Annotated in this window: 58 protein-coding genes and 1 pseudogene (2 of these 59 only partly in view); 3 read left to right on the top strand and 56 right to left on the bottom strand. The window is 35.9% G+C overall.

Annotated features, from left to right (window positions below):
* The 36 genes from ACFVQC_RS17205 to nuoA form a co-directional block, all read right to left on the bottom strand.
* Positions 1-1,019 carry the start of a DUF6270 domain-containing protein gene (locus ACFVQC_RS17205; RefSeq protein WP_377898765.1) on the bottom strand. Its footprint begins 1,024 nt before the window's first position, so the window shows 1,019 of its 2,043 coding nt (coding positions 1-1,019); the start codon lies at positions 1,017-1,019; the stop codon falls past the left edge of the window.
* 180 nt (positions 1,020-1,199) lie between these two features.
* Positions 1,200-2,885, bottom strand: coding sequence for a teichoic acids export ABC transporter ATP-binding subunit TagH (tagH, locus tag ACFVQC_RS17210; RefSeq protein ID WP_377898766.1), 1,686 nt, complete (start codon positions 2,883-2,885; stop codon positions 1,200-1,202).
* A gap of 13 nt (positions 2,886-2,898) precedes the next feature.
* A complete protein-coding gene (locus ACFVQC_RS17215) occupies positions 2,899-3,702 on the bottom strand; it encodes an ABC transporter permease (RefSeq protein WP_377898767.1) in 804 nt (267 codons plus the stop codon).
* A gap of 5 nt (positions 3,703-3,707) precedes the next feature.
* The gene (locus ACFVQC_RS17220; RefSeq protein ID WP_377898768.1) at positions 3,708-4,904 is read right to left on the bottom strand and encodes a CDP-glycerol glycerophosphotransferase family protein; all 1,197 of its coding nucleotides are present in this window, start codon (positions 4,902-4,904) and stop codon (positions 3,708-3,710) included.
* Between the two features lie 42 nt (positions 4,905-4,946).
* The gene (locus ACFVQC_RS17225) at positions 4,947-5,972 is read right to left on the bottom strand and encodes an NAD(P)H-dependent glycerol-3-phosphate dehydrogenase (protein WP_016093613.1); all 1,026 of its coding nucleotides are present in this window, start codon (positions 5,970-5,972) and stop codon (positions 4,947-4,949) included.
* 136 nt (positions 5,973-6,108) lie between these two features.
* A complete protein-coding gene (locus ACFVQC_RS17230) occupies positions 6,109-7,962 on the bottom strand; it encodes a glycosyltransferase family 2 protein (protein WP_377898769.1) in 1,854 nt (617 codons plus the stop codon).
* Between the two features lie 15 nt (positions 7,963-7,977).
* Complete coding sequence (locus ACFVQC_RS17235) at positions 7,978-9,099, bottom strand: DegT/DnrJ/EryC1/StrS family aminotransferase (protein ID WP_377898770.1); 1,122 nt, start codon at positions 9,097-9,099, stop codon at positions 7,978-7,980.
* 1 nt (position 9,100) lies between these two features.
* A complete protein-coding gene (locus ACFVQC_RS17240) occupies positions 9,101-10,387 on the bottom strand; it encodes an ATP-grasp domain-containing protein (RefSeq protein ID WP_377898771.1) in 1,287 nt (428 codons plus the stop codon).
* 50 nt (positions 10,388-10,437) lie between these two features.
* Complete coding sequence (locus ACFVQC_RS17245; RefSeq protein ID WP_377898772.1) at positions 10,438-12,444, bottom strand: CDP-glycerol glycerophosphotransferase family protein; 2,007 nt, start codon at positions 12,442-12,444, stop codon at positions 10,438-10,440.
* Between the two features lie 220 nt (positions 12,445-12,664).
* A complete protein-coding gene (rfbB, locus tag ACFVQC_RS17250) occupies positions 12,665-13,723 on the bottom strand; it encodes a dTDP-glucose 4,6-dehydratase (RefSeq protein WP_377898773.1) in 1,059 nt (352 codons plus the stop codon).
* A 48-nt stretch (positions 13,724-13,771) separates the two neighbouring features.
* The gene (rfbA, locus tag ACFVQC_RS17255; RefSeq protein WP_377898774.1) at positions 13,772-14,659 is read right to left on the bottom strand and encodes a glucose-1-phosphate thymidylyltransferase RfbA; all 888 of its coding nucleotides are present in this window, start codon (positions 14,657-14,659) and stop codon (positions 13,772-13,774) included.
* A 71-nt stretch (positions 14,660-14,730) separates the two neighbouring features.
* Positions 14,731-15,894 carry a CDP-glycerol glycerophosphotransferase family protein gene (locus ACFVQC_RS17260; RefSeq protein ID WP_377898775.1) on the bottom strand — a complete coding sequence of 388 codons (1,164 nt, stop codon included), beginning with the start codon at positions 15,892-15,894 and terminating at the stop codon, positions 14,731-14,733.
* A gap of 6 nt (positions 15,895-15,900) precedes the next feature.
* Positions 15,901-16,296, bottom strand: coding sequence for a glycerol-3-phosphate cytidylyltransferase (gene tagD, locus ACFVQC_RS17265; protein ID WP_377898776.1), 396 nt, complete (start codon positions 16,294-16,296; stop codon positions 15,901-15,903).
* Between the two features lie 323 nt (positions 16,297-16,619).
* A complete protein-coding gene (gene mreB / locus ACFVQC_RS17270) occupies positions 16,620-17,621 on the bottom strand; it encodes a rod shape-determining protein (RefSeq protein WP_377898865.1) in 1,002 nt (333 codons plus the stop codon).
* A gap of 161 nt (positions 17,622-17,782) precedes the next feature.
* On the bottom strand, positions 17,783-18,055 hold the full coding sequence (gene spoIIID / locus ACFVQC_RS17275) for a sporulation transcriptional regulator SpoIIID (RefSeq protein ID WP_002089714.1): 273 nt from the start codon (positions 18,053-18,055) through the stop codon (positions 17,783-17,785).
* A 311-nt stretch (positions 18,056-18,366) separates the two neighbouring features.
* On the bottom strand, positions 18,367-19,215 hold the full coding sequence (locus ACFVQC_RS17280) for a polysaccharide deacetylase family protein (protein ID WP_215574187.1): 849 nt from the start codon (positions 19,213-19,215) through the stop codon (positions 18,367-18,369).
* Between the two features lie 161 nt (positions 19,216-19,376).
* Entirely contained in the window at positions 19,377-19,511 is a 135-nt protein-coding gene (locus ACFVQC_RS17285; RefSeq protein WP_002016211.1) for a hypothetical protein, read from the bottom strand.
* A gap of 141 nt (positions 19,512-19,652) precedes the next feature.
* On the bottom strand, positions 19,653-20,576 hold the full coding sequence (spoIIQ, locus tag ACFVQC_RS17290; RefSeq protein ID WP_377898777.1) for a stage II sporulation protein SpoIIQ: 924 nt from the start codon (positions 20,574-20,576) through the stop codon (positions 19,653-19,655).
* Between the two features lie 160 nt (positions 20,577-20,736).
* Complete coding sequence (locus tag ACFVQC_RS17295) at positions 20,737-21,444, bottom strand: ABC transporter permease (protein WP_265623143.1); 708 nt, start codon at positions 21,442-21,444, stop codon at positions 20,737-20,739.
* A complete protein-coding gene (locus tag ACFVQC_RS17300; protein WP_377898778.1) occupies positions 21,444-22,286 on the bottom strand; it encodes an ABC transporter ATP-binding protein in 843 nt (280 codons plus the stop codon). The genes ACFVQC_RS17295 and ACFVQC_RS17300 overlap by 1 nt, the downstream gene beginning before the upstream one ends.
* A gap of 180 nt (positions 22,287-22,466) precedes the next feature.
* Positions 22,467-23,465, bottom strand: a complete 999-nt coding sequence (locus tag ACFVQC_RS17305; RefSeq protein ID WP_377898779.1) for a LytTR family transcriptional regulator DNA-binding domain-containing protein — start codon at positions 23,463-23,465, stop codon at positions 22,467-22,469.
* Positions 23,466-23,610: 145 nt separating this feature from the next.
* Positions 23,611-24,630, bottom strand: coding sequence for a stage II sporulation protein D (gene spoIID / locus ACFVQC_RS17310; protein WP_113708830.1), 1,020 nt, complete (start codon positions 24,628-24,630; stop codon positions 23,611-23,613).
* Between the two features lie 268 nt (positions 24,631-24,898).
* Positions 24,899-26,203 carry a UDP-N-acetylglucosamine 1-carboxyvinyltransferase gene (gene murA / locus ACFVQC_RS17315; protein ID WP_002068497.1) on the bottom strand — a complete coding sequence of 435 codons (1,305 nt, stop codon included), beginning with the start codon at positions 26,201-26,203 and terminating at the stop codon, positions 24,899-24,901.
* A 39-nt stretch (positions 26,204-26,242) separates the two neighbouring features.
* Positions 26,243-26,947, bottom strand: coding sequence for a YwmB family TATA-box binding protein (locus ACFVQC_RS17320; protein ID WP_377898780.1), 705 nt, complete (start codon positions 26,945-26,947; stop codon positions 26,243-26,245).
* Between the two features lie 51 nt (positions 26,948-26,998).
* Complete coding sequence (locus ACFVQC_RS17325; RefSeq protein WP_002113021.1) at positions 26,999-27,235, bottom strand: DUF1146 family protein; 237 nt, start codon at positions 27,233-27,235, stop codon at positions 26,999-27,001.
* Positions 27,236-27,450: 215 nt separating this feature from the next.
* On the bottom strand, positions 27,451-28,965 hold the full coding sequence (gene nuoN / locus ACFVQC_RS17330) for an NADH-quinone oxidoreductase subunit NuoN (RefSeq protein ID WP_377898866.1): 1,515 nt from the start codon (positions 28,963-28,965) through the stop codon (positions 27,451-27,453).
* A 7-nt stretch (positions 28,966-28,972) separates the two neighbouring features.
* Positions 28,973-30,475, bottom strand: a complete 1,503-nt coding sequence (locus ACFVQC_RS17335) for an NADH-quinone oxidoreductase subunit M (RefSeq protein ID WP_377898781.1) — start codon at positions 30,473-30,475, stop codon at positions 28,973-28,975.
* Positions 30,472-32,334: an NADH-quinone oxidoreductase subunit L gene (gene nuoL / locus ACFVQC_RS17340; RefSeq protein WP_377898782.1), complete on the bottom strand. Its 1,863-nt coding sequence runs from the start codon at positions 32,332-32,334 to the stop codon at positions 30,472-30,474. The genes ACFVQC_RS17335 and nuoL overlap by 4 nt, the downstream gene beginning before the upstream one ends.
* A 29-nt stretch (positions 32,335-32,363) precedes the next feature.
* Positions 32,364-32,678: an NADH-quinone oxidoreductase subunit NuoK gene (gene nuoK, locus ACFVQC_RS17345; protein WP_000100081.1), complete on the bottom strand. Its 315-nt coding sequence runs from the start codon at positions 32,676-32,678 to the stop codon at positions 32,364-32,366.
* Entirely contained in the window at positions 32,675-33,196 is a 522-nt protein-coding gene (locus tag ACFVQC_RS17350; protein ID WP_377889578.1) for an NADH-quinone oxidoreductase subunit J, read from the bottom strand. The genes nuoK and ACFVQC_RS17350 overlap by 4 nt, the downstream gene beginning before the upstream one ends.
* Positions 33,193-33,612 carry an NADH-quinone oxidoreductase subunit NuoI gene (gene nuoI, locus ACFVQC_RS17355; protein WP_000677191.1) on the bottom strand — a complete coding sequence of 140 codons (420 nt, stop codon included), beginning with the start codon at positions 33,610-33,612 and terminating at the stop codon, positions 33,193-33,195. The genes ACFVQC_RS17350 and nuoI overlap by 4 nt, the downstream gene beginning before the upstream one ends.
* A gap of 25 nt (positions 33,613-33,637) precedes the next feature.
* A complete protein-coding gene (gene nuoH, locus ACFVQC_RS17360) occupies positions 33,638-34,639 on the bottom strand; it encodes an NADH-quinone oxidoreductase subunit NuoH (protein WP_002144750.1) in 1,002 nt (333 codons plus the stop codon).
* On the bottom strand, positions 34,639-35,739 hold the full coding sequence (gene nuoD / locus ACFVQC_RS17365) for an NADH-quinone oxidoreductase subunit NuoD (protein WP_078179514.1): 1,101 nt from the start codon (positions 35,737-35,739) through the stop codon (positions 34,639-34,641). Before nuoD ends, nuoH begins: the two co-directional genes overlap by 1 nt.
* Before the next feature lie 3 nt (positions 35,740-35,742).
* On the bottom strand, positions 35,743-36,990 hold the full coding sequence (locus tag ACFVQC_RS17370; protein ID WP_377898783.1) for an NADH-quinone oxidoreductase subunit C: 1,248 nt from the start codon (positions 36,988-36,990) through the stop codon (positions 35,743-35,745).
* Positions 36,987-37,505: an NADH-quinone oxidoreductase subunit NuoB gene (gene nuoB, locus ACFVQC_RS17375; protein WP_002089729.1), complete on the bottom strand. Its 519-nt coding sequence runs from the start codon at positions 37,503-37,505 to the stop codon at positions 36,987-36,989. The genes ACFVQC_RS17370 and nuoB overlap by 4 nt, the downstream gene beginning before the upstream one ends.
* Positions 37,496-37,864, bottom strand: coding sequence for an NADH-quinone oxidoreductase subunit NuoA (gene nuoA / locus ACFVQC_RS17380; RefSeq protein WP_000179270.1), 369 nt, complete (start codon positions 37,862-37,864; stop codon positions 37,496-37,498). The genes nuoB and nuoA overlap by 10 nt, the downstream gene beginning before the upstream one ends.
* Before the next feature lie 307 nt (positions 37,865-38,171).
* Here nuoA and ACFVQC_RS17385 point away from each other — a divergent pair, with 307 nt between their 5' ends.
* Positions 38,172-40,901, top strand: coding sequence for a putative bifunctional diguanylate cyclase/phosphodiesterase (locus tag ACFVQC_RS17385; RefSeq protein ID WP_377898784.1), 2,730 nt, complete (start codon positions 38,172-38,174; stop codon positions 40,899-40,901).
* Positions 40,902-40,918: 17 nt separating this feature from the next.
* Here the strand turns inward: ACFVQC_RS17385 and ACFVQC_RS17390 are convergent, their stop codons facing one another.
* From ACFVQC_RS17390 to ACFVQC_RS17480, 19 genes and pseudogenes are all read right to left on the bottom strand, one after another.
* Positions 40,919-41,572 (bottom strand): DUF975 family protein, encoded by a 654-nt coding sequence (locus ACFVQC_RS17390; RefSeq protein WP_377898785.1) that lies wholly within the window; start codon positions 41,570-41,572, stop codon positions 40,919-40,921.
* A gap of 44 nt (positions 41,573-41,616) precedes the next feature.
* A pseudogene (locus ACFVQC_RS17395) lies at positions 41,617-42,402 on the bottom strand (DUF975 family protein).
* Between the two features lie 131 nt (positions 42,403-42,533).
* The gene (gene atpC, locus ACFVQC_RS17400) at positions 42,534-42,935 is read right to left on the bottom strand and encodes a F0F1 ATP synthase subunit epsilon (protein WP_215554806.1); all 402 of its coding nucleotides are present in this window, start codon (positions 42,933-42,935) and stop codon (positions 42,534-42,536) included.
* A 20-nt stretch (positions 42,936-42,955) separates the two neighbouring features.
* The gene (atpD, locus tag ACFVQC_RS17405) at positions 42,956-44,365 is read right to left on the bottom strand and encodes a F0F1 ATP synthase subunit beta (RefSeq protein WP_002089736.1); all 1,410 of its coding nucleotides are present in this window, start codon (positions 44,363-44,365) and stop codon (positions 42,956-42,958) included.
* Between the two features lie 362 nt (positions 44,366-44,727).
* Entirely contained in the window at positions 44,728-45,588 is an 861-nt protein-coding gene (gene atpG, locus ACFVQC_RS17410) for a F0F1 ATP synthase subunit gamma (protein WP_002159783.1), read from the bottom strand.
* Between the two features lie 324 nt (positions 45,589-45,912).
* Entirely contained in the window at positions 45,913-47,421 is a 1,509-nt protein-coding gene (gene atpA, locus ACFVQC_RS17415) for a F0F1 ATP synthase subunit alpha (protein WP_002113043.1), read from the bottom strand.
* Positions 47,422-47,432: 11 nt separating this feature from the next.
* The gene (atpH, locus tag ACFVQC_RS17420) at positions 47,433-47,975 is read right to left on the bottom strand and encodes a F0F1 ATP synthase subunit delta (RefSeq protein WP_002113044.1); all 543 of its coding nucleotides are present in this window, start codon (positions 47,973-47,975) and stop codon (positions 47,433-47,435) included.
* The gene (gene atpF, locus ACFVQC_RS17425; protein WP_002144739.1) at positions 47,972-48,478 is read right to left on the bottom strand and encodes a F0F1 ATP synthase subunit B; all 507 of its coding nucleotides are present in this window, start codon (positions 48,476-48,478) and stop codon (positions 47,972-47,974) included. Before atpF ends, atpH begins: the two co-directional genes overlap by 4 nt.
* A 128-nt stretch (positions 48,479-48,606) precedes the next feature.
* Positions 48,607-48,825, bottom strand: coding sequence for a F0F1 ATP synthase subunit C (gene atpE / locus ACFVQC_RS17430; RefSeq protein WP_000052064.1), 219 nt, complete (start codon positions 48,823-48,825; stop codon positions 48,607-48,609).
* Between the two features lie 56 nt (positions 48,826-48,881).
* Positions 48,882-49,601, bottom strand: a complete 720-nt coding sequence (atpB, locus tag ACFVQC_RS17435; protein WP_002144738.1) for a F0F1 ATP synthase subunit A — start codon at positions 49,599-49,601, stop codon at positions 48,882-48,884.
* A gap of 7 nt (positions 49,602-49,608) precedes the next feature.
* A complete protein-coding gene (locus ACFVQC_RS17440; protein WP_002089741.1) occupies positions 49,609-50,001 on the bottom strand; it encodes an ATP synthase subunit I in 393 nt (130 codons plus the stop codon).
* Positions 50,001-50,225, bottom strand: a complete 225-nt coding sequence (locus ACFVQC_RS17445; RefSeq protein WP_002089742.1) for an AtpZ/AtpI family protein — start codon at positions 50,223-50,225, stop codon at positions 50,001-50,003. The genes ACFVQC_RS17440 and ACFVQC_RS17445 overlap by 1 nt, the downstream gene beginning before the upstream one ends.
* A gap of 26 nt (positions 50,226-50,251) precedes the next feature.
* Positions 50,252-50,365: a DUF4024 domain-containing protein gene (locus tag ACFVQC_RS17450; protein WP_080019095.1), complete on the bottom strand. Its 114-nt coding sequence runs from the start codon at positions 50,363-50,365 to the stop codon at positions 50,252-50,254.
* A gap of 374 nt (positions 50,366-50,739) precedes the next feature.
* Positions 50,740-51,369, bottom strand: coding sequence for a uracil phosphoribosyltransferase (upp, locus tag ACFVQC_RS17455; RefSeq protein ID WP_002113046.1), 630 nt, complete (start codon positions 51,367-51,369; stop codon positions 50,740-50,742).
* 272 nt (positions 51,370-51,641) lie between these two features.
* Positions 51,642-52,883 (bottom strand): serine hydroxymethyltransferase, encoded by a 1,242-nt coding sequence (glyA, locus tag ACFVQC_RS17460; RefSeq protein WP_002016291.1) that lies wholly within the window; start codon positions 52,881-52,883, stop codon positions 51,642-51,644.
* A 253-nt stretch (positions 52,884-53,136) separates the two neighbouring features.
* On the bottom strand, positions 53,137-53,709 hold the full coding sequence (locus ACFVQC_RS17465) for a TIGR01440 family protein (protein WP_377898786.1): 573 nt from the start codon (positions 53,707-53,709) through the stop codon (positions 53,137-53,139).
* A 66-nt stretch (positions 53,710-53,775) separates the two neighbouring features.
* Complete coding sequence (rpiB, locus tag ACFVQC_RS17470) at positions 53,776-54,219, bottom strand: ribose 5-phosphate isomerase B (protein ID WP_000869917.1); 444 nt, start codon at positions 54,217-54,219, stop codon at positions 53,776-53,778.
* 95 nt (positions 54,220-54,314) lie between these two features.
* Entirely contained in the window at positions 54,315-54,755 is a 441-nt protein-coding gene (locus ACFVQC_RS17475; RefSeq protein WP_201040423.1) for a low molecular weight protein arginine phosphatase, read from the bottom strand.
* 314 nt (positions 54,756-55,069) lie between these two features.
* Entirely contained in the window at positions 55,070-55,567 is a 498-nt protein-coding gene (locus tag ACFVQC_RS17480; protein ID WP_002016294.1) for a PTS sugar transporter subunit IIA, read from the bottom strand.
* A 385-nt stretch (positions 55,568-55,952) separates the two neighbouring features.
* Between ACFVQC_RS17480 and ACFVQC_RS17485 the strand changes: the two genes are divergently transcribed.
* Both ACFVQC_RS17485 and ACFVQC_RS17490 read left to right on the top strand, forming a co-directional pair.
* A complete protein-coding gene (locus ACFVQC_RS17485) occupies positions 55,953-56,339 on the top strand; it encodes a DoxX family protein (RefSeq protein ID WP_002144734.1) in 387 nt (128 codons plus the stop codon).
* A 161-nt stretch (positions 56,340-56,500) separates the two neighbouring features.
* Complete coding sequence (locus ACFVQC_RS17490) at positions 56,501-57,112, top strand: flavin reductase family protein (protein WP_377898787.1); 612 nt, start codon at positions 56,501-56,503, stop codon at positions 57,110-57,112.
* Positions 57,113-57,567: 455 nt separating this feature from the next.
* Here ACFVQC_RS17490 and ACFVQC_RS17495 read toward each other — a convergent pair whose 3' ends face one another.
* Positions 57,568-57,671, bottom strand: the 3' portion of a protein-coding gene (locus tag ACFVQC_RS17495; RefSeq protein WP_002144730.1) for a DUF3935 domain-containing protein. 175 nt of this gene lie beyond the right edge of the window; only the last 104 of its 279 coding nucleotides appear in the window; its start codon lies beyond the right edge, outside the window; its stop codon occupies positions 57,568-57,570.

The following is a 57,671-nucleotide window of genomic DNA, read 5'->3' on the forward strand; positions in this document are numbered from 1 at the left end:
TTGTTAGATTCTATAGGAATGACAACTTCACTATAATACTCAAAACCGCTTCCAACCTCTCTACGAAGTTTACTAATCAAACTATACTTCCCATTCAAGTTAGTTTGATTAATTAGATATATAATTCCATTAATACTTAAGTTATTTCCCTCTTGTAAAATAGAATTAATCAATACCTTGAAATCTCTATATTTCAAATGAATTGCTACAATATTCTCTTCTGTTGTAATAGGCTTAACTTGGAAAAAATCATTTTGTTCAAACATATAATAAGGTAATTTTCCTGTTAAAGGTGCATTCATGTTTATCAAAGGTATACTTATTTCATTCGCTTGATGTATTATTTTAACAAACATATCCCAATATGTATTATTCTCATACTTTGCCGTGAACACCTTATTCAAATCACTATTAAATATCCAACTATCTTCTCTTTTCTCTATTTCCATTTCGATAGAGTCATAGTAGTCAAATACATCTTTTTGTTCCCTTTTTTTATAACATAAAATAGTTTTGAATGACGATATATCTTTATCCGCTGAAGTTAATTCTAATGCTCCCTCCACGATACCTCGTTCAAAAGTTATATTTTTTAATATACCTTTCAAATCAATAGGACGTATATAAAATGCTAAAGTGCCTGTTCCTTTAGTTATATAAGGAATAATTTTAAATAAATCGTTATACTTTAACATATGATACTGAAATTGATTTGAAATTTCTTTTGGAAAAATTAAGCCTATCTTTTCTTCTCCATGTAATAAAAAACAATCCCACATATCTTCCTCTGGTTGGATAGCACTAGGATCTATTATGTCATTAACATTAAATTTGAGATTAGCTATATCATTATTAAAGTTACATTTCAAAATTACCCCTTCGTACAATCTAAGGTTGCTACTACTTTGTCTTTTTTGCAGCAAAAACTCCCTAGTTCCAATAGTATTTTCACTAAAAACCTCTAAAACAACATCACCATTACTAGCATCGAATGACAAGTTTTTTACTTCTATGATCATTTAATCATACCCTCCCATTATAAAATTATCATATTAATTAATACCCTACTCCTAACACTTAATTTTAACGTTCCCCTATAAAATTAACACTTATTATTTCCTTAAATTCTCTAGGGGAATTTTAAATAAAAGCTAGGAATTATCATCACAAGATGATTTCCTAGCTTTTATTTCACAATTTTAATTTATCATATCAGGAGGTAAAACAAATGAAATTTGATCAATTATTGTACCATTGGAAGAAGAAAACATAATAATATATTTACTTGATTGATATATTAAGAGAGAACCATCGGCATTTTCTATATGTGCTTTCCCTAAGTTATCTAACAATTCCGCTTTCATTATATTTGTATTTTTAAACTTAATTTGTTTAGTAATTAATTGCTGATTGTATATTAGCTCCATATCAGTATACTGAGCTAATATTCCTTCTTCCGTTTTTTCCTCTTCTTGAGGAAGACCTAATATATTTGTAACATCCCCCTTTTCCTTACCTAACAGGGTAAGATTATGCTTAATATTTTGGGGGATTCCATTTAATTTCATTAACTTATTTACCACGTCCGTATAAGATAATGATATATTGGCTGGTATCGAACTTACTATTTCCTCGCTAATCCATCCTTCTTTGCCATTATCTAAAACAATCTTTAACCAATTAATTTCAGATACTGTATCTTTTTTCTGCCCCTTCACTATAAACAATGTTCCAAATGGCATGGTAGCAAGTACTTCTCCATTTAAAGTTGGCATAACCCTTATCCGGGCTTTTGCGGAATTTACATATCGAATATCTAAATTTTCAAGTAGATTTTCTTCCTTTTTAACAGGTTCTACTTTGCTCGATTGTTTTTTTGTTTGTTCTTTTGCCTGCAAAGAATTAAATACGCTATCCTTTTGCCAATAAGTTACTCCACCTGCAATAGAAATGAGCATACAGATTATTAAACTTTTAATATACTTCCGTCTAATCCACGCTCTCTTGCGACGTGATTTTTTTCCGTTCAAGATAGATATATAGTTTTTAGTCTCCACTGAAGCATCGGAAAGAGTAGTATCTACTTTTGTTATCCCTTTTCCCGCCTGCTTTTCTACTGCGTTCATCTTGAACTTTTTCTGCTCTTCTTGACTCATGTCATTATATTCTTTTAAAAATCTTTCATATTTTGGCATTATTTCTCCAATTGGACCATAATCTCTGATTTCACCGTATTCAAGCCATAATGCCTTTGTACAAAATTTCTTCACTTGTCCTAAAGAATGACTGACAAAAAATATTGTTTTCCCTTGTTCTTTAAATTCATTCATACGTTTTAAACACTTATCAGCAAATGTTTGGTCACCTACAGATAAAGCTTCATCAATTACAAGTATATCTGGATTAATGCTAACCGAAATTGCAAAACCTAAACGCGATTTCATTCCACTAGAATATTTTTTCACTGGCATATCAATAAATTTTCCTATATCAGCAAAATCAATAATATCTGGTGTTAATTTTTCAATTTGCGGTTTACTTAATCCCATCATTAAACATTTAAGCTCAATATTTTCTCTACCTGACAATTGATTATTAAGACCAGCTGCAATTGCAATAAGTGCCACTTTTCCTCTAACATCAATCTTCCCATTTGTTGGTGGTGTAATTCCTGCCAGCAAATTAGACATTGTTGATTTCCCTGAACCATTAACCCCAACAATGCCAATAACATCACCTTTTTGAGCTACAAATTCTAAATTTCTTAATGCATAAAAATCTTCGCCAAATCCTCTAGGGTATATAATATCTTTTAATTTATCAGAGTTTTTGCTATGCATTTTATATTTTTTTGTTACATTATAAAATCTCACTGATTCATTCATTTTACAACCCTCATCATAAATAATCTGCAAAGTGTTTTCTAAATTTCACGTGTAGTACGGTACCAATTAGCAACGTAATAAGAACGAACACCCAAAAATATAATGCATAACCCCAATCTTCATAAAACCAGCTTGTTCCTAATAGAGAGCCACGATATCCATTTACAATATAGCAAAATGGATTTAACTGCATAATTTTCTGGAAGAAAGGTGATAGCCTTTCAGGGGTCCATAATATAGGTGTTAAATATAGCAGCATTCGCATAATTGATTGAACAATCATTTGCACATCTCTTACAATCGTTGCTAATGTTGATGTAATTAAGGAAAGAGAAAAAATTAAGATAATGGTCGCAAATATATAATAGACAAGCTGAATATAATGAATAGAAATGCCTTGCCCTGTTACTAAAAATAGGATTGTGACAATACCTATAAGTATTAAATGTTGATAGAGATTAGACATAATCACAAAGCTAGGGATAACACTCATTGGAAAGTTCATTTTTGAAACCATATTTAGTCTTGTATAAATTGACTTAGACGCCTGTAACATTGCTGGATTTACAAAAAACCATACAACAAGCCCTGCAGATAACCAATAAATAAATGGTACTCCATCTACCCCTTGGCCTCCTCGTATTCCTAAACCAAATACAAACCAATAAATACTCATCTGAATTAGCGGGTTTAAGATTTCCCAAATCAGTCCTAAATAATTATTACTATTTGTACTTTTCACCTGATAAATAGATAAACGTTTAATTAAATAAAGACTGTTTACCTGCTCTTTTAATACCATTATCATTGATTTCATTTTTGCTATGCCTCTCTAAAGAATATTTTCTCTACTACTCGATTCGTAGCAGATCCATCTTCTAAATAACAGTACTTATTATAGAAGCTCTGATATTTTTCTGCAAATTCATCTAAACCTACCGATTCTAATTTTACTATCGCATCTATGACTTCTTGTGTGTTCATTACCACTGGTCCAGGTGCTTTTGCCTCTAAATCAAAATAAAAACCCCTTAAGTTATCACGGTAAGATTCTATATCATACGTATAAAAAATAATTGGTCTTTTTAAATTTGCATAATCAAAAAAGACTGAGGAGTAATCTGTAATTAATAAGTCTGATAGTAAATACAATTCGTTTATATCTACATGTTTAGAGAAATCATACACGAACCCTTTATATGGCTCTAAATCAAACTGTTCTGCAACCAAGTAGTGCATGCGTAACAAGATAATATAATCCGAGCCCAGTTTTGTTTTTAAAAGGTTTAAATCTAGGGTTAAATCTAGTTTATATACACCTTTACTATAAAATTGATCGTCTCTCCAGGTTGGAGCATATAAAATAATCTTTTTTTCTATAGGCAATCCATTTTTTTTCTTTATTGTATCAATTATTCTATCATTATTGTTTATATATAAAACATCATTACGAGGATATCCTACTTCCACAATATCCTTTTTATATTGAAAGGCTCTCCTAAATATCTCTGTCGAATATTCATTAGGTGAAAGTAAATAATCCCACCTTTGTGCCTCACGATGAAAATTATTTTTATAGTTTTCAGTTGTGGTACCTGGCATATGAACCTCTTTCATATCCCCTGCCAATTTTTTAAGTGGTGTACCATGCCAAGTCTGCACATAAATAGTATGATTTGGTTTTGGGATCCAGTTCGGCATTCTACTATTTGTTACCCAATAACGAGCACGCGCTAATAAAATAAACCATCGGATTGAAAACCTTTTTACATACGGTATATTCCCTTCATCAAATTGTACTGTGCAGTTTTTATTTACACTCCACACCATTTGAAAATCTATATTTTTTTGCAACATATGCTCATATATAGCACGTGGATTACAACTATATTGTTTTCCAGCATAGCTTTCAAATATAATTAAATTCTTCTTTGGAGGTAAGTAGCTGAAAAACAAAAATAATCCCTTACATAATTTTTTTATAATACGATGATTTTTCACTTTCTTTATAAAGTTCATGTTATTTATACACCTTCTAACTTAGTAGGCACATATCAGTTCCTATATTAATGTAATATACGCATCTGAATTTTCGCCTTTTCCTGTTCGTCCCATCAATTTATCAACTTCCTCTTTTGCATCTCTTCCATTAAATAGGACATTATAAATTGCATTTGTAATCGGCATTTCAATATTCATTTTTTTTGCTAGTTGATATGCTGCCTCAGCTGTACGTACACCTTCTACTACCATGCCCATATTTTTCAGCACTGCTTCTAACTTATACCCTTTTCCAAGCAAATTTCCAGCTTTCCAATTACGACTATGAATACTTGTACAAGTAACTATTAAATCCCCAACACCTGTTAAGCCTGTAAATGTTAGTGGGTTTGCCCCCATCATACATCCTAATCGTGTTATTTCCGTTAAGCCCCTAGCAATTAAGGCTGCTCTCGCATTATCTCCATAGCCAAGACCATCCGAAATACCTGCACCAAGAGCAATAATATTTTTTAATGCCCCACCCAACTCTACACCAATTATATCTCGGTTGGTATAAACACGAAAATTAGTATTCATAAACATTTCTTGTACTTTTTCCGCGCCCTCTAAATAAGATGATGCGGCAGTGATGGTAGTAGGTAAACGCTTGCTTACTTCTTCCGCATGACTTGGCCCTGAAAGAACAACAATACTTTCTATTAATTCTTTAGGCATCTCTTCCTCAATTATTTCTGAAATACGTTTAAATGATTGAGGTTCAATACCTTTACTCGCGTGGACAAATGTTATTGGACGTTTTGCTCTTCTCTTTACTTTTTGCATTACTATACGAATTGCCTTGGTTGGAACAACTAATAGTACTGTATCAGTTTCTTCCATTGCATTAGTTAAAGACTCATAGCCTTTAATTTTTTCAGAAAGATACACTCCTGGTAAATACATCTCATTTGTATGTTTTTCATTAATTTCTTGAATCTGTTCAATTTTATTTCCCCATAGCCTTACCTTGTATCCATTATCCGCAAGAACTATAGATAAAGCTGTTCCCCAACTTCCTGCACCAAGAACCGTCACCTTTTTCATAAAAAAACCCCTCTTTATTGCTGATGTAGTAAATTTATAATCTCAATAAAGAAGGTTAAGTGAATAACTATTCTTCACTTAACCTTTAATATCAATCCAAATTACAATTTTTTATTTACAACATCAATAAATAATTTTATTTTTTTAAGACTTTTTTGATCCTACTACTTATCTTACTTATAGAAGTATATGTTTTCAGTGAGATATTCCCCTTTTTTGTAACATATAAATCTATATAACATTCCTTATTTTTTAAAACCAATGTTTTAAAGTTCAGGACCGTATAAGTATCTAATCTATACTTTTGTTCAAACATATCAAAGTACAAATCATAGGTAGTATATTTTTCTAAAAAGTGCTCCCACCTAAGGTGATAAACATTTAATTGATCTCTTTGGAAATAAATAATCTCCTTTGTTTGTCTATTCTTCAAATAGAACTGTAAAGAATCACTTGAGGTATTATTAAGATTTAAACTTATTCCAAATTGGTCAACATCAAAATTCAAAACTTTAAAGTTATTTATTCTCAAAGAAAGTTTGTCATTTTCTGTGAAGTAAATATATGCTTTATCTGAATCTGAAAAATCTTCTAATTCTTGATTAGTGAACATTTTTCTAGAAACCCTATATTTCACTTCTTTATTATCATATTCAAAAACAATATAAACATCATACAAGTTAACCAAATCATAATTGTCTAAAACTACTGTAACATCAAAATTATTATAACCCTGGTGATTTAGTTCATAATTTTTATAATCATTGATATTAAAACGAGATTGAACAACTAATTTTGCTTGATCTGCTTTTATGGACAGAGGAATCCTTATTTTTTCAAAATTCATAACGTTATCATTTATATAGAATGAATCTATTTTTATAAAATCCTCCAGTAGATCTTTTATTTGGAACAAATGGTCTGGAATATTAAGGGTTTTATTTCTAAAGTACGGAAGGGCCCAATAGTATTTCCCTTTTTCACCTATAATTTTACCATTAAGATTTGTAGTAAGATAATACTTTAATTCTTCTTTTAGATTATTTAGAATCATATAAATGTATATATTTTTTTTCACACCTAAATCATTATTATATACATCACTAATTCTACTTAAAATAGCTCCTACTTCGTTAAAATATATATCCCTAAATTCTTCACTTTCTACAATTCCACTAATAGGAAAGAAAAATCTATCAATATTTCTTTTCAAAAATTCATTTGTCAATTTTTGATCACCAAAATCATCAAAGTAATTAATTTGATAATTACATGATTCCATTCGATCTTTAAAATTATTAATATTACTATTCATCTGTGTAATAGATTTTTGAACAACATTATTTCCTCTTTTGCGCCATAGATATACTACATCTGTTATGATTGCAATCCTTTTAGCATGTAAAAAGGCTTTATGAACCATTGGTCTATCTGCATAAAGCATACCAGGTGGCATAAAACAATTGTATTTAAAAATCAAATCTTTTTTGAAAATTTTATTCCAATAAAATCCATCAAAAAAAACATCTAAAAACTCATGCACGTTTTCAATAACTCTATTTTGTTGCCAAACTTCTCTCTCTTTTTTGTATAAAATCTCTTTTTGTACACCATCAATTAAAATATTTGGCTTTCCTATTACTATTTCTGAATCCGTTTCCTTTGCTTTTTTATATAACTTCTCATAAGCATCTAGCGGAACAATATCATCAGAATCCATAATAGTAACATACTCTCCACTGGCAATATTCAATCCATTATTTCCAGCAATTGCTCCACCACTATTTTCTTGATTAATTACCTTAATATTCTCGTATTTATTACAATATTCTTCAATAATAATATGACTATTATCCGGACTACTATCATTGACAAATATTATTTCTATGCCCTCTAGAGTTTGATTAACAAGCGAATCAAAACACTCTCTTAAATACTGCTCTGTATTATAAACTAAAACAATAACGCTTAGTTTATACGTTTTTTCCAATTTTAATCACCCAACTTATACATTTAATAACGATTCTTCTAAAATAATTTCACAAATTTGTTTTATATCATTAATATTTAGCTCCGTAAACATTGGTAATGCCAAAATTCTATCACTTACATAAACAGCATTAGGTGTTTCATTTTTATTATAGTTATAACAAGCAAAATCATTGCATAATGGATAAAAATACTTTCTGGTATATATATTATAGGATTTCAATTGCTCAAATAGTTGATCTCTTAAAGTATTACTTTCTAATACTATTGGAAAATAAGAATAGTTATGTTTCACCGTATCCACCTGTGGCAGATATTTTATAAAATCAACATTCTTTAAATTTCTTACATATTCTTCGTAGATATGTTTTCTTTTTTGAATATCGCTATCAATTGTCTTTATATTACACAGTCCCATAGCAGCTTGAAATTCATTCATTTTAGCATTTGAACCAACAAATTCCACACTATCCGGTGATGACATTCCGAAATTTTTAAATGCCTTTAATTTATTTTCTAATCTCTCATCTTGGAATACTAACAATCCACCTTCAATTGAATGGAACACTTTAGTAGCGTGGAAACTAAACATGGATATATCGCCATAGCTTGCTATGCTACGTCCATCAATCTCGACCCCAAAAGCATGTGCTGCATCATAAATAATTTTCAAATTATACTTTTCAGCAATCTCACTTATTTTCTCAAGATTACATGGATTTCCAAATACGTGTACAGCTACAATTGCACTAGTTTTTTCAGTTATATGCTTCTCTATCTCTTCTACATCAATGTTGAAGCTTTCCATTTCAATATCACAAAAAACAGGTTTTAATCCACAATTAGTAATTGCATGAATAGTAGATGCGAAAGTAAATGGAGTTGTGATTACTTCTCCAGTTAATCCTAGCGCCTTAATTCCTAATTCTAAGGCTAGATGACCATTTGTAAAGAGTTCCAAGTTTGGGACTCTCAAATATTGCTTTAGCTCTTCTTTAAACTCCTCATGTAATGGACCATTATTTGTAAGCCATTTTTTATTCCATACTTCTTTAATATACGAAGTATATAAATCAAAATCTGGGAGTTTTGGTTGAGTAACAGTAATTGGTTGAATAAACTTTAGTTCCTCTTTCATTTTAATATCTCCAGTCTATTAAACATTCTAAGGAATCCAAGTCAAACACTGGAATGCCAGTCATTTGTTTGATTTTTTTTCTTTCACTATATGAATCATCAATAAATATAGATGAAATATCATTATTCATATATTTATGCTTTTCATCATCCTTAGAAATATGAACAATCTTACTAAACATATTTTTATCAATTTTTAATACTGCTAATGTTTCTAAAATCTCTTTTACATGCTTAGTTACCAATATAATTTCTTTATCATTCGCTAAACATTGATATAGGAACATCATTGTCATCGGATTTACTTTTTCGCCTAATGTAATTGTGTCATCAAAATCAATATATACTCTTTCATAACTTATATCTAGTGAAAATCTATTGATTAAGGCTCTATCAACCTCAATACTAAAATCATTTTCATGAACTTCAATATCATATCCCATACGATCATATAAACTAAGTAGAGGGAAATTAATACCTTTGTTTCTGTATAATCCCATCGTCCCTGCAATTCTCGTCGCTATTTCTAATAATTTAAATTCTCCATCTACATCTTCTTTAACTTGGAAGAACCATACTCCCCGGAAATTCAACTTATCATTGATTGTATGGGCAATTTTCTTTATTTGCTCACTATATATTAAAGTAGCTGAGTTAACACTAATCCCACTCTTCACTCTTTTACGTTCTCGCATTCCGATAAAACGCAATTCCCCACTCTGATCTGTAAAACAATCAATTGTATACTCTTTCCCTGGAAGATATTCCAAAATTAATAATTCGGAGTTTTTATTCATATGAAATTTTAAATCTTCAATATCCTTAGCTAGTGCGATGCCTTGAGAACCTTGTCCAACATCTGGCTTTAAAAATACTGGAAATTCTTTTACGTCCTCAACTCTTTCATACATATAAGGCGTAAAAAATTCATCGGCAAAGAACTCATATGTTTTTTTCTTAGAACGAGCTATTTCACATGTCACTTTATCAGATGTAATTACTTGGGCCTCTATATTCTCTTGATTTTGAGCTAATTTTAAAACTACACTATCGTGTGCTGGAATAATAAAATCAATACTATATTTTTCAATTACTTGATTTAAACTATTTACAAAGTTATCATCGTGAATATTTGGCACATTCTCAATATAATTTTGGTAAACAAATTTTCCATGATCTGCAATACTTGACGCACCATAAAGTTGAACATCTTTTACATATCTCAATGCATTATTTATCTCTAATCCGATTTCTGAACCACACGGGAATACTAAAATATTCTTTTTCATAATACACATCCTCATTATATCTACGTATTGAGCATTAATAATTCTCTAATCTATTTTTGAAATACTTCAGCTATAACTCTTCGTGCTACCGTTCCATCTTCTAATCCACAGAATTTCTCATAAAATTCATCATACCTACCTTTATATTCCTCAGATATGATATTAATATTTTCAATTGCCTTTAATAGCTCTGAACCAGTTTGAATAACAGGACCCGGCAAATCTTTCTCCATATTTAAATAAAAACCTCTAATTTCGTCTTTATACTCTTCAAAATCATATCCAAAAAACAGCATTGGTTTTCTAGAATTTGCATAATCAAAGAATACTGATGAATAATCAGTTATTAAAATATCCGAAATTGTATAAAGCTCTTGAATATCATCATACTTGGAAAGTTCCAATACACTAGATTTATACTCTTCTTTAATTTGTAATGCATCTGCCACTAGATGATGCATTCTTAGTATTAAAACATATTCATCCTTAAACCTTTTATAAAATTCATCTAAACTAAACTTCAATTCAAAAGAATGTTCCCATGAATTGGTTGCTTCATTATCTCTCCATGTTGGTGCATATAAGATCACCTTTTTATGCGATGGGATATTTAGTTTTTTCTTAATTTTATTTACTTGATCTCCTAAGCCCTCTTTATAAAAAATATCATTTGCTGGATACCCATAATCCAGAACCTTCTTATTAAATTTAAAAGCACGTTTGAAAATTTCACTAGAATATGGATTTGCTGAAATTAAATAATCCCAATTTCGAGACTCAATATAAAAATTCTCTCTTGCTAGAGTTTCAGGACCTTCAATATCAATATCAAATCCTAATTTTTTTAAAGGTGTTCCATGCCAAGTTTGTAAATATACATTTTTTGGTCTTTTCCTATGTACAGGGAATATAATATTACTAACCCAGTATTTTGATTTAGCTAAATATTCATAATATTCATCCGTATCTCTATCTACTATAATTGGATTTCCCGGTATATCCTGGGGCCTTTGTCCCGAATATGACCAGACAAATTTATACTCTTTAAATTCCTCTTTTTTTATCATTTCTTCATAAATATACTTGGGGTTCCCAGAGTAATTTTTACCAAGAAAACTTTCGAAAAACACCATTTTCTCATCAATTTTTTCAAGTTCACATATTTCATTAAATATACTTTTCCCTCTAGCAATACCGTAAGTTTTATTAAACTGTTTTGCATCCGTGTACCATATAGCTAAACTTTCTTTACCCATAGTTGCATACAAGGCCACTACATTATCTTCTTGATTAGAAACGGTTTCGATGTATCTTTCTTCTTCTCTTTTAAATTGCTTATAATCGTACAAATTAACTAATTCTTTGTAAATAATTTCATTTTTTGTATTTCTAGCTTGTATAAAAACATCCCATCTAGAATTTAATGCTAGCTCTTTATACAATTTATCTATAAACAACATACAATCAAATTGATATACATGCTCTTCTTTTTGTTTTACCCCGCATTTATAACCGTAACACTTCTTATTATCTCTACGTTGTACAATTAGCTCTATTTTATCTAAGTTACTATTACCAAAATTTTCAATTTCCCCTGTTAGATAGAAATTGTGTCCTACTGGTTTTATTTCTTTTAATGTATGATTACATGCTATTCTTTGAGATGTAAATGACAAATTATTATTTACAGTTTTGAAACTTTTAAGCTTATAATGCTTCTTTTTATCTACAAGCTCAAACGAATGATTTAAATTATTATAAGGAATTCTCCTTGAAATTTTTCTCTTAAGTAAATTAAAAGTCATATATAAATCGAAACTACCACTATCACACATTTCAAAGATTTCTTGTAAGTTAAAAGTTCCTTTATTATTTTTTATCGTCTTTTTAATTCTTCTTCCAGAACTTCTATCCCTTATAACTAGATTTCTCTTCCCTATTAGCGGGTTTAATTTTGAAAAGCTAATTTGCACTTCATCCTCTTCATTAGCAGTTACAGAATTAACTTGATGATTTAATATATACCTTTTAACAGCATTACCAATTGATTCTTTCATAATAAAATTTTGCCTACCTTTTTCTTATTTAATTGACCTTTAAACTGTTTTGCTAATTTATATAAGAAAAATACCCTTAAATTTATCAAGCTTCTATATATCTATTGTTTTGATAATGGTTAAAAGGAAAATACTAGGATTCATTATTCCTAGTATTTTTCCTTTTATCTCTATCAAAGATGTAAAGTCTATACCCTTACATACCTATTAGCTTAAATTTCTATTTCACCTTATAAAGCTGTTTGTAATATTCTTTATATGTACCATTTGTAATATTATCTAACCACTCTTTATTATTCAAATACCATTCAATTGTTTTCACAATCCCAACCTCAAAAGTTGTTTCAGGTTCCCAATTTATTTCGTCCTTGATTTTTGTAGGGTCAATTCCATATCTTCTATCATGACCCTTTCGATCCTGCACAAATGTTATTAAGTCTTCTGTAACACTTGCATCTACATTTTTATTTATATAGTTCACAATCGTTTTTACTAGATGGACATTTGTTCTTTCATTATGTCCACCAACATTGTAAACTTCACCTAATTTCCCTTGATTGATTACCATATCGATAGCCTTGCAATGATCTTCTACATATAGCCAATCCCTAATATTTAAACCATCACCATAGACTGGTATTTCTCTATGATTTAAACAATTATTAATCACTAATGGAATCAGTTTTTCTGGAAATTGATACGGTCCATAGTTGTTAGAACAACGAGTTATGTTCATTGGCATTTTATAAGTATCAAAATACGCCTTTACCATTAAATCTGCTGAAGCTTTACTTGACGAATAGGGACTATGCGGGTCTAATGGTGTAGTTTCTTCAAAAAATCCTATCTCACCTAAAGAGCCATATACCTCATCAGTTGAAACTTGTAAAAACTTCTTCCCATTTTGATACTGATCATCACCAACTAACCAGTGTTTCTTAGCTATATTAAGTAAATTTAACGTACCTAAAACATTTGTTTTCACAAAAATCTCAGGATCAGCTATACTTCTATCAACATGTGATTCCGCAGCAAAGTTTACTACATAATCAATATCATTTTCATTAAAAATTTCTTCAATAGCTTCTCTATCACATATATCAGCTTTTACAAATTGATAATTCTCATGTCCTTCTACTTCTTTTAAATTTTCTAAATTACCAGCATATGTTGGCTTGTCTACATTAATAATTTTTATATTTTTATACTTACCAATCATATAGTGAATAAAATTAGAGCCAATAAAACCTGCTCCACCAGTAACTAAATATGTTTTCATAGTTGCTTCCACCTCTTTAAATCTTTCCATTTCTCTTAAAACTGAGATTTATGTATATTGTAATTCCTTAGTTTTCCCTGCTATATGCATCAAATACTTACCATACTCAGTTTTGACAAGTGGCTCTGCCAATTTCACTAATTGCTCTTCATTTATATACCCTTTTCTAAATGCAATTTCTTCAATACAAGAGATATACAAACCTTGTCTATTTTGAACAGCCTCAACAAAATTACTTGCTTCTAAAAGGCTACTGTGTGTGCCCGTATCTAGCCAAGCCATCCCCCTACTAAATAACTCAGTTTTCAACTTTCCTCTACGCAAATATTCTTCATTTATAGATGTAATTTCTAATTCTCCACGTAAAGATGGCTGAATTTGACTTGCAATTTCTACAACTTCATTATCATAAAAATATAGACCTGGTACAGCGTAATTTGACTTAGGATTTACTGGTTTTTCTTCTAGGCTTAAAACATTTCCTAAATAGTCAAATTCTACAACTCCATAATCTTCTGGATTTTTCACATAGTATCCAAAAACTAATGCTCCTTCTTCCAGTTTTACAGCCTTTTGCAACACTTCGGTAAATCCTTGTCCGTAAAATATATTATCTCCCAATACTAACGCTACACTCTCTTTACCAATAAAATCTCTTCCAATAATAAACGCTTCTGCCAATCCCTTGGGTTGTTCTTGAATCTCATATTGAATTGAAATCCCTAAATCACTCCCATTACCTAATAAATCTTCAAACTGAGATAAATCATTAGGTGTGGAAATCACTAAGATCTCCTTTATTCCTGCTAACATTAATACAGACAACGGATAATAAATCATTGGTTTATCATAAATGGGAACAAGTTGCTTTGAAATAGATTTTGTAATTGGGTATAGCCTTGTTCCTGATCCACCTGCTAATATAATTCCCTTCATATGCTTTCATAAGCTCCTCTCTTTAATACACTCTCTTAAAATTCACAGAAATTTTCACATTAAAATACTATTTATTTCATAAATACGTCTTTCACAAAGTTCATACTAGAATTCCCAGTAGAATACTCATTCCATTTCACATTAAATTCATTAATAGTATCTAATTGAAAACTGCCATTTTTTATTACCGATACTACTTCTTTAGTTGAATAGACAACATGCCCTGGAACGTCAGAAACATAATCACCAATAATCCCTCTTTTTTTTGCATATCTCTCTAAATCATATGCAAAAAAAATCATTGGCTTATTTAATAAGCCAAATTCAAATGGTATAGAAGAGTAATCAGTAATTAATATATCTGTCACTAGAAATAAATCATTTACATTTGGATAAAGAGAATAATCATATAAAAAACCCACATATTTCTCTTCATATTCACCTGTATTTCGTATTGCTGGATGTAACTTGATTATAAGGATATACTCATCTTTCAAATGTTTATACATTTCATCAATCTCTAAATGCAAATCAAAATCCACTAACTCTTTATCTCTAAAAGTTGGTGCATATAGAATAACCTTTTTGCCTCTCAACTGCGGATTCATTCTAAGAATATCAGCTTTAACCTTCTGTTTACCTCGTTCATCAAAAAACAAATCTGTTCTCGGGATCCCTGTTTTTAATATATTATAATCAGACAACGCGAACGCTTCTTTATATATATCGGCAAGCGCTTCTGATCCTACAACAATTTTATGAAAATGTTTATAGACTCCCATAAATCTATTTTGAGCTCTTAAACTTCTTTTTTTAAAAGCAGGGGCTAATAAACCGAATTTTTTAAAAGCGCCAGCTGCATGCCATATTTGAATACACTCTACACCTCTTTTAAATTTCACATTTGCAAGTGATCCAAAATAATTATCAACAATGACATATTGAGAAGTAGATAAATGATAGATAGATTTAATAGTATGGAGTATATTTGTCGTTTCAAATTTATAGGATTTCACATTCGAATAACTATCCAATTCATATTTACATGTATGTTTATATAAAAAGACTACCTCACAATTTATATTTTGACTTTTCATTTCTTCATAAATAAAAAATAAATTCTCACCATAAGACATAATAAAGGTCACTTTCTGTTTAAGTGGAAACACTTTCATCATGCTGTGTAAAATTCTAAACATAATTAGGTAGACCTCTATAATCAATTCTCTAATCATTTACGCTTATCTAGCAACTTGTACTAGTTCCTTTTTTATTTTTGTAGTAGAAATTCCAGCTGTGCGTGGCAAATATACAACTTCACAGTACGTACTTAATTCATCAAATTTCCCTTCCCAATCATCACCCATAACAAAGAGGTCTACATTATATCTTATAACATCTTCTATCTTCTGCTTCCAATCATGTTCAGGAATTACCTCGTCCACATAACGAACTGCTTCTAAAATCATTTTACGATTCTCATAGCTATGATAAGATTTTTTACCTTTTAGCCTATTAAACTCATCTGAAGAAACAGCCACGATAAGATAGTCTCCCAAGTCCTTTGCTCTCTTCAATAAATTTATATGCCCCCAATGCAATAGATCAAAAGTACCATATGTAATCACTTTTTTCATATCAAAGTCCTCCCATAATAACTTTTTTATAATTAATAAATGGTAAATTATAATTGAACTTTCCCCGCATCATTAAAATTAATAAAAGTTCCCTGCAAAAACCACAAGGATTTACAAATAATTTACATTTTATTCACACAGAATTCACATTAGCGATTATAACATAATTTCCATTAACCAACTATTACAATTTATGTTCAATTTATGTAAAAATACCACTTTGAAAGCGTTGCCATTATTAGTTTATAAGGTTTCATCCCATTATTTAGCCAAATAAAAAAACCAGAAATGGTATTCCTCTGGTTTTTTTATAACTTGTATTTTTATCTCAATGCACGACGTGGTAATTTATCGATATTCTCTAACATAATACCTGTACCAATAGCAACACATTGCATTGGGTTTTCAGCGATTAATACTGGTACCTTTAATTCTTCTGCTAGAAGCATGTCGATACCGTGTAATAAAGCTCCACCGCCTGTTAGAATAACACCGCGATCGATAATGTCCGCAGATAGTTCTGGTGGTGTACGCTCTAGTACGCCTTTTGCAGCTTGTACAATGATAGCTGCGTCTTCTTTTAGTGCTTCTGTAATTTCTTCAGAGCATACTGTAATTGTACGTGGTAAACCTGTTACCATGTCACGTCCGCGAATTTCAAGCTCTTCACTGCGTGCACCTGGGAATACTGTACCAATTTTAATTTTAATATTTTCTGAAGTACGTTCTCCAATTAATAGCTTATACTTACGTTTAACGTAGTTTAAGATTTCCATATCAAACTTATCGCCAGCCATTTTGATAGAGGAAGAGGTAACAATATCACCCATAGAAAGTACGGCAATATCTGTTGTACCTCCACCAATATCAACAACCATGTTTCCGCTTGGCTGGAAGATTTCCATACCAGCACCAACTGCGGCTACTTTTGGTTCTTCTTCTAAAAATACTGTTTTACCACCTGAACGTTCAGCAGCCTCACGAATTGCTTTTTGCTCTACAGATGTGATATTTGTTGGACAGCAAATTAAAATACGAGGTTTTGAAAAGAAGCTCTTCACATCCAATTTGTTAATGAAATACTTTAACATTGCTTCTGTAATTTCGAAATCTGCGATTACACCATCTTTAAGTGGGCGAATTGCCACAATATTACCAGGTGTACGTCCCACCATACTTCTTGCTTCTTCACCTACTGCTAATACTTTTCCACTATTACGATCAATTGCCACAACAGATGGCTCATTTAATACAATACCCTTACCTTTAACATGAATTAATACGTTAGCCGTACCTAGGTCAATTCCGATATCTCGCGCAAACATTCCCGTCATTTCCTCCTCGATATTCAAAATCAGGTTATACCCGAATTCTTTTACACCTAATTTCTGATTTTATCATAAATTTAACAGGAACGTAATATTCGCAAAAAGAATTCTTCTGAAAAATATTACCGAATTCGCAAGGAATGTTTGCTATTTTAGATTTATTGGCGCACAGGGTTTTCTGTATCTTCTTTACGGTACTTCTGCTTTGTTGCTTCTCCTCCTCTTAAATGACGAATAGACTTATGATAATCAAGAATTTCTTTCACTTCATTTGCGAGCTCTGGATTAATTTCTGGTAGACGTTCTGTTAAATCTTTATGGACTGTACTCTTTGATACCCCAAACTCCTTTGCGATTACACGCACTGTCTTTCTTGTCTCCACGATATACTTGCCAATCTTGATAGTTCTCTCTTTGATGTAATCGTGCACACCACTCGCCTCCCTAAATTGGATGTGAGAAGTGTGAAATGAGACTCGCTGCATACGACTATGAAGTAAATGTGAGTGCTGTTTGTAAGCGTTAAACATTCTTGGATTTATAATGAAATGATTCACGATTTCTCACCTCAAACACTCTCTTTGCATTGGTTTATACCATTGTATTGCCCGCACTACTGATATATGCTACATGTTCACTATTTTTGCGGACTAAGTACAAAAAAATTAATTGCAGGAAAAGTACAATCATTATATAAAAAAAGCCCATTAGAATTTAAATATCATTCTAATAGGCTTGAATCTTACTTATTTGAAACCTCATATTTACCCGAGACCACTTTCTCAAAGGTATCTATTTTAGTATCCGCCGAAATAAACCAACGTTTTATTTCTAAAGGATTGTTTTCTGGTGTCGCATATCCTTGTAGACTAGTAAATGCTAATTCTATTTTTAAATCTTTTAATATTTGGAGTGTATCTTTGTTATACTTTCCAAACGGATATGACATATAATTTGATTTTAACATATCCTTACTTTTGGAAATATCATTTTTCACTACTTGATTCCCTTCAGCAAGCACAGCTGCTGATCCACTCTTAAACTTATGTAAAGTATGAGTATGACTACCAAACTCAAATACATCTTTCATTTTGTTTATTTCATTCATACTTAACATTTGAAAAGCCTTAGGATTAAATTGTTCTTCTTTATTAGTTATTCTAGAAGTAACTGCAAATGAAACAGCATGCATATTATATTTTTTTAAAATCGGATATGCATATACATAATTTGACTTTGATGAATTATCAAATGTGATTAACACACTTTTTTTAGGAAGTTTCTTTTTATTTTTTATAAAGTGATTAAATTCTTCTAAAGTAAGAGTGTGATACTGATTATCTGCTAAGTATTTCATTTGTTTCTCAAACATTTCTACAGATACAGCAGTTGCCTTATCTTTCAATACTGGGTTTTCATTTTTATCTTTTTCTTTTGTTAAATAATAATATTGCAAAACTGGCACTTTTCCCTGATTACTCGCAGTATTCATTTTACTAAAAATAAAAAATCCAATCCCAGCGACTAGCGCCACTGCTACCGCTATTAAAATAAATAATTTTTTAGAACCCTTGCTTTCTCTGGCTTCCATTAAACTTCCCCCTCAACCACAACAAAAAATACAGTATTTTAGAGTCATACTGTATTCTAATATCGTTATCTTATGTAAAAAAATCACAATTAGTATTATACGGCCTAGCTCTAAAAATTCCAATAGGTATACAAAAAGAAAAGACACTCTTTCTTAGAGTGTCACTCTTCTCTTTCATATTCTTCTTCTAACAACTGATGGTGGGGAACTTCTTTCTTACCGGCAATATAATAATATAAAGCGAATAAAACAAACAATAAAATGATAGCAATCGACAGAACAGATAAAAATGACACAGTATCCCCTCCCTTTTGTAATATATATTCGAGAATCTCGTCATTTTTCCTTGTTATTGCAACTTTTTTCTCGAAATTGATTATTTTTATATGAAAATAAAAAAATCAGCTCTCCTAATGAGAACTGATTTTTTTACTTTATTATTCTTGTGAAGAAGAACCGTTAGATGATTCTGTAGAACCATTCGTTGATTTTTCTTCTTTTTGAGATTTCTCATCTTGTTTGCCGTTCGTCTCTTTATCACTAGTCGAGCCGCTTGTTGATTTCTCTTCTTTTTTAGACTTATCTTCTGTTTTACTTTCTGGTTTCGTGCTTGTTGACTTTTCTTCTTTTTGAGATTTGTCATCAGCCTTTTTACCAGAAGCATTTGTCGCCTTTGCAGCACCTGCATCAGCTTTAATTTCTGCTACTGATTTATTTAAATAACGCTCAGGGTTCACAGCCACATTGTCTTTACGTACTTCAAAGTGAACGTAAGAACCTGCCTCTTTATTCATTGCATTTAGACCTGATTTTCCTAACACTTCACCTTGCGCAACTCTTGCACCTTTTTCTACTTTCACATTGCCTAAGCTTTGATAAGATGCTGCTACACCATTTCCACTATCTACCGTTACAACATAACCAAGAAGTGAATCTTTTTCAGCTTTCGTTACTGTACCACTTAAAGCAGCTGTAACATCGAATTCTTTTCCGTTTTTCGCAGCAATGTCGATTCCTTTATTCGGGGAATATGTGTTGTTATAAAAGACAAGTGCTTTTTCTTGTTCCGCCTCTGATGCTGCATCTTCATAGAATTTCTTCTGTACTACTACTTCTGCATTTACTGCAGCTGGCATTTTCACTACTTCTGAAGATTTTGTTACCGGTACTGCTGGATCTTCCGTTTGTGTATACGGTGTTGCTTGATCTTGGTTCGGAGCTTTCTTTGGATTAGCTCCCTGGAACCATAGCGCAACCATTAAGATTACCGCTGCACAAGCAATGTATAGTGCCGGAAACACCCATCTTTTTTGAAATAAATGTACTACCTTTTGTGACTTTTTACTATTTCTTCCTCGCATTCCATCATCACCTCAGCAATCATTTTGAACAATATTCACTCATCCTATACAACCTATAACTAATTACTTTTCGACAAATTCTGTAAAAATATGTATAAGAATTGCAAAATTTCCGAGGAAATGATGAAAAAAGAAAAAACTGAGCGTTTGAGCTCAGTTTTTAGTCCATTTGTTTCTTTTTATAAACGATAATACAAAGAATAATAGAAAGTACGCACCAAATTATTATATTTATTAAATCACCACTAACAGTTGATAATCCCTTTCCGTTCATTAGCTTCGGCATTGCATCCGCAAGGTGTTTCGTTGGAAGAAAATCAATCATTTTTTTTACAAAATCATTTTTTAAAAAACTTCCTAATATTGGAGCTAGAAGGAAAATAAATAAGATTGGCATACCTACTACTGATGTTGATGCTATTGTTTTAGCTATTAATCCAATCGCCGTACCTAGCATAAGAAAGAAAAATATACTAATAAGTAAAAATAGAACTATTAATGTAATATTCCCCTTTACCACACCTAAAATCGCGAAGTTACTAAAACAAATTGCAAATGTAATAAGACCTGTTAATGCGCTTTTTCCTAGTAACACTTCTAACGATGATGCTGGTGATAACATCAGCACACGTAGGGTATGCTTCTCTTTTTCTTCCGCAATTAAAGCCGCTTGAACAAAGCTTCCTACCATTGTTAAAGCCATTAAAGTTACCATATTAGATATTTCATCTTTCGGTCCATCCATCTGTCCATAAACAAAAGCAAATATAATTGGAAGTATTGCCATTACAAGTACAGATGCATTTGCTTTAATATCCTGTACCTCTTTCCGAAAAATAGCTGAAAATCGTCTCATTGAAAATGTCATTATAGTCCCCTCCCAGTAACTTCAATAAAGATATCGCCTAACGTTGGCTCGTGTGAATGAATAGATAGTAATTCGCCTTTTTTCATCCATTCTGAAATGCGTTTTGCTCCTAATTCATCTTTTTGTACCGTTTCTTTTTGTTTATCTTTTAACACAACTTGTATTTGATCTTTCGCGTATTTTAATCGCAAGTTTTCTGGTGTATCAAGTGCTACAATTTCTCCCCCGCACAGAAAGGCAATGCGGTTACAAAGCGTTTCTGCTTCCTCCATGTTGTGCGTCGTTAAGAAAATCGTCGTTCCTTCTTTGTTTAAGTCTTTTAAGATTTTATGAATGTTTTGCACGTTTACTGGATCAAGTGCGGATGTTGGTTCATCTAAGAAGAGGATATCCGGTTTATGAAGAATTGCTCTCGCTAATGTGACGCGCTGCTTCATTCCTTTTGATAATTTTTTCACTTGTGTTTTTTTATCATCTAATAAGTTCACTTGTGCTAGTACTTCATCAATTCGTTCTTTTTTACAATCATATAAGTCGCAAAATAATAGTAAGTTATCATAAATGCTAAGTCTTTCATATAAGCCGCTATTGTCTGTTAAAATACCGATTCGTTTGTAATCAATACTACTTGGCCCTGTAATGTCTTTACCTAATACTCTTACAGTCCCAACACTATGAAGCAATTGAGAAGTTAATATTTTCACTGTTGTCGTTTTCCCAGATCCACTCGGTCCGAGGAATCCGAAAATTTCTCCTTGCTTCACCTCAATATTTACATTTCGAAGTGCTGTTTTTCCATCGAAACTTTTCATTACATCTTTCATTTCAATTGCCAATGTCATTTCGTCATCCCCTTTGTTTTTCTTTTTATAGATGAAAGTCGCTTTAGCTCTTTTCGTTTGTTTGTTTCGCTTTTCTTGACTCAATCATATGAAAAACAAAGGGTAGGCGCAGTAAAATACCGGTAAAAGGAGTATTTTTACCGGTGAATGAATCCTATTTTGAGCTTATTGAAGCGTTTTTCATAGCCCAATTACACCTTTTAATTCATCCATTCGTCCTTTCGAAAGCGGAATGGAGCTTTTCCGTTCATCATCCAAAATTAAACTAAAACTATTTCGTGTCCAAGTAATAACTTCTCGTACTCTTTGTAAATTAACGAGGTACGAGCGATGACATCTGAAGAATCCGAATCCTGTTAATCTCGCTTCTAATTCACTTAATGTTAATGCGCATACGAAATCGCCTTCCCGAACATGAATATGTGTCACTCCATTTTGTGTTTCAATGAAATGAATCTCCATCGGATCCAGTAAAATGATTTTATCATTCACTTTCGCTGGAATTCTTTCTAACTTCATTTGCGGAATCATTTGAACTACTTTTTCTTCATCTACTTCTTCTTGCTCTATTTCAACCTTTTTCACACCATCGTTGTTTAATATGTATACATCTTCCGTCAGCGAAAGGGCATCCGATAAGAAGGAGGACGTAATAAAGATTGCCTTTCCTTGTTCTTTCATTTTCATAATCGCTTTTCGAATAATAATCGTACTCTCTGTATCGACATTTTGCTCCGGTTCTTCCAAAATAACTAAATCCGGATTATGAATCATAATCCTCCCGATATGAAGACGGCGTTTCTCTGAAAATGACAATTTTTCTATTTTAACGTTTAACTTATCTAGGAGACCGACATATTGTACTACTTCTTCCATACTCATATTGAATTCATACAGGCCTAACAAAAGCTTGAAGTACTCCTTCACCTTCAAACGATCGTATGCTTCATCTTTCAAAAAACAAAAACCGATGCGTGAATATACTTTCTTTCCAATCGGCTCCCCTTCAAATAACACACTGCCCGAAGAAGCCTCTTCTTCTCCGATAATAATACGATGCAACACTTTAGCTGTATGATTATTGCATTGCAAAACAACACATTGTCCTTTTTCAACCTCCAGTTCAACTGCCGATAACTGATTCGTCTTCCCTAATTGTTTCAACTCCAATAACGCCATTCTGTCTCCCCCAAATGTTTTTTAGTTCATTATACCAAACAAATAATGGAAAATTACGATATTTTAAGCAGAACAAAAAGGAGCTATTTTAAATTAGCTCCTTTTTTACTATGTCGAAAAATCACTATACGTACAATCCTACAGCCTATTTTTTCACCATCAATTTCCCTTCATACTCGTTCATCGTCTTTATTTCAACACCTTTATAGTAATGAGCGACTATATCTGTATATTTCTTACCTTCCGCTGCCATACCATTCGCACCGTACTGGCTCATACCGACGCCGTGACCGAACCCTTTCGTTGTAACGGTGATGTTATCTCCTTCTTGTTTCCACGTAAAATCTGAGGAGCGTAAGTCTAACTTTTCACGAACTTGTTTTCCTGTTAATGTTTTTCCTTGAAACGCTACATCCTTTACTCGCTTTCCTTCCGTAAGGTCTTTAATATTACCAACCTTTCCGTCCGCTAGTACTTTCACACCGAGGCGTTTTTGAAAATCAGCTACTGTGAATTTTTGCTCACTCGTAAATTTTGGAGAGGCTTGATCCCACGGACTATCTACACTCTTTAAGTACGGATAATCATTCCCCCAATAATCAGCTGCATTTTCTGTTCGGCCGTTACTCGTTGAGAAGAAGGATGCTGAAATTGGTTTTCCATCATACGTTAAAACTTGTCCTGCGGTTTTCGAAACGGCTTCCTCAATTTTCTTTAAATTACTTTCGTAGTTATTACCCCATTGTTTCTTCAATTCCTCTTTGCTTTTGTACACTTGATCTTTCACCGTATCTGTCACGTCCGCATTGTTTTTCTTACCACCGCTTAGCATGCGCTGCACTACAAATGTTCTTGCTGCTAATGCCTGCGCCTTTAGCGCCTCTATTTCAAAGCTGGCATTCATCTCAGAAGCTACTACACCGGCCACATACTCCTCCATAGGTAATGTTTCTACCTTCTTCTGCTGATCACGGTATACAGCAACTTGAACCGCTGTATCCACTTTCCCTGGAGCTGGTATACTTTCTATCGCTGGAGGAGTTTTAGAAGCTGCTTCTTCCCCTACTTTTGCTTTCGCAAACGGAATAACAAGAGCAGCAGGTACAATGATAACGAGCGCTATTAGGAGCGCTACTGTAATGAAAAGTGGCTTTGAAAATTTCATCCTATTCCCCCAATATAAAGTTGGATTCCTTTCATTCTTATGGAACTACGGGATTTTTTAGAACATACTTGGGGGTATCGATATAAAGTGAAACTTAAATGAGGTGGAGTTTTGAGGTGGGAGTCTTACTGAACGCAAATAGCGGGGTAAATAGGAAATTTTCTAAATATTTTTACTGAGACGTGCATAAGTATAGAATTTATTGACTATAACAGTAATAACCAAAAAAAAATAGCCTCTACGTCAAAAGACATAGAGACCATCTTAATTAAGCGTGAAGATCAGAAACTTCTTGTTCTTTCACTTCTTCTACTTTTTCGTTTACACGTTCAATAGTTGCACCTAATGCAGCTAATTTCTTATGGAAATCTACATAACCACGGTCAAGATGTTTTAACTCTGTTACACGAGTATAACCTTCTGATACTAAACCAGCTAAAATTAATGCTGCTGCTGCACGTAAATCAGTTGCGCCTACTTCAGCACCTTGCAAGCTACTTGGACCGTTCATAATTACAGAACGACCTTCGATTTTAATATCAGCATTCATACGACGGAATTCTTCAACGTGCATAAAGCGGTTTTCGAATACCGTTTCTGTAATCATACTTGTTCCATCAGCATGTAGTAATAATGCCATCATTTGTGATTGCATGTCTGTTGGGAAACCTGGATGAGGCATAGTTTTAATATCAACCGCTTTTAACTTATCTGGGCCGATAACACGTACACCTTCATTTTCCTCAATAATTTTAACACCCATTTCTTCCATTTTCGCTGTAATTGAGCGTAAATGTTCAGGCACAGCATTTTCAATTAAGATGTCTCCACCTGTAATTGCCGCTGCAACCATGAATGTTCCTGCTTCAATACGGTCAGGAATAATAGGGTGGTTTGCACCATATAATTTTTCAACGCCTTCAATACGAATCGTTCCAGTTCCAGCTCCGCGTACTTTCGCTCCCATTGCATTTAAGAAGTTAGCTAGGTCAACGATTTCTGGCTCTTTCGCTGCGTTTTCAAGGACTGTTGTCCCTTTTGCTAATGTAGCTGCAGACATAATGTTTTCTGTTGCGCCTACGCTTGGGAAGTCTAAATAAATTTTAGCTCCTTTTAGTTCGCCCTCTACGTGTGCCTCAACAAATCCGTTACCAACTTTTACTTTCGCTCCCATTGCTTCGAAGCCTTTTAAATGTTGGTCAATTGGACGTGAACCAATTGCACATCCACCAGGAAGTGCAATACGAGCACGACCGTTACGTGCTAATAATGGTCCCATTACTTGAACAGATGCACGCATCTTACGTACATACTCAAATGGTGCTTCAATGTTTAATTCTTTAGAAGAATCGATTGTTACTTGGTTATTTTCAAATACGACTTCAGCATTTAAATGACGTAATACCTCGTTGATTGTGTATACATCAGATAATACTGGTACTTCAGATAGTACATTCTTTCCGTCACTCGCTAATAGGGCTGCAGCGATTATAGGTAATACAGCATTTTTTGCGCCCTCAACACGCACTGTGCCGCTTAACCGCTTTCCGCCACGGACGATGATCTTTTCCAAATTATTCCCCTCCGTGTCCTTTTTTCAGTATCTATTCACTCAATACTCAGAAGTTATGATCGGTGTGCCAACCACAATTGTATCTTTGTTGTTTGTAGAACGTATTGCTATTTGCACATTTATTTTCTCTCTATTTGTTGAAAGAGCGTCATTCCACTTTTTATTATATGCGGAGACTGATACAAATGCTCTTTCTTCTATCTGTTCGATCGCTCTTGCTGAAAGATCTTTCAAAACCTGATTGGTTTTATTTTGCAAAACACCTTCAATCTTATCATTCAGTACACCTTGAACACAAGTGTAAATTATAGGTTTTTCACTAAAAATTTTATCTATGTTCTGAACGTACTTCGGGTCCCATTTCGCCCCGCTCACTTCAAAAATAATAAAAGTGTTTTCTTTAGTATTTTCCTTACTCCAAGTTACTACTATTCGTTCTTCATGTGAAGAAGATTTTTTATAGGATGTAGCCTTATATCCATCTGGAGATTGTTCTAATTCCCACTCTTGGATATTTGCCTTTTCCTTCACATCGTTTAACAATTTTTGAAACGTATGTATATTAGAAATTGTTTTCGTTTCTCGCGCTAACCATGACCACCGCTCTACTTTTGCATCGTTCTTCTCTAAAGCTGCAATCATGCTCTCCATTTTCTGTTCATCGCTTATAGGTTTCATCTCTTTATATCCAACCAAAAATAAAACAACACTTACGATAACAATAAGAATGGCTTTAAACTTCAATTTCATCCCCTCCTATCCCCATTGTTAACGGAGATATGAGGTTCTATACACTTACTTTACTAAATACGTTAAACTCTTTGAATAGCCTAAATAATCAAGGAAAAAGTTACTTACAGATGTCCCAATTGTAATTGTAATTAGGATGAGTAATACTCTCGTCTGCATCACTTTCCCAGACTTCATTAAGCGCTCAATGTGAATACCTTGTAAGGCCCACCACGTAATGGTAATAAATAATAAATGCGAAACAATGGCAATCAGTGCTTGTTGCCCTAAAAGATGTGCCAAAAAATCGACCCCTTTTTTTGCTTGGCTACTACTTACGCAAAATGTAAAAAACGATACCATAAATAAGTAGAAGCCACACTTTTTCACACGCAAATAAGCATCTTACATTTTAAATCGTAATTTTCTGTTAAAAAACATATACCTATAGGTGTTTTCATTTGCTATTACTCCAAAATAAAAAGCGTAGAGTACGGACTCTACACCTTTTATTTTTACTATTGTACCACGTTACCTAAGAAGAAGAAATCTTTCATTAATGGAAAATATTCATAGAAGAAATTGTAACCAATCATCGGCATAATCCCTAGTATTACAATCGAAATTGCACAAAGACTCATGACAATCTTTATATTTAACGGTAACTGAATTTTCTCGTCTGTCTCTCCAGTACGGAAAAACATTTGCTGTAATATCTGGAAATAATATATGAATGAAATAACTGTTGTCCCCATCATAATTGAAGCTAATACGTAATGAGCAGGTTCAACATGAAGTGCCCCTAAAAAGATGTTAATTTTTCCGATGAAACCTGCTGTCCCAGGTATCCCAGCTAACGATAAAATAAAGACCGTCATCACTATAGCTGTAAAGGGGGATCGCTTATATAACCCTGCAAAAATCGTCATATTTTCCTTATCATTTTGTAAGATTAATCCGTGGATGATTGCAAATGCTCCTATATTCATAAGCATATATGCAAGCATATAAAACCACATACTATCCATCGTAAACTGTGATAGCGCTACAAGGGGAACTAGCAAATACCCAGCATGCGCGATACCTGAGTAGGCAAATAGACGTTTTACGTTGTATTGCTTTAATGCTACTACATTCCCAACAATCATCGTAATACTAGCTAGTACAGCAATGTATATACTCATACGCCCGTACAAAGATTGTGCGTCTCCTTGGATTGCCACGCCTGCAAACACCATAAGAAACAAACGCGTAATGAGTAGAAATCCAGCAACTTTAGAAATCGTTCCGAGGAAAGCTGTGACAGGTGTAGCGGCTCCCTCATATACATCTGGTGCCCACATATGAAATGGCACTGTTGCAATTTTGAATGAGAGTCCAACGAGCAAAAGTAGAAATGCGAGAGCTAGCAATAATTGAATGCCACCAGCCAACTCCCCGGTAAATACCCTTTGCATTTCCACTATGTTGGTCGATCCTGTAATACCGTATAAATAACTCATTCCAAAGAGTGTAATTGCTGTTCCAATTCCTCCGTTAATGACATATTTCATTGCAGCCTCATTCGATGCGCGGTTTCTTTTTCGGATTCCTACTAAAATATAGGAAGAAAGCGAAAGCAACTCTAAACCTACAAATAGTGTAATGAAATCAACACTTGAAGCCATGAACATCGCTCCAAGGAGCGCCATTAAAATTAAATAATAATATTCTCCCTTATCTTGAATAGGCTCCTTCTCATCATCGCTCATTGCCATACATAAAATGAGAGCTGCTCCGCCTAATAACAACGTTTTAAATCCTTTTGAAAATCCATCTAGCACAAACGATCCATTTAAAATATCTCCTGCCGGTTCGCTGTATAGCGTAATTAATGACACTATCGCTAACAGGGCAGCTGCAATTGCACCAATCGCAACGTACCTATGGTTCAGCTTAAAAAACAAATCACACACGGAAAGAAGGATGGCTGCCCCGAGAATAATGAATTCTGGTACCATGAGATGCCATGATAAGCTAAGTAATGTGTTCATATCCATCCTACTTCACCCCCAATGTTTTCAATGTAGTTTGAAGTGGATCCCCTAGTAGTTCTGGCATTACGCCAATTGCAATAATACAAACGATAAGCACTATAACAGGAACGTACTCCCATCCGTGTATATCAGATTTCACTTCCCATTCTTTCTTACCAAATGTCACTTGAAGTGTCGCTCTTAATACGTATACAGCGGTCAAAATAATTCCAAGTACACCCGCGGCAGCGATAACCGGTTTTCCTTGGAATAAACCGAGAAAGGCAAGGAATTCGCTAATAAATCCAGACATCCCTGGCATTCCAAGCGATGCCATACCGCCCGCTAGGAAGAAACCGCTAAGCACAGGAACACTTTTTGCGAGTCCACCAAGTGCTGTAATATCCGAAGTCCCGAAACGCTCTTCAATAATGCCAAGCAAGAAGAAGAGTAAGGCCGCAATTAAACCGTGAGACACAACTTGGAACAGCGCCCCTTGTGTACCTGGTGCATTTAACGCCGCAAGACCCATTAATACAATGCCCATATGCGAAATACTAGAGTAAGCAAGTACCTTTCTAAAGTCCGTTTGGATGAGTGCTAGAAAGGCCCCATACAATAAATTAATTACCCCTAAAATCGCGATTAGCGTTGCAAACTCACGAAAATATTCTGGGAATAATCCTTTCCCGAAGCGAACAATACCGTACGCACCAATCTTCAGCAAAATCCCCGCATGAAGCATAACTACAGCAGGATGCGCTTCTATGTGTACATTGACCATCCAGCGATGCAAAGGGAAAACAGGGAGTTTAATCGCAAAAGCAATCATTATGGCAAGAAACAAGCCGAACTGTAAGCTACTTGAGACGGCCATTCCCCCCCCAGCACCTACACTCGTTAATATTTCTTTAAGCTCCGCAATATTTGTCGTACCTGTTTTCGCAAATAAAACCGAGAAAACGATAAGTAAAATAGCTGATCCAATACCGTTATATATTAAATAACTATATGCAGCCTTTTCACTCGACAATTTCCCCCACTTACCAATTAATAAAAACATTGGCGGCAACGTAATTTCAAAGAAGATGAAGAACAGCATTAAATTTTGAGCAGCGAAGACACCGAGCATCCCTATTTCTAACATGAGTAACAGCATGTAGAATGCTTTCAAATTTCTTTTAATAGAAAATGCAGCAATAGCTGCAAGCATCGCTAGAAGGGCTGTGAGCACCATCATTACAAGCGATAAACCATCAATACCAAGCTCGTAATAAATTGAAAACCACCTTTTGTCCACTGCTGTGAAATCCCCAAATTTAATCCATTTCACTTTTTCATCAAATATCGATAAACTCTTTCCTGAAGCGTATGTACAAGCGAGGACGATAGCAATTCCAAATGGAAGCGCCGTTCCGAATAAACCAAGCGCCTGCACTGTACGCGATTCTCGTTTCGGCGTTAATAAAAGCAAGAGAATTCCTAAAAGTGGGGAAAAAATGAAGAACGTTAATAGCAATCCATTCATCGTAAATCCCCTCCCATATATAACAAAATAATCACGAGTACCGCGAGTGAAACTGCTGTTACAGTTCCGTACACTTGTACATTCCCGTTTTGAAGCCGTGATCCTAGGCCACTCATAACTTTAACGAATCCAGTAATTAAAACTGCGATTCCTTCTACAACGTATACTTCAAATAAGCGAAGCACATGAGCGATTCCTTTCGTAATAGGAAGCACCGTCACATTGTATAGTTCATCCACATAATATTTTTCTTTCAAAAGGTTATAAAGAGGCGTCCCTTCTCCGCCAGCCCAATCTCTAGAGATAGATTTCTTACCATATATGAAATATGCGAGAGCAATTCCAGCGAATGAAACGAGCGTCGCAACAACCATAATCCAAACAGGTCCATGCACTTCCTTCACCTTGAATCCTATATCCTTCGTCAGCCAATCCCCAAGAAACGTCCCGAACCACGGTGTATTTATATAGCCTGCCACTACCGCAAGAACACCAAGGACAATCATCGGATACGTCATGGTGCGAGGCGATTCATGCACCTCTTCCTTCGTCTTCGTTTCCCCTGTAAAGACAAGAAAGTATAGACGGAACATATAAAATGCTGTTAGAAATGCCGCAATTACTGCTAAAACGAATAGAAAGTAATTGCCATTCATCCAAGCCGCCGCTAAAATTTCATCTTTACTAAAAAATCCGGAAAGAAGAGGAACACCACTAATTGCAAGTGTGCCTATTAAAAATAGTGTACCGGTTACTTTCATCTTTTTCTGTAAACCGCCCATTTTATTAATGTTTTGCGTATGGACTGCATGAATTACACTTCCCGCTGCCAGAAACAATAATGCTTTAAAAAAGGCATGTGTCGTTAAGTGAAAGATACCAGCTACATAACCAGCAGAGCCTAGCGCAAGCATCATATACCCGAGCTGACTAACTGTAGAATAAGCAAGAACCCTCTTAATATCTGTTTGCACTAGACCAATAGAGGCCGCAAAGATTGCGGTGAAAGCCCCAACGATTGCCACAGTTTGCATCGCTACCGCACTTGCTGAAAATAGCGGAAACATCGTCGCTACTAAATATACGCCGGCTGCAACCATCGTTGCCGCGTGAATAAGCGCCGAAACAGGCGTCGGTCCTTCCATTGCATCTGGCAACCATGTATGAAGCGGGAACTGACCTGATTTCCCCATCGCACCGATAAAAATTAATATCGCCGTTATTGTAATCATAGAAGGAGAGAGGTCGCCCGTATGAATCGCTTTAAAAATCGCGTCATATTCAAAACTACCTGCGTGCCAAAAAATTAAAATCATCCCAACAAATAGCCCAACATCCCCAATGCGTGTCATAATAAAAGCCTTTTTCGCAGCAGCCTTCGCTTCTTCTTTAAAGAAATAAAAACCGATAAGTAAAAACGAACCAAGGCCGACTAACTCCCAAAATATATAAAGCTGTAATAAATTCGTCGATATAACTAGCCCAAGCATCGCAAATGTAAAGAGCCCTAAATATGCATAAAAGGTTGATAATCTGGTGTCACCTTTCATATAACCTTTTGAGTACACATGTACAAGAAAACTCACAAGCGTAACGATAAACAACATTAAAGCTCCTAATGCGGTAACTTCAAAACCAAATGATATATCTATATCTCCTACCCTAAGCCATACCCACTTATGCTTCACTGCCTCGGATGAAAACCGTTCTATTAGTACCACTACCGCGGATATAAAGGAGAGAAAGGTAAAGAAAATACCTAGTACACTACTTCCCTCTCTAATTTTCTTCCCGAACACAATAAGTAACAAAAATGAAACAAGCGGGAAAAGCGGTATGAGCCATGCATAATCAATCATTGTTTCCTTCCCCCTTTTCGGTCACAATGCTATCCTTTGAGCGTATCCATCTCATCTACATGAACTGTCGGGCGATTACGGTACAAAGCAATCAAAATTGCAAGACCTACCGCTGCCTCCGCTGCCGCTACAGACATCGTAAACAGCGAAAAAATTTGTCCTGTTAAATTCGGAAACAAGCCTAATTTACTAAACGCTACTAAATTTAAATTGGCGGCGTTTAGCATCAATTCGATACAAACTAATACAATTACTGTATTTCGCTTTGTTAAAGCTCCAAATAAGCCGATGCAAAACAAAATAATCGCAAGTGTTAAATACGCAGAAGCTGGAACGCTACTCATGGGGAATCCTCCTCTCCCTCATCCTTCTTCGCAAGGATAATCGCTCCTACAAGTGCTACAAGTAAAAGAACTGAGGTTAACTCAAATGGAATAATATATTTTGAATAGAGAAGTGTACCGATTTGAAGTGTGTTGTTTTCATGGAGAGGTAAACTTCCTTGTGTGCTTTGATTTGAAAAATCGATACTATTAACAGCGAAATACATAACTGCTCCAAATGTTACAACCGCAAAGAAGATAATCCATTTTCGAAGAGTAAGGCGCGATTCATTTTCCGCGTTATGTTTCGTTAACATAATGCCAAAAATCATAATAATGGTGATCGCACCAGAGTAAAGTAAAATTTGTGCAACTCCGATAAATTCGGCCGATAAGAGAAAATACAAACCCGCAATACTAAGGAATGTAAGCACAAGAGCCAGCATCATATGCATTACTTTCGTTAAGTTCAGCATAAGAACGCCGCCGATAATCGCAGACAAGGATAATATAAAGAAAGCTACAAACTCGCCATTCATGCTTTATTCTCCTTCCTGACGTTCTCGTCGTTCTCGTCAAGCCACTGCAAATTTTTAAATAAATCATCACGTGAATACTCTGCGAGTTCAAAGTTATTTGTCATTACAATCGCCTCTGTCGGGCAAACTTCTGTACATAAATCGCAAAGAATACAAATTTCAAAATTAATATCATACGTGTCGATAATTTTTCCTTTTTTTGTAGGATCAGGATGTTTTTTTCCTGTTAATTGAATGCAATCTGTCGGACAAATGTTGGAACACTGATTACAAACAATACATTTCTCTGGATAAAACTTTTGAATACCTCGAAAGCGGTCTGGTAATGGCAACGGTTGATTTGGATAATCATACGTCACCTTTTTCTTACTCAAATTACTAAGCGTATATTTTAACCCTTTAAATAGTCCTTTCATCTCTTGCTGGCACCCCCTTCATAGATTAGAAGAATAGCTCCTTAATCAATGCCGTTAAGAAAATATTTGCAAGTGCGATTGGTAATAATACTTTCCATCCAAACTCCATTAACTGGTCACCTCTTATACGCGGGAACGTAACGCGGAACCAAATCAATAGAAAGACCACACTGCTAAATTTCAAAGCAAACCATACGGCTCCTGGAATAAATCCAAGGAACATAACTGGATTCCATCCGCCTAAAAAGAGTACTGTAATTAAAGATGCCATTCCGAAGAAATATACATACTCTGAAAGCATGAAAAACGCCCAGCGAAACCCTGAGTATTCCGTATGGTATCCTGAAACAAGTTCTGACTCCGCTTCGGGTAAATCAAACGGCGTCCTATTTAACTCTGCAACTGCCGCGATTAAGAAAATGACAAAACCGATTGGCTGTGCGAAAATGTACCATACCTTCTCCTGCGCCGCTACAATTTCATTCAAGTTAAGACTACCAGCTAACAAAACGACACCAATTACACTCATCACAAGTGGAATCTCATAAGAAATCATTTGTGCCGCCGCTCGCATCCCTCCTAAAAGGGAATATTTATTATTTGATGCCCATCCCCCAGTTACGACGCCGATCGTCGTAATCCCAGAAACAGCAATGTAATACAGTAACCCTACGCCAATATCCGCGAACTGAAATTTATCGGTAAACGGGATAACCGCAAGCACCATAAATGCTGGTGCAAATGCAATAACAGGTGCTAATATAAACAACGGTTTATCAGCAGCTTTCGGAATGCTATCTTCTTTTAATAATAGTTTCAAAACATCAGCTACCGTTTGGAGTAAACCGAACCGGCCCCCAACTTGGTTTGGCCCAATCCGTCCTTGCATAAATCCCATCACTTTCCGTTCTGCCAAAATACCGTATGTAACGAAGCCAAGGACTGCAAATAATAGAAGCACCGCTAACCCGAAAAAAATGAAGAAATTCGTCCAGCTTGAAGGTGATTGTAAGAGCGTCTCAATCATTAGCCGTCAACCTCCCCAAGTACAATATCAACCCCACCTAAAATAGTAATTAAATTGGCGATATTTTCACCTTTCAATAATTTCGGTAAGATTTGCAAATTATAAAAAGACGGTCTGCGAAATTTCAAGCGGTACGGCTCTTTCTTTCCATCACTAGCAATATAACAACCAATCTCTCCCCGCGGTGACTCTATACGGACGAACGCTTCTCCCTTAGGTGCTTTAATAATTTTCGGGACTTTCGCCAGCACAGCGCCGTCTTTCGGGAACTGCTCGGCTGCTTGCTCAATAATTTTCAATGACTCCTCAATTTCCTCCATCCGGCAAACGTAACGATCCCAAGCATCTCCCGTGCTCCCAACAGGAACATCAAAGTCAAAACGATCGTAAATAGAATACGGCTCATCTTTACGAAGATCCCAGTTTACCCCCGTGCACCGTAAATTCGCTCCGCTTAAAGAATATGAAATTGCCTCTTCGGCGTTATATACGCCAACGCCCTTCACACGATTTAAGAAAATTTCATTCCCGCTAACGAGGTCGTGGTAACCTGCCAATTGCTCTCTCATATACGGAACAAACTCTTTCACCTTTTCAATCCAACCGTCTGGCGCATCCCACTTCACGCCGCCGACTCTCATATAGTTGAAAGTAAGCCTTGCACCGCACAATTCACTTAATAAATTTATAATCATCTCTCGTTCACGAAAGGCATATAAAAATGGACTAACCGCTCCTATATCAAGCAAGTTCGTTCCCCACCAGACGAGATGGCTCGCAACTCTCCCAAGCTCCATCGCAAGCACCCGTAAATATTCAGCACGCTCTGGAATCTCAAGATCCATCATCGTCTCTACAGCATGGCAAAGGACGTAATTATTCGTCATCGCTGATAGATAGTCCATTCGATCTGTATACGGGATAATTTGCGTATATTGTAAGCTCTCAGCGATCTTTTCTGTTCCGCGATGCAAATATCCGATAACCGGTGTAGCCTCTTTAATAATTTCCCCGTCAATCTTAATTACAAGCCGAAACACACCATGTGTACTCGGGTGCTGCGGTCCTACATTTAAGAGCATCTCTTCCGTACGGATCACAAGCTACACCTCCACATCATACGGTTCATAATCTTTCCTAAGCGGATACCCTACCCAATCATCTGGCATTAAGATGCGAGATAAATTAGGATGACCTTCAAATACAATACCGAGCAAATCATACGCTTCACGCTCCGGCCAATCTGCCCCTTTCCAAAGCGGCGTCACCGATTTTACTTGCGGCGCTTCCCTATCCAGCTTTACCTTCACTGCTACTGACTGTTTCTTTCCATATGAAAATAAATGAACGTATACTTCCATATGTGTCACAAAATCTGTCGCATGTAGCTCTGACATATAATCAAAAGCAAGTCCCTCATGGAATCGTAGCAATTCCATCACTTCATAATATTTTGAGGGCTCCACCACAAGCGTTGGAACATCTTTTGAAAGCTTATTAATATAGGAATCTACTAATGCATATTCCCCTATCTTCTCCTTAACAATCTCCACATAGCGATTTAAATATGGTTGGTTAACTGATGGTTCTTCCTGCTGCGGTTCATCTTCTATCTTATTTACAGCTCCCTTTGCCCTTGCCGCTGCTGCGGCTTTCGCTTTCGCGGCTGCAATCGCCTTTACTTTCTCATCTCCAGAATCCCCATCACCTTGCGAGGCTTTCTGCTTCGCTAACGCTGCCGCTTTTGCAACTGCTACAGCCTTTGCCTTCGCTTTGACTTTTTCTTCGTCCGTTACTTCTTCTGTTCCTTCTCGATTTTGCTTCGCTAGTGCCGCTGCTTTCGCTTTTGCGGCTGCTGCGGCCTTCGCCTTCGCTTTGACTTTTTCTTCGTCCGTTACTTCTTCTGTTCCTTCTCGATTTTGTTTCGCTAGTGCCGCTGCTTTTGCTTTTGCGGCTGCTGCGGCTTTCGCCTTCGCTTTGATTTTTTCTTCGTCCGTTACTTCTTCTGTTCCTTCTCTTTTCTGCTTCGCTAATGCCGCCGCCTTTGCTTTTGCGGTTGCTGCGGCTTTCGCCTTGACTTTTTCTTCGTCCGTTACTTCTTCGTTTCCTTCTCTTTTCTGCTTCGCTAATGCCGCCGCCTTTGCTTTTGCGGCTGCTGCGGCTTTCGCCTTCGCTTCTTCTACATTAATCCCCTTATCTTTTGGTAGCGCTTTCTCTTTTTCTCGATGTTCTCCTTCAAGTTTAGACATTTCCGTACCATGTTTCGCGGCAAGACGTTTTCGTGCTTCCTCCTTCGCATGCCTAGCTGCTTCTCTTTTCATATCCTCTAAGTCTTTATTTGGATCACTCATTTATTCGTCACCTGCTTCCCGGTCCTCGCCTCGTAACGAATTTTTTCTTTTAATTTATTAATTCCATAAATTAAAGCAGCAGGATTTGGAGGACATCCAGGAATATACACATCAACTGGTACAATTTGATCTACACCTTTCACAACAGCATACGAATTCACATACGGGCCACCGGCTGTTGCACAAGATCCCATCGCAATTACCCACTTCGGTTCAGGCATTTGATCATATAGGCGCCGAACAATAGGTGCCATTTTCTTCGTTACCGTTCCTGACACAATCATGACGTCCGATTGTCTTGGTGAAGTCCGAAAAAATGACCCAAATCGATCTAAATCGTAATGTGATGAGCCTACTCCCATCATTTCAATCGCACAGCATGCCAGTCCAAATGTCATCGGCCATAAAGAGTTGCTCCGCGCCCATCCCTTGAGCTGTTCCAATGTAGAAAAAAAGATATTCCTTTCTAATTCCGCTCGCTCCTGTGGGTGTAATTCCTCAAAATTTATAACCATTGTAACACCTTCTTTTTCCAAGCATACGCTAATCCAACTAGCAACATCACAACAAAAATGAGCATTTCAATCAGTGCAAATAAACCAAGCTTGTCATATGCAACAGCCCATGGGTATAAAAATAAAGTTTCTACATCAAAGATGACGAACAATAAAGCGAAAATATAATAACGAGCATGAAACCGAATATTTGCATCATGAAAAGGCTCAATTCCACTCTCATACGTCGTCGCTTTCGCTGCACTCGGTTTATTTGGACGCAGCATTTTCCCTAATGTAAGAGCCACTACCGGCAGCAATATACCTAATAGCAAGAAAATCAAAACGATCATATAACTATTTTCATATACACTTGCCATTGTGAAACCCTCCCCCCTGAATTAAGAACAAGTTCACATAGTAAACAATATGTCTTACTCGCATTATTTATTATTTTTAAATTTTTCTAAATAATGCAACTATTTAATTCATTATAGCAAACTTCAAATTCCTATGTCGATATATTGGGAACAGAAACAACAATTAATACTTACTGGGCAAATCTATTTTTACAACTCATAATAAATGTGTAAACTAAATATAGAAGTTCTATATGTTTTTCAAGCAATCCTAAAAAACATAAACTACAAAAAAGTGGTTCTTATGTATATACAGTGGGTGATACAAATGAAAAAACAAACACATGTAAGTATTCTAATAAGCATTGCATTGTTGTATATAACTATTCATTACGTATCAATGCCTTTTTTATATGAATACGCACTTCCATTTCAAATATTAACTGGAATAAGTACCATATTAATTGATATTACAATTTGTAGTTATATATTTTACTTTTCCAATATGAAACAAGGGTTAGCTCGTTTATTTTGGATGATATTAACTATCGGATCTTTCTCTTATTTCATCGGCGATATAGTAGTTGCTTATCAACGCTTAATTTTGCATGACTACTATACATTCGTTGATCCATCAGACTTTTTTTACTTATTATTTTTAATTAGCTTTGCATTTGCCTTTCTATATGAAATTATTTATGGCCGAGACTTATTGGAGCAGCTTTTTACGATATGTGATATTTGTATTATTGTTACAGCTCAATTTACTTTAAGCTACTATTTGCTTATTGAAAGAACCATTCATATTTTTACAACATCATATATCGACATGTTTGTTCAACTCACGTATCCAATGGCTGATTTACTCTTTCTTTTAATAGGAATCAACCTCTTATTCAGGCCATTATTCTTACTACCAAAACAAGTTGGCGCTCTTCTTGGCAGCTCTTTAATTTTGTATGCTACTACGGATGCTATTTATGCTTATATCAAATACTTCCAGCCTGAGCACTCTATGTTCACAGTTGCCCCATTATATCAAGTAACCCTAGTATTAGTAGCAATCGCTTGTATACTTCACACAAAAGAGCCTGAAAAACAAGAGCAAGTACTACTAACACCTAAAATCGGTGAATCAATCCGATTATCATTACCGTATGTTTCTGTAGTGATGCTTATTATTTTTCTATTGGTCGAAAATGTTTTTGCACCTAGCGTAGTAATTGGACTTATAGTAACTTTCGCCTTCGTTCTCATACGCCATATGTTAGTTCGAAGACAAAATAAAATATTATTGCTAGTACAAATGCAATTCAACTTGGAACTCGAGAAACAAATCAAACTACGTACAGAAGATTTAGTAGAACAAAAAAATGAGTTATATCATAACCAACAAATGTTTAAATCTTTATACGAGCATCATCCAGATCCAATTTTCACATTAGATTTGTACGGTAATTTCCTCAATGTGAACAACGCTGGAACTACTTTACTCGGTTATCAAACGAATGAATTATTAAACCAACCATACTATTCACTTATGTATGAAGAAGATTTGGAAGAAATCATTAATTCCTTTCATCAAGTAAAAAAAGGGAAATCTATCGCTTTAGAAATACGGGCATATCATAAAAATAGAGAGATTTACTACTTGCATGTTACGGCTGTTCCCATCTTTTTAAAGGAGCATATTTCTGGAGCATATTTAATGATTAAAGATATTACGGAAAGCAAACAACAACAAGAACAAATTAATTTCCTAGCATATCATGATACTTTAACAGAGCTTGCAAATCGCCGTTCATTTCATCAGCAGTTAGAAAAAGCAATTGCACGAGCAAAAATATCAAAAAGACCTTTTGCTGTTATGTTTCTAGACCTAGATCGCTTTAAAGTTATTAATGATACACTTGGTCACCGGGTAGGAGATCTTCTATTAATCGCAGTAGCAAAAAGGCTCGAACGAATATCGACACAGAATATGAAACTTGCTCGACTAGCTGGGGATGAATTCACAATCCTTATCGAAAATTATCAAAAAAGGACAGATGTAAAAAAGATAGCTGATATGTTTGTAGTAGCCATGAACGAACCATTCGAAATCGAAAATCAACATTTACGAATCTCACCGAGTATCGGGGTTGCTATATACCCTGAAGCAGGTGAAGATCCACTGTCTATTTTACAACATGCCGATATGGCCATGTACGAGGCAAAAAATAAAGGGAAAAATCGTAGCTCTCTTTACACGAAAGAACTATACAAGAAAATGGAACGTAAAGCTCGAATCGAAAAAGATTTGCCACTCGCTTTAGTAAACAACGAATTTTATCTCGTCTATCAACCACAAATTGATACGACAACAAATAAAATTATCGGTGCTGAAGCATTAATACGTTGGAAACATCCACTATTAGGTGACATTTCACCATGTGAGTTCATTCCAATTGTGGAAGAGACTCCGCAGGTCATCCCACTTGGACATTGGGTGCTACAAGAATCTTGTCGTCAACTAAAAATATGGCAAAGTTTTGGATACACAAACTTAAAAATGAGTGTCAATTTATCAGCGAAAGAATTTCAACAAAATCAATTCATCGAAAATATTTCACGAATACTAAAGGACGTAAAGATTGACCCGAAAGATGTAACACTTGAACTAACAGAACGAATTGCGATGATTGATGAAAAGGAAACATTATCGAGACTAAAGCAATTAAAAGAATATGGTATTCAAACGTCCCTTGATGACTTCGGTACCGGCTACTCTTCTCTTGCTTATTTATCAATTTTCCCTATCGATACATTAAAGGTACCAAAAGAATTTACACAACTAGCCGATCACCGGCCTGAAGAGAGAGCCATCGTTTCCACTATCCTTTCTCTTGCAAATACTTTAAATCTCTCTGTCGTTGCTGAAGGAATTGAAACAGAAAAACAGCTTAAGTTTCTGCAAAAAAACAACTGTAAATACATGCAAGGTTACTATTTCAGTAAACCTTTAACAAGTAAACAGTTTATAAAATTCCTACAAAAAACACCCAGTATGAACCAATAGTTCACACTGGGTGTTTTTTAAAGTGTTGGAATTTTTTTTTCGTAATATTCCTCTGCAATCTCTTCGTAAAACGCTGCTGTCGTTGTATAAAAATATGGAATCAACCATAAAAATCCAATCCCTAATGTAATACAACTTAATATAAACCAACCAATAAAACTTAAACATAAAATGAAATACTCCATCTTATGTCCAGCCATCATACGACGACTTTCTGTAATAGCTTGATTTATTGAATACTCAGGATGATCATTTATAATAAAGTACGTCATCGCATAAGAAAATGATTTAATAATGCCTGGAATAATAAATAGTAAGCACCATAAGAAAATATAAATGTTTACTACTATATATAATAAAAATGACTTTATAAACTTACTTCCTGCTGTAAACCATCTGAATATATGCCCAACACGCGCTTCTTTTTCACGAATTATATGTAGCGCTAAACAATAACCCCCTAGCGTTAAAGGCCCCACCAATAATATTGTAATAACGTCTATTGAAAGTGAGCTATGCACTTCTTTCCACTCCCAAACCTGAGAGAGAATGAACTGAATACTAAAACTAAAAACTGAAGTAAGAATCGAAATAAGCAGTGTTGCCCCAACAGCTAAGCCCCATTTTCCTTCTAGTGAATCTAGCGCTTCTCCTTTTAAATCACTAATCATAATTAGCCTCCAATACGTAACAATTCTATTAGTATAGCATGTTCCTACTGCAATTCACCTTTTGCAATATAGCGATAAAAATGTGCTGTCGTTGTACCTACATATGGACTAAGCCAAAGAAACCCTATTCCAAGAGTAAGAATCGCTAAAATAGCCCACCCTATGAAGCTAAGCCATAAAAGAAATAAATCTAGTTTATGTCCCTTTATAAAGTTCTTACTTTCTTTCATCGCCTGCGAAACGCTATAATCTGGATTTTCAATCATAACATAATACGTCATCGCATAAGAAAAATACATCACAATCATTACAACAATCGAAATAGCTAATAGTACAAAGAAAGCAATCGTTAACGATACATTCCCTTCCTCACCAAAAAACGCGAAGATACCTAGTAACAACATCGGAATCCACGTACCTGTATATAACAAAATCGCAAGCATAGCCCACATTGTTTTCATCATTCTTTTAAAGCCACGAAATCCTTCAAATAAATAATCTACTCTAGCATCTTATCGTTTACTAATTTGTAGCAACACATTCGTATAACCGTATGATGTAATACCATAAGATGCATTACTCAAAATGATCATTATGCAATAAAAAATTCCAAATGTAATACCTGCCCCAACTGATATTGTTTCCTCTTCAATTGAGCCCGCTAAACCAACAACTAAGAAAAATATAATAATTCCTGGAATTAAAAGTATAAGCATTGCGGCCATTGAAACAACATAACTTAAAATAATATGTAAAATCGTTGATCCAACACCTAGTCCCCATTTTCCCTTTAAAGAGTACAATGCTTCTCGTTTCATTTCACCGATCATTTATTCAGCTCCTTTATAAATTGTTGTACATTCTCTACTTATACAAGCATCAATAGAATTATACCATTTTTGTAAAATTATCCATGAAATACACAAAAAAATCCGTAAAGGCAAGAGCCCTTACGGATTTTTTATTTCATATCAGAAACGTTTAAACGGTTCACAGCACGCTGCAAGGCCATTTCTGCACGTCTAAAGTCAACATGTGCTTGTTTCTCTTGCATACGTTGCTCAGCGCGACGTTTCGATTCATTTGCACGATGGATGTCGATATGGTTTGCTTCTTCAGCAGATGATGATAATACAGTTACTTTATCTGGACGAACTTCGATAAAGCCACCGCTTACTGCTACATAATCAGTGTGCCCACCATGTTTCAGACGAACTGCACTAATTTTTAACGGTGCAACAGTTGGAATGTGACCTGGTAAGATCCCCATTTCCCCACTCTCTGCTTTTACACTTACCATTTCTACTTCTTTTTCGTAAACCGGTCCATCAGGAGTTACAATACTGACTGGAAATGTCTTCATAATTCGTCCCTCCTAAGGCCTTACGCCATCATTTTCTTCGCGTTTTCAATAACATCTTCAATGCTACCAACAAGACGGAATGCATCTTCTGGAAGGTCATCATATTTTCCTTCTAGAATTTCTTTGAAACCACTAACTGTATTTTTTACAGGTACGTACGAACCTTTTTGACCTGTAAACTGCTCAGCTACGTGGAAGTTTTGAGATAAGAAGAATTGAATACGACGAGCACGATGTACAACTAACTTATCTTCTTCAGATAACTCATCCATACCTAAGATAGCGATGATATCTTGAAGCTCTTTATAACGTTGTAAAGTTTGCTGTACTTGACGAGCTACTCCATAATGCTCTTCTCCTACGATTTCTGGAGAAAGTGCACGAGATGTAGATGCTAATGGATCTACGGCCGGGTAAATACCCATTTGTGTTAAACGACGCTCTAAGTTTGTTGTTGCATCTAAGTGAGCGAACGTTGTAGCTGGTGCTGGATCCGTATAGTCATCGGCTGGTACATATACCGCTTGGATAGACGTGATAGATCCTTTATTTGTAGATGTAATACGCTCTTGTAATTGACCCATTTCTGTTGCAAGTGTTGGTTGGTAACCTACCGCAGATGGCATACGACCAAGAAGGGCAGATACTTCAGAACCTGCTTGCGTGAAACGGAAGATGTTATCGATGAACAATAGTACGTCTTGTCCTTGCTCATCACGGAAATGTTCAGCCATTGTTAAGCCTGTTAATGCAACACGTTGACGTGCTCCAGGTGGCTCGTTCATTTGTCCGAATACCATCGCAGTTTTCTTAATTACGCCAGAATCGCTCATTTCGTGGTATAAGTCATTACCCTCACGAGTACGCTCACCTACACCAGCGAATACAGAGATACCACCGTGCTCTTGTGCGATGTTGTTAATTAATTCCTGAATTAATACCGTTTTACCTACACCGGCACCACCGAATAGACCAATCTTACCACCCTTAATGTAAGGAGCAAGTAAGTCTACTACTTTAATACCAGTTTCAAGAATTTCTACTTTAGTAGATAACTCTTCGAATGCAGGCGCTTGACGGTGAATTGGATCACGACGTACATCCGCAGGAACTTCACCATCTAAGTCAATTGCATCACCTAATACGTTAAATACACGACCAAGTGTTGCATCACCAACTGGTACAGAGATTGCTTTACCAGTATCTTCTACTTCTGTGCCACGAACAAGTCCATCTGTGGAAGACATCGCAACTGTACGAACTGTGTCATCACCTAAATGAAGTGCAACTTCAAATGTTAAGTTAATGCTTGCTCCGTTTTCGTTGCTTTGTTTTACCGTAAGGGCGTTGTAGATTTCTGGTAGCTTTCCGCCATCAAACTTAACGTCTACAACCGGACCCATGATTTGCGTAACGCGCCCTTTATTCATCGGGTTCCCTCCTAGCTTTCTTTTAATTAGCCAGCTTTCTAAGAGAAGTCGGCTTTAAATTTTTATTAGTTTATAGCTTACGCGACTCTCCTGAAAGAGCCGCTTCCGCTTTTTATTGAATCTAGCTCCAGCGGTTAGAATGTTCGGTGGCTTCGCTTTTTCCTGCGAGGCACAAATCGCCTCTACGTCAAAAGCTCCATCCCCCTCTCATTCTGAACGAACCGCCTACGCTTTTTATTGAATCTAGTTCCAGCGGCTAGAACAGTCGGTCATTTCGCTCCTTCCTGCGAGGCAAACTACGCCTCTTCGTCAGGAGCTCCAATGCCCTCTTGTTCTGGACGAGCCGCTTCCACCTTTTAATACTATTCTAACGCTGCTACTCCACCAACGATTTCCGTAATTTCTTGCGTAATCGCTGCTTGACGCGCACGGTTGAATGAAAGTGTAAGTGAATCGATAACTTCCATTGCGTTGTCTGTAGCACTCTTCATTGCTGTCATACGCGCCGCGTGCTCACTTGCTTTACCGTCTAGTAATGCACCGTACACTAAGCTTTCTGCGTATTGTGGCAATAATACTTTTAAAATTTCTTCTTCAGAAGGTTCGAATTCATAAGCTGTCGTCGGTTTGTCAGACGCCACATCCGTAAGCGGTAAAATTTTATTCTCCGTTACTTCTTGTGAAATTTTACTTACATAATGATTGTAGTAAATGTACAGCTCATCATAAGCACCATCTGCGAACATCGCAATTGCTCGAGAAGCAATATCTTTAATATCAATAAATGATGGGTGGTCAGATAATCCAACTACTTCATCAATGATGTTAAAGCCGCGACGTTTTAAATAATCACGTCCTAGTCGTCCAAGCACAATAATTGAATATTGGTTTGAATCCATATTATGACGTTCACGAATTACGTTACTTACTGTACGTAATACGTTACTGTTATAACCACCTGCTAGTCCGCGATCAGATGTAATAACGATGTATCCTGTACGCTTTACAGGACGCGCATTTAGCATTGGATGATTAATCCCTTTACTTCCTTGCGCAATGCTCGCTACTACTTCTTGAATCTTTTCCATATACGGAACGAAAGATTTAGCATTTTGCTCTGCACGGTTTAACTTAGATGCAGATACCATCTCCATCGCTTTCGTAATTTGACTCGTTTTCTTTGTCGAGTTAATCTTCGCTTTTATATCGCGTAAAGATGCCACAGGTTTTCACCACCTTTTTTCCGGAAGTTGGCACGATTAGTAAGAATCCTCTTCCTAATCTACGTTGCAAGATATTCTTGCTCATGATTGAAGGAAAAGAATAGGTGCACCTACTCTTTTCCTTTACATAACCGTCAGCAATCTCAAAAGCTGAGATGCCTTTATATGATCTAGCTAAGCCACAGTCGACTTCACTTTTATTTATCTAGCTCCAGCGGCTTGAATGCTCGGTGGCTTCACTTCTTCCTACGAGGCAAAGACCGCCTCTTCGTCAGAAGCTCCATCCCCCTCACATTCAGAACGAGCCGCTTCCGCTTTTATTTATTATTCAGAAGCTACGAATACTTTTTTAAATCCGTTAATTGCTGCTGCAAATTTGTCGTCATCCGCAAGTTTCTTAGTTGTGCGAATTTCGCTTAATAAGTCAGCTGCATTTGAATCTAACCAAGCATGGAATTCTTCTTCGAAACGAGTGATATCTACTACTGGGATATCATCTAGGAATCCACGTGTTAAAGCGTAAAGAATGATAACTTGTTTCTCTACACGTAACGGTTTGTGTAATCCTTGTTTTAATACCTCAACTGTACGAGCACCACGGTTTAATTTCGCTTGTGTTGCTTTATCAAGGTCAGAACCGAACTGAGCGAACGCTTCTAACTCTCGGTAAGATGCAAGGTCAAGACGAAGTGTACCTGATACTTTACTCATTGCTTTAATCTGAGCAGATCCACCTACACGAGATACAGAAGTACCCGCATCGATCGCTGGACGTACGCCAGAGAAGAATAGGTCAGATTGTAAGAAGATTTGTCCATCCGTAATAGAGATTACGTTGGTTGGGATGTAAGCTGATACGTCCCCTGCTTGTGTTTCGATGAAAGGTAGTGCAGTTAAAGAACCGCCGCCTCTTGCATCACTTAATTTTGCTGCACGCTCTAATAAACGAGAATGTAAGTAGAATACATCCCCTGGATATGCTTCACGACCTGGAGGACGACGTAATAGTAATGAAAGCTCACGGTAAGCCGCTGCTTGTTTAGATAAGTCATCATATACTACTAATACGTGTTTGCCATTGTACATGAACTCTTCACCCATTGTTACACCAGCATAAGCAGCTAGGTATAATAATGGAGCTGGTTGAGAAGCTGATGCAGTTACAACGATTGTGTAATCTAATGCACCGTGCTTACGTAGTGTTTCTACTACGTTACGTACAGTTGATTCTTTTTGTCCGATAGCTACATAGATACAAACCATATCTTCATCTTTTTGGTTAATGATTGTATCAAGTGCAACTGCTGTTTTACCTGTTTGACGGTCACCGATGATTAACTCACGTTGACCACGGCCAATTGGTACAAGAGCATCGATCGCTTTAATACCTGTTTGAAGTGGCTCATGAACAGATTTACGATCCATTACACCTGGTGCTGGACTTTCGATTGGACGAGTGTTTGTTGTATTGATTGGGCCTAAACCATCAACTGGTTGACCTAATGGGTTTACAACACGACCGATTAGTTCTTTTCCTACTGGTACTTGCATGATGCGACCAGTACGACGAACTTCGTCACCTTCACGGATTTCTGTGTAAGGTCCTAAGATAATGATACCTACGTTGTTTTCCTCTAAGTTTTGTGCTAGTCCCATAACGCCGTTAGAGAACTCTACAAGTTCACCAGCCATAACGTTATCAAGACCATGAGCACGCGCAATACCGTCACCAACTTGGATAACTGTACCAACATCACTAACTTCGATTTCAGACTGATAGTTCTCGATTTGTTGCTTTATCAGTGCGCTAATTTCTTCAGCTCTGATGCTCATGTGCTTCACCCCTATCTATTCTTCATTAATTCACGCTGAATACGTGCTAATTTTCCTTGTAAGCTTCCGTCGTAAATGCGATTTCCAATACGTACTTTAATGCCGCCTAGTAAATCTTCATCTACAACATTTTTCACGCGAATTGCATCTTTTCCTGTTTTTTTTGCAAATGCTTCTGCAATGTTAAGTTTTTCGTCTTCTGATAGAAGACGAATAGAATATACAGTTGCATCCGCTACGTTACGTTCTTCATTAGCAAGAACAACATATTCATCTGCAATTTCAGGTAGGATATCAATACGCTTGTTATCAATTAAAATATATAACGTATTTAAAATAGATTCAGAAACAGATGCGAATACGTTTGCAAGAAACGTTTTCTTCTGCTCTTTTGAAATGTTCGGTTGCGTTAAAAAGCTATGTAGTTCTCCGTTCTTTACATAAACGTTTTGTACAAGGCGTAATTCCTCTTCAAACATTTCTAATACGTGTTTTTCTTTTGCAATTTTGAAAAGAGCGACAGCATAACGTTTTGCTACAATCCCATTGCTCATCGCGCTTCTCCTACTTCTTTAATATAATCGCGAATTAACTTCACTTGATCTTCTTCTTTTAACTCTTTTTCAATTACTTTAGAAGCAATTTGAACAGATAAAGAAGCGACTTGTTCTTGTAAAGCAGCAATCGCTTGCTCTTTTTCGCGTTGAATTTCTTGTACAGCAGATGTTTTAATTGATTCTGCTTCTTCTTTCGCAGCAGCAACAATAACATCTTTTTGATCTACAGCTTGTTTTTTCGCTCTTTCGATTAACTCTTGTGCTTCAACACGCGATTGTTTTAACATTTCACGTTGTTCTTCTACTAACTTCTTCGCTTCAATGTTACTTCTTTCTGCAGCGTCGATTTCATTAGTAACATGCTCTTCACGTTCTTTCATAATTCCCATTAAAGGACCCCACGCAAATTTGCGTAGCATTACTAATAGAAGTAAGAAAATGAACAATGTATAAGCAATCGTTCCAAATGGAATGGAAGCCCCTAATAATAAAGTTGGCACAAGGATTCACTCCCTTCAAAATATCTAAATTGATCATATGAAAAAAAAAGACATACGTTTCGTTCATAAAGCAATGGCGAAGAAAGTTCAAAAAACACTCTTCGCCATCTATGTAAGGGGAGTCTCCCTTATTTGTTCATTACGATGAAAGCAATAACTACACCGATAATTGGAAGTGCCTCAACTAATGCAACCCCGATGAACATAATTGTTTGAAGTGCGCCTTTTAATTCTGGTTGACGAGCAACACCTTCGATTGTACGTGATACGATAAGACCGTTACCAATACCTGCACCTAATGCTGATAAACCAATTGCAATTGCAGCTGCGATTACACCTAAACTCATTTAATTTGTCCTCCTTTGTATTATAAAAAAATAAATTTTTTCTTACTTAAATTATATTAATGGTCATGGCTTACTTTATGAGCCATATAAACCATCGTTAACATTACGAAAATAAATGACTGGATTGATCCAACGAATACACTGAATCCCATCCATGCTAACATCGGTACAAGTGCACCTAATGCTCCAAAGAATGATGCTCCGCCTAACTTAGCAAGTAATCCTAATAAGATTTCACCTGCATAAATGTTACCAAATAAACGAAGACCTAACGTTAATGTGTTAGCAAACTCCTCAATAACCTTTAATGGGAATAAGAATTTCATAGGTTGGAAATAACCTTTAGCATATTCTTTCGTACCCTTCATCTTAATTCCATAATAATGGGTGAGGGTAACTACCATCACGGCTAATGTTAATGCAACTGCTGGATCAGACGTTGGTGATCTCCACCATGCAATATGTTCGCCAGCCTCAACTGTTGAATACATGAATGGTAAACCAAGGAAGTTCGATACGATGATAAACATGATAAGCGTAACGCCAAGCGTTAAGAAACGTCCACCTGTTTTCCAGTCCATCGTACTATTGATAATCCCTTTCACGAAGTCAAACACCCATTCCATGAAATTTTGCATTCCGGTTGGGCGAAGCGCTAAGCTGCGAGTTCCGATAACAGCGATTAAGAAAACAATAACTGCTGCTACAGTAACCATCATAACTGATGACAAATCGAACGTTAAACCTAGAAATTCAACTAATTTACCGTGTTCCACTAGTAATTCACCTCTCTTCCCTGCTCGTATACTCTAAATAAAGAAAATCTATGATCATGACAAGGTATCCTGTCAGCAATCCTACACCTAAGCCCCACATCGCAATTAACTCTTGATATTTGGCTGCAAATAAAATCAATAACCCAATCGTGGCAAATCTTGAATATGTACTTACCGCTGTTGCTTTAAATTTCACGTTTTCTCCATTTGTTACGCGATCTAATAGCTTGTCTGTTCTACGTGCAATGATGCGCAAACTAAGAAAACTGAAAATCGTTCCGATAATCAGTCCAAGAAATACATCCTTGTAAGAGGTAACTCCCCATCCTAGCACTAGAAGCGCAAGCAAGTAGTACATATATTTCTTTTGTCTTTGGACAAGTCCATGTACGTCTATCATCATTGCTCTCCCGAATAGTAATGTTGAATGAGTCGAATCATTGCGTATACCCCTGTTCCTAACCCGAGTAATAACCCTATAATAAGAAACAATGGAAACGTTCCAACCTTATTATCAATCCATTGCCCACCAAAGATTCCAATAAGAATAGAACCAACTAACTGAGCAAGAATTCCTGACATTAAAGCATACGCTTTTATATGGCTGCGATCGTTTTTTTGCAAGGATTCATCCCTCCAATATGTAACCCTCATTCACGATGTGTTAATAATAACTCATTTTTCTGCATAAATTCTATACAAAATAAAAAGTTTACATTTTCGTCACTGAATAGATGTATTTTTGTCACTGAAAGCCCTACCATCTATCCCCGTTGTTAGCATACAATAGGGTATTAACAGTGTCAACGAGAAATCGTAAAAAATCAAAAAATTTGAGTATTAGGCATTTCCTCCCAAAAATGAAAACGTTCCCCTTCTAAATACTGGTTAGAGATATGCAATTTCTAACAGATCTCTCTTTATAATAGAAGGAAATGTTCACAAGTTTGTCACTATTATATTTTTAAGATATAGCGCTTTCCTTCCATAATATAGTGTTCTCTAGACGTAAGACTTCTATATTATATGTGATGTGTATATAACTTATGTTGTATATACCCTGTATATTTATCTCCCCCTCCCCCGTGCGCTGAGGGCGAAAAAAAACGAGAGGGGAATCCCCCTCTCGTCTGTTGTCTTACTTCGTTCCGAATAAACGGTCACCAGCATCACCAAGACCTGGAACTACATAACCATGGTCATTTAACTTCTCATCTAATGCTGCTATATAAATATCAACATCAGGATGCTCTTCCTGTACTACTTTTACTCCTTCTGGAGCAGCTACGATACACATTAATTTAATGTGCTTTGCACCGCGCTTTTTCAGAGAATTAATTGCTTCAGCCGCAGAACCACCTGTTGCTAGCATTGGATCTAGTACGATAAAGTCACGCTCTTCTACATCCGTTGGAAGTTTCACATAGTATTCTACCGGTTGCAATGTTTCAGGATCACGGTATAAACCAACGTGTCCTACTTTTGCTGCTGGAATTAATTTCAGAATTCCATCAACCATTCCTAAACCTGCACGTAAAATCGGAATTAAACCAAGTTTTTTACCAGCGATCACTTTTGTTGTCGCTTTGCTTACAGGCGTTTCAATTTCAATGTCTTTAAGTGGAAGGTCACGAGTAATCTCGAAAGCCATTAAGCTTGCTACTTCGTCCACTAATTCACGAAAATCTTTCGTACCTGTATTCTTATCGCGAATATATGTAATCTTATGTTGAATTAACGGGTGATCAAATACATACAGTTTTCCCATGTGAATCTCTCCTTTAGATGATATTCATGCGTTTACACGCTTTTTTACACTATTTACGATTGTAAAGAAAACGCTACTAATATTCAAGGGCAAATTTGGTAAAATCATGATTTTGCGATGAATCTATCTAGTATCTTTACCAATTATGGGAGCTGTATCCTTCATTATATCGCCAAAATTTATTCATCATTTGTATACATACTTTAAAAGCAATATATGTCCAAAAAAAAGACTGCCAAAACAATTACGTTTCAGCAGTCTTTTTCAATCTATTATAGATCTGTATACATTGGGAATTTACTCGTTAACGCTTCTACACGCTTACTTGCTTCTTCTAATGCAACTTCATTCTCATGATTTTTTAATGTATAAGCAATAAGTGCCGCAATTTCATCCATTTCTTCTAAACCGAAACCACGAGATGTTACAGCTGCTGTACCGATACGTACGCCGCTTGTTACAAATGGGCTTGCTGTTTCAAATGGAATTGTATTTTTGTTCACTGTAATACCAACTTCATCTAATACGTGCTCTGCTACTTTACCTGTAATTTCTAAGTTACGAACATCAATCAAGATTAAATGATTGTCTGTTCCACCAGAAACAAGTGTAAGTCCTTCTTTTTGAAGACCTTCAGCTAAGCGGTTCGCATTATTAATGATATGTTGTGCATATGTTTTAAACTCATCTTGTAGTGTCTCACCAAATGCAACAGCTTTTGCAGCAATTACGTGCATAAGTGGACCACCTTGGATACCAGGGAAGATTGATTTATCAATTTGTTTTGCAAATTGCTCTTCACATAAAATCATACCACCACGTGGACCACGTAATGTTTTATGTGTTGTCGTTGTAACGAAATGTGCATGTGGTACTGGGTTTGGATGTAAACCAGCAGCTACTAAACCAGCGATATGTGCCATATCAACCATAAAGTATGCACCCACTTCATCTGCAATCTCACGGAATCGTTTGAAATCGATAACACGAGGATATGCACTTGCACCTGCAACGATTAATTTTGGTTTATGTTCTTTCGCTTTTGCTAATACATCATCGTAATTAATACGGTGAGATTCAGCATCCACGCCATATTCTACGAAATTATATTGTACTCCACTGAAGTTAACAGGGCTTCCGTGTGTTAAGTGACCACCATGAGATAAATTCATACCAAGTACTGTATCGCCTTGCTCTAAAATCGTAAAGTATACTGCCATGTTCGCTTGTGCACCAGAATGTGGTTGAACATTTACATGCTCTGCGCCAAAAATTTCTTTCGCGCGATCACGTGCGATATCTTCTACTACGTCTACGTGTTCACAACCACCATAGTAACGTTTTCCAGGATATCCTTCAGCATACTTATTCGTTAAAACAGAACCTTGCGCCTCCATTACTGCTTCACTTACGAAGTTTTCCGAAGCAATTAGCTCAATCTTTGAACGCTGTCTTCCTAGTTCTGCCTCAATTGCAGCAAATACCTTTTCATCTTGACGTTTTAAATGATTCACCAAAATCCCCCTTTTCTGAACGAATTACATCAATTCCCAATAGTTTTTTCTCATTTATTCAGAAAAAACGAAAATTCAGGTTGTAATTCTTTCGAACCTTCATGTTTTCAACTACATTCTAACATGACTTTCTATATCATAAAAGAAAAAAAAAGACCAAAATTGGTCTTTTCTTTCTTCTATTATAAGGTCAGACTACATACCTTTTACCTTTCGATATAAAGCTGTTATAAGACTTTATAATTTTTCATGTTTAACGGCAAGGAATAGTTTCTTCATTTGCCGCATAAACAGCACGTGCTCCACCTATTAGCTTCCCACGTGTTTTCGCCATCGTTACATGCGCACTTCCTATTTCCTTCACACTTGTACGAACCGGTACAGCTACATGCTTTAAATGCATACCGATAAATGTATCGCCGATATCCATTCCTGCATCTGCTTTAATAAACTCAATTACTACCGGATCTTTAAAATTGTGATACGCATACGTCGCTAATGCACCACCTGCTGATCTAACAGGCGTAACTGTTACAATTTCAAATTGATATTTCATCGCTACATCTCTCTCAACTACTAAAGCACGATTTAAATGCTCACAACATTGAAACGCCAATTCAATACCTGTTCGTTCTTGAAATTGTTTGAATTCAGAAAAAATCGCCTCTGCCACTTCCATCGTTCCTGATGTTCCAATTCTTTCACCTAGCACTTCGCTCGTGCTACACCCCACTACAAAAATTTGGCCACTTTGCAGCGTGGCTTGTTCTTGGAAATCAGAAAGCGACATTTGTAGCTGTTCTCTTACCTTTACGATTTCTGTCATTACGCCTCTTCCTTTCACAGGTTGGTTCACCAAATTATATTTCAAACTACTTATAGTTAGAATCTATTACTTTGTTTCGTACGTTTTAATTTTTCCTACGCGGTTTTCGTGGCGGCCACCTTCATAGTCAGTTGTTAGCCAAATTTTCGCGATATCACGCGCTAGACCAGCTCCAATTACACGCTCGCCCATTGCTAACATGTTAGTGTCATTATGCTCTCTCGTCGCTTTCGCACTGAAAGTATCATGAACTAATGCACAACGAATACCATTTACTTTATTTGCTGCGATTGACATCCCAATGCCTGTCCCGCAAACTAAAATGCCACGATCCACTTCACCATTTGCTACCATTTCTGCTGCTGGAAACGCAAAATCAGGGTAATCAACAGAACCAGCTTCACATTCACAACCTAAATCAATATATTCAATGTTTAACTCTTCTAATAAACTTACAAGTTCTTTACGGATATTCATACCGCCGTGATCAGATGCTACTACTACTTTCATTTTTACCCCTCCAAAGTTTCAATCAATTATCTTCATTTACACTCGCTACCTTAATAGAACGAAGTGATCTCCAATATCGTATTATACACGAAACATCAACCTTCTGAATGTTTTTCCAGTAAAGTTTGTACAAGTTTTTCCATCTCTTCTAACGTTTCTTTATAAATAGAAAGCGATCCGCCAAATGGATCTGAAATATCCTTACTTACACCCTCAGTTAATCCATATAATGTATCCAATTTCTTTTCAACACTCGGATAATGCCCAAGTACAATTTCCCTATGGTTTTCCGTCATTGTTACTACAATATCCGCCCAATTAACCAAAGTATCGTTTACCTGCTGCGCGGCATGATCGATTGAAATTCCTTTTTCAGCTAAAGCTTCCTTCGCATATACCGATGCATCGCTTCCAGGATAGGCGAAAACACCAGCAGATTGCACTTCAAACTTATCTCCTCCATGATGACGAAGCAGCGCCTCAGCCATCGGACTACGACATGTATTGCCAGTGCAAACAAATAACACTCGTTTCATCCAAACCCACCCCTTTTTTTCTATTTCCTACCATTTATCCCCGATTGGTGAAGGCTAATAATCAGCGGGAGATGAACAACCTCCACTGATTAAAGTTTCACTTTATCATAGCGTATATTAGAATAGAACAAAAGAAATGTGAATATACGAAAGGCGCATTTCTCTTATATTTTTTCTAAGAAAAATGCGCCTTATCCACATATATGTGAAACCCTATTTCCAAGCACCCAAAGTATTTACCATACATAATGAACACACTACGAAACAAAATAAGGAATCCATTTCATACGAAACAGATTCCTTTCATACAATAATTATTTCATTGTAACTTTCATTACTTCTGTTGAGCCCTTTGTAGCTGTTACACCTACAGTTGTCTTAATAGACTCAGCTGCATCTGTGTTTGTAATAACGATTGGAGTAATTGTGCTTTTCGCTTTTTCACGAATTAATTCTAAGTCGAATGAGATTAATTTATCTCCAGCTTTTACAGCTTGTCCTTCAGAAACGTGAGCTTCGAAACCTTCACCTTCCATTTTTACAGTTTCTAATCCAACGTGGATTAAAATTTCTGTACCGTTTTTCGCTTTAATTCCAATAGCATGTTTCGTGTGGAATAATTGTACGATTTCACCATCAACTGGAGATACAACTACACCTTCAGTAGGATCGATTGCAACACCGTCACCCATCATACGACCAGCGAATACTGGATCTGGTACTTCTTCAATATTTTTCACTGCTCCAGTTAATGGAGCTACGATTGTTTCTTCATTTGTTTTTGAACCAAAACCGAATAATTTTTTAAACATAGGATAGTCCTCCTTATAATTTACCTAAAAATTTATAGGGCAATCTCTATTCAAGATCGAAATACACGTAAGACTTCATACTTCGAATGTTATACTGTAAAAACTCTTTCGAAATAAATCATGTCATTACTACTAGACTCTTATTGTAGCGCCTCACAAAATTCCAGTCAATTCTGATTGTCTGAATAACAATAAGAAGTTAACTTCTACTTATATTTTCTCTTTTTTTCACTTACTTGTCTAGAGGTCTTTACTACATTTTATTTTTTGTTGTTAATTTGTAAAATTTCTTTCAAATTTTTTCAAAATCCACTTGACTAAAGTAAGTAACTATTTTATTATTACTTACACAAGATAAGTTAATAACTTTTAGGAGGTTTTTGAAATGATGGATATCGGTCTTCTTATTATTCGTCTTATTATAGGAATTACATTCATGGGTCACGGTGCTCAAAAATTATTCGGTTGGTTTGGTGGCTACGGGCTGAAAGGAACAGGTGGCTGGATGGAATCAATCGGTTTACGCCCTGGTGTATTTATGGCATTTATGGCTGGCGCAACTGAACTATTAGGTGGTTTCTTATTCGCAGCAGGTATTTTCACTGTAGTTGGTTCATTATTTATCGTAGGAACAATGTTAGTAGCAATCTTCACAGTTCACGGAAAAAATGGTTACTGGGTAACACAAAACGGATTTGAGTATAATTTAATGTTAATCGCTGTTGCAGTTGGTGTAGCTTTAATCGGTCCTGGCGCATACGTTTTACTTTAATATTTATCTCTATTTCGAGATATTTACCAAAAAAGAGATTACTTCAAATTGAGGTAATCTCTTTTTCACATCATCAAAAAAATATTATTTTCAGCAGGAGATTCCCATTGATATCTTGTAAACAAACAATAAGTATTCATATTTAGAAAGGGGATTACAACATGTTATCCATTAATCCAAACGAACAAACCGAAAAAGATAATTATAAATTACTAACAGGAAGTATCATTCCACGTCCTGTTGCATTCGTTACTTCTGTAACTAAAGATGGTGTATTAAACGGTGCGCCATATAGTTATTTCAATATCGTCGCTGCCAATCCACCACTTATCTCGGTTTCCGTACAACGCAAAGAAGGAAAACCGAAAGACACTTCCCGAAATGCAATCGAAAAAGGGGAATTTGTCGTACATATTTCTGATGAATCTTACGTAGAAGCGATCAATGAAACAGCAGCCAACCTACCACCTGATGAAAGTGAAATCGAATTAGCAAAACTAACACCAGTCGACAGTGATGTCATTTCAGTACCAGGGGTGAAAGAAGCAAACATTCGAATGGAATGCGTATTAGAACGCGCTATCCCGCTCGGCGGAACCGAAGACTCACCAGCTTGTGATCTACTAATTGGCCGCGTCGTTCGCTTCCACGTCGCAGAACACTTATACGAAAACGGCCGAATTCACGCCGAAGAACTAAAACCAATAAGCCGCCTAGCAGGACACAACTACGCCAAACTAGGAGAACAATTTGAATTAGTAAGGCCACTTTAAAAGCGGAAGCGGCTCGTTCAGAATCGCAGGGCATTGGAGCTCTCTCGCTTGAAGCGCTTTTTGCTTCGATCGAGAGAGCGAAATGACCGGAGATTCTAGCCGCTGGAGCTGGATATATTTAAAGGCGGAAGCGGCTCGCTCAGAATGGGAGGGGGATGGAGCTTCTGACGTAGAGGCGCCTTTTGCCTCGCAGGAAGACGCGAAGCCACCGACCATTCTAGCCGCTGGAACTGGATACAACTAAAAGCGGAACCGACTGCCCAGGCCCGGTGGCTAAGGTTCTTCCTCACAGAAGATGCTTTTTATCTTCTCGTGGGGAAGGTTCTTAGACTCAAGGGCCTAGGAGGTGAAGCTGGATAACAACTAAAGGCGGAAGCGGCTCGTCCAGAATCATAGGGTATTGGAGTCTTTCATCACTCAAACATAAAATCCCCCGCTAAAAGCGGGGGATTTTTTCACTGTAATTCTTCGTTCTTCTCCTCTATTGCAGGTAATTTCCCTTTTTTAGATTTACCAAGCTTTATAACAAAGAAATATAAAGAAAGTAATGTAATAAGGA

The sequence above is a fragment of the Bacillus sp. NPDC057893 genome, assembly GCF_042796455.1.
GTDB lineage: Bacteria > Bacillota > Bacilli > Bacillales > Bacillaceae_G > Bacillus_A.

What these genes read in the sequence shown, in the direction of transcription:
- tagH (WP_377898766.1), bottom strand. Translation starts at nt 2,885, where the DNA reads ATGAATGAATCAGTGAGATTTTATAATGTAACAAAAAAATATAAAATG.
- ACFVQC_RS17215 (WP_377898767.1), bottom strand. Translation starts at nt 3,702, where the DNA reads ATGAAATCAATGATAATGGTATTAAAAGAGCAGGTAAACAGTCTTTAT.
- ACFVQC_RS17220 (WP_377898768.1), bottom strand. Translation starts at nt 4,904, where the DNA reads ATGAACTTTATAAAGAAAGTGAAAAATCATCGTATTATAAAAAAATTA.
- ACFVQC_RS17225 (WP_016093613.1), bottom strand. Translation starts at nt 5,972, where the DNA reads ATGAAAAAGGTGACGGTTCTTGGTGCAGGAAGTTGGGGAACAGCTTTA.
- ACFVQC_RS17235 (WP_377898770.1), bottom strand. Translation starts at nt 9,099, where the DNA reads ATGAAAGAGGAACTAAAGTTTATTCAACCAATTACTGTTACTCAACCA.
- ACFVQC_RS17240 (WP_377898771.1), bottom strand. Translation starts at nt 10,387, where the DNA reads ATGAAAAAGAATATTTTAGTATTCCCGTGTGGTTCAGAAATCGGATTA.
- ACFVQC_RS17245 (WP_377898772.1), bottom strand. Translation starts at nt 12,444, where the DNA reads ATGAAAGAATCAATTGGTAATGCTGTTAAAAGGTATATATTAAATCAT.
- rfbB (WP_377898773.1), bottom strand. Translation starts at nt 13,723, where the DNA reads ATGAAAACATATTTAGTTACTGGTGGAGCAGGTTTTATTGGCTCTAAT.
- rfbA (WP_377898774.1), bottom strand. Translation starts at nt 14,659, where the DNA reads ATGAAGGGAATTATATTAGCAGGTGGATCAGGAACAAGGCTATACCCA.
- ACFVQC_RS17260 (WP_377898775.1), bottom strand. Translation starts at nt 15,894, where the DNA reads ATGATTAGAGAATTGATTATAGAGGTCTACCTAATTATGTTTAGAATT.
- tagD (WP_377898776.1), bottom strand. Translation starts at nt 16,296, where the DNA reads ATGAAAAAAGTGATTACATATGGTACTTTTGATCTATTGCATTGGGGG.
- mreB (WP_377898865.1), bottom strand. Translation starts at nt 17,621, where the DNA reads ATGTTTGCGCGAGATATCGGAATTGACCTAGGTACGGCTAACGTATTA.
- ACFVQC_RS17280 (WP_215574187.1), bottom strand. Translation starts at nt 19,215, where the DNA reads ATGGAAGCCAGAGAAAGCAAGGGTTCTAAAAAATTATTTATTTTAATA.
- spoIIQ (WP_377898777.1), bottom strand. Translation starts at nt 20,576, where the DNA reads ATGCGAGGAAGAAATAGTAAAAAGTCACAAAAGGTAGTACATTTATTT.
- ACFVQC_RS17295 (WP_265623143.1), bottom strand. Translation starts at nt 21,444, where the DNA reads ATGACATTTTCAATGAGACGATTTTCAGCTATTTTTCGGAAAGAGGTA.
- ACFVQC_RS17300 (WP_377898778.1), bottom strand. Translation starts at nt 22,286, where the DNA reads ATGACATTGGCAATTGAAATGAAAGATGTAATGAAAAGTTTCGATGGA.
- ACFVQC_RS17305 (WP_377898779.1), bottom strand. Translation starts at nt 23,465, where the DNA reads ATGGCGTTATTGGAGTTGAAACAATTAGGGAAGACGAATCAGTTATCG.
- spoIID (WP_113708830.1), bottom strand. Translation starts at nt 24,630, where the DNA reads ATGAAATTTTCAAAGCCACTTTTCATTACAGTAGCGCTCCTAATAGCG.
- nuoN (WP_377898866.1), bottom strand. Translation starts at nt 28,965, where the DNA reads ATGAACACATTACTTAGCTTATCATGGCATCTCATGGTACCAGAATTC.
- ACFVQC_RS17335 (WP_377898781.1), bottom strand. Translation starts at nt 30,475, where the DNA reads ATGAATGGATTGCTATTAACGTTCTTCATTTTTTCCCCACTTTTAGGA.
- nuoL (WP_377898782.1), bottom strand. Translation starts at nt 32,334, where the DNA reads ATGATTGATTATGCATGGCTCATACCGCTTTTCCCGCTTGTTTCATTT.
- nuoK (WP_000100081.1), bottom strand. Translation starts at nt 32,678, where the DNA reads ATGAGTAGCGTTCCAGCTTCTGCGTATTTAACACTTGCGATTATTTTG.
- ACFVQC_RS17350 (WP_377889578.1), bottom strand. Translation starts at nt 33,196, where the DNA reads ATGAATGGCGAGTTTGTAGCTTTCTTTATATTATCCTTGTCTGCGATT.
- nuoI (WP_000677191.1), bottom strand. Translation starts at nt 33,612, where the DNA reads ATGAAAGGACTATTTAAAGGGTTAAAATATACGCTTAGTAATTTGAGT.
- nuoH (WP_002144750.1), bottom strand. Translation starts at nt 34,639, where the DNA reads ATGATTGAGACGCTCTTACAATCACCTTCAAGCTGGACGAATTTCTTC.
- ACFVQC_RS17370 (WP_377898783.1), bottom strand. Translation starts at nt 36,990, where the DNA reads ATGAGTGATCCAAATAAAGACTTAGAGGATATGAAAAGAGAAGCAGCT.
- nuoB (WP_002089729.1), bottom strand. Translation starts at nt 37,505, where the DNA reads ATGGTTATAAATTTTGAGGAATTACACCCACAGGAGCGAGCGGAATTA.
- nuoA (WP_000179270.1), bottom strand. Translation starts at nt 37,864, where the DNA reads ATGGCAAGTGTATATGAAAATAGTTATATGATCGTTTTGATTTTCTTG.
- ACFVQC_RS17385 (WP_377898784.1), top strand. Translation starts at nt 38,172, where the DNA reads ATGAAAAAACAAACACATGTAAGTATTCTAATAAGCATTGCATTGTTG.
- ACFVQC_RS17390 (WP_377898785.1), bottom strand. Translation starts at nt 41,572, where the DNA reads ATGATTAGTGATTTAAAAGGAGAAGCGCTAGATTCACTAGAAGGAAAA.
- atpC (WP_215554806.1), bottom strand. Translation starts at nt 42,935, where the DNA reads ATGAAGACATTTCCAGTCAGTATTGTAACTCCTGATGGACCGGTTTAC.
- atpD (WP_002089736.1), bottom strand. Translation starts at nt 44,365, where the DNA reads ATGAATAAAGGGCGCGTTACGCAAATCATGGGTCCGGTTGTAGACGTT.
- atpA (WP_002113043.1), bottom strand. Translation starts at nt 47,421, where the DNA reads ATGAGCATCAGAGCTGAAGAAATTAGCGCACTGATAAAGCAACAAATC.
- atpH (WP_002113044.1), bottom strand. Translation starts at nt 47,975, where the DNA reads ATGAGCAATGGGATTGTAGCAAAACGTTATGCTGTCGCTCTTTTCAAA.
- atpE (WP_000052064.1), bottom strand. Translation starts at nt 48,825, where the DNA reads ATGAGTTTAGGTGTAATCGCAGCTGCAATTGCAATTGGTTTATCAGCA.
- ACFVQC_RS17440 (WP_002089741.1), bottom strand. Translation starts at nt 50,001, where the DNA reads ATGATAGACGTACATGGACTTGTCCAAAGACAAAAGAAATATATGTAC.
- ACFVQC_RS17450 (WP_080019095.1), bottom strand. Translation starts at nt 50,365, where the DNA reads ATGGTAGGGCTTTCAGTGACAAAAATACATCTATTCAGTGACGAAAAT.
- upp (WP_002113046.1), bottom strand. Translation starts at nt 51,369, where the DNA reads ATGGGAAAACTGTATGTATTTGATCACCCGTTAATTCAACATAAGATT.
- ACFVQC_RS17465 (WP_377898786.1), bottom strand. Translation starts at nt 53,709, where the DNA reads ATGACAGAAATCGTAAAGGTAAGAGAACAGCTACAAATGTCGCTTTCT.
- rpiB (WP_000869917.1), bottom strand. Translation starts at nt 54,219, where the DNA reads ATGAAAGTAGTAGTAGCATCTGATCACGGCGGTATGAATATCCGTAAA.
- ACFVQC_RS17475 (WP_201040423.1), bottom strand. Translation starts at nt 54,755, where the DNA reads ATGAAACGAGTGTTATTTGTTTGCACTGGCAATACATGTCGTAGTCCG.
- ACFVQC_RS17480 (WP_002016294.1), bottom strand. Translation starts at nt 55,567, where the DNA reads ATGTTTAAAAAATTATTCGGTTTTGGTTCAAAAACAAATGAAGAAACA.
- ACFVQC_RS17485 (WP_002144734.1), top strand. Translation starts at nt 55,953, where the DNA reads ATGATGGATATCGGTCTTCTTATTATTCGTCTTATTATAGGAATTACA.
- ACFVQC_RS17490 (WP_377898787.1), top strand. Translation starts at nt 56,501, where the DNA reads ATGTTATCCATTAATCCAAACGAACAAACCGAAAAAGATAATTATAAA.